57 protein-coding genes and 1 riboswitch (2 of these 58 running past the window's edge) are annotated in these 55,235 nt (G+C 64.6%); of the genes, 37 read left to right on the top strand and 20 right to left on the bottom strand.

Translation table 11 applies throughout. The features are described from left to right. Positions 1-162: the start of a 4-hydroxybenzoate octaprenyltransferase gene (gene ubiA, locus EN853_RS19975; RefSeq protein ID WP_127861098.1), read on the bottom strand. It extends 822 nt beyond the left edge of the window; the window shows 162 of its 984 coding nt (coding positions 1-162); its start codon is at positions 160-162; the stop codon falls past the left edge of the window. 51 nt (positions 163-213) lie between these two features. Beyond that, entirely contained in the window at positions 214-1,125 is a 912-nt protein-coding gene (locus EN853_RS19970; RefSeq protein WP_127861099.1) for a LysR family transcriptional regulator, read from the bottom strand. 91 nt (positions 1,126-1,216) lie between these two features. On the opposite strand from EN853_RS19970, the gene EN853_RS19965 reads away from it, so the two are divergent. Together EN853_RS19965 and purD are read left to right on the top strand one after the other, a co-directional pair. Further along, positions 1,217-2,011 (top strand): phytanoyl-CoA dioxygenase family protein, encoded by a 795-nt coding sequence (locus EN853_RS19965; RefSeq protein ID WP_127861100.1) that lies wholly within the window; start codon positions 1,217-1,219, stop codon positions 2,009-2,011. Between the two features lie 152 nt (positions 2,012-2,163). Beyond that, a complete protein-coding gene (purD, locus tag EN853_RS19960) occupies positions 2,164-3,444 on the top strand; it encodes a phosphoribosylamine--glycine ligase (RefSeq protein ID WP_127861101.1) in 1,281 nt (426 codons plus the stop codon). Positions 3,445-3,448: 4 nt separating this feature from the next. Here purD and EN853_RS19955 read toward each other — a convergent pair whose 3' ends face one another. The 6 genes from EN853_RS19955 to EN853_RS19930 form a co-directional block, all read right to left on the bottom strand. Next, positions 3,449-4,819 (bottom strand): alpha-glucosidase/alpha-galactosidase, encoded by a 1,371-nt coding sequence (locus tag EN853_RS19955; protein WP_127861102.1) that lies wholly within the window; start codon positions 4,817-4,819, stop codon positions 3,449-3,451. Positions 4,820-4,836: 17 nt separating this feature from the next. Continuing rightward, entirely contained in the window at positions 4,837-6,507 is a 1,671-nt protein-coding gene (locus tag EN853_RS19950; RefSeq protein WP_127861103.1) for an ABC transporter ATP-binding protein, read from the bottom strand. 9 nt (positions 6,508-6,516) lie between these two features. Next, entirely contained in the window at positions 6,517-7,653 is a 1,137-nt protein-coding gene (locus tag EN853_RS19945) for an ABC transporter permease (protein ID WP_127861104.1), read from the bottom strand. Further along, a complete protein-coding gene (locus EN853_RS19940) occupies positions 7,654-8,661 on the bottom strand; it encodes an ABC transporter permease (RefSeq protein WP_127861105.1) in 1,008 nt (335 codons plus the stop codon). Between the two features lie 112 nt (positions 8,662-8,773). Beyond that, the gene (locus EN853_RS19935; RefSeq protein WP_127861106.1) at positions 8,774-10,852 is read right to left on the bottom strand and encodes an ABC transporter substrate-binding protein; all 2,079 of its coding nucleotides are present in this window, start codon (positions 10,850-10,852) and stop codon (positions 8,774-8,776) included. Positions 10,853-10,952: 100 nt separating this feature from the next. Then, the gene (locus EN853_RS19930; RefSeq protein ID WP_127861107.1) at positions 10,953-12,419 is read right to left on the bottom strand and encodes an alpha-glucosidase/alpha-galactosidase; all 1,467 of its coding nucleotides are present in this window, start codon (positions 12,417-12,419) and stop codon (positions 10,953-10,955) included. Between the two features lie 247 nt (positions 12,420-12,666). On the opposite strand from EN853_RS19930, the gene EN853_RS19925 reads away from it, so the two are divergent. After that, positions 12,667-13,509 carry an AraC family transcriptional regulator gene (locus tag EN853_RS19925; RefSeq protein WP_127861205.1) on the top strand — a complete coding sequence of 281 codons (843 nt, stop codon included), beginning with the start codon at positions 12,667-12,669 and terminating at the stop codon, positions 13,507-13,509. 12 nt (positions 13,510-13,521) lie between these two features. Here the strand turns inward: EN853_RS19925 and EN853_RS19920 are convergent, their stop codons facing one another. Together EN853_RS19920 and EN853_RS19915 are read right to left on the bottom strand one after the other, a co-directional pair. Beyond that, positions 13,522-14,631 (bottom strand): glycoside hydrolase family 25 protein, encoded by a 1,110-nt coding sequence (locus EN853_RS19920; RefSeq protein WP_127861206.1) that lies wholly within the window; start codon positions 14,629-14,631, stop codon positions 13,522-13,524. A gap of 128 nt (positions 14,632-14,759) precedes the next feature. Further along, positions 14,760-14,996 (bottom strand): hypothetical protein, encoded by a 237-nt coding sequence (locus EN853_RS19915; RefSeq protein ID WP_127395167.1) that lies wholly within the window; start codon positions 14,994-14,996, stop codon positions 14,760-14,762. Positions 14,997-15,457: 461 nt separating this feature from the next. Between EN853_RS19915 and EN853_RS19910 the strand changes: the two genes are divergently transcribed. Beyond that, complete coding sequence (locus EN853_RS19910; protein ID WP_127861108.1) at positions 15,458-17,227, top strand: acyl-CoA dehydrogenase; 1,770 nt, start codon at positions 15,458-15,460, stop codon at positions 17,225-17,227. Positions 17,228-17,252: 25 nt separating this feature from the next. After that, positions 17,253-18,008: a crotonase/enoyl-CoA hydratase family protein gene (locus tag EN853_RS19905; RefSeq protein WP_127861109.1), complete on the top strand. Its 756-nt coding sequence runs from the start codon at positions 17,253-17,255 to the stop codon at positions 18,006-18,008. A gap of 5 nt (positions 18,009-18,013) precedes the next feature. Here EN853_RS19905 and EN853_RS19900 read toward each other — a convergent pair whose 3' ends face one another. Then, complete coding sequence (locus EN853_RS19900) at positions 18,014-18,646, bottom strand: LysE family translocator (protein ID WP_127861110.1); 633 nt, start codon at positions 18,644-18,646, stop codon at positions 18,014-18,016. A gap of 253 nt (positions 18,647-18,899) precedes the next feature. Here EN853_RS19900 and EN853_RS19895 point away from each other — a divergent pair, with 253 nt between their 5' ends. Genes EN853_RS19895 through EN853_RS19880 form a run of 4 tightly spaced genes read left to right on the top strand, consistent with a single transcriptional unit; the run spans position 18,900 to position 21,966 of the window. Continuing rightward, entirely contained in the window at positions 18,900-20,225 is a 1,326-nt protein-coding gene (locus EN853_RS19895; RefSeq protein ID WP_127861111.1) for a hypothetical protein, read from the top strand. Next, positions 20,218-20,811, top strand: a complete 594-nt coding sequence (locus tag EN853_RS19890) for a hypothetical protein (RefSeq protein ID WP_127861112.1) — start codon at positions 20,218-20,220, stop codon at positions 20,809-20,811. Before EN853_RS19895 ends, EN853_RS19890 begins: the two co-directional genes overlap by 8 nt. Beyond that, positions 20,808-21,386 carry a hypothetical protein gene (locus EN853_RS19885; protein ID WP_127861113.1) on the top strand — a complete coding sequence of 193 codons (579 nt, stop codon included), beginning with the start codon at positions 20,808-20,810 and terminating at the stop codon, positions 21,384-21,386. Before EN853_RS19890 ends, EN853_RS19885 begins: the two co-directional genes overlap by 4 nt. Before the next feature lie 10 nt (positions 21,387-21,396). Beyond that, positions 21,397-21,966 (top strand): hypothetical protein, encoded by a 570-nt coding sequence (locus tag EN853_RS19880; protein WP_127861114.1) that lies wholly within the window; start codon positions 21,397-21,399, stop codon positions 21,964-21,966. Between the two features lie 92 nt (positions 21,967-22,058). On the opposite strand, the gene pdxH is transcribed toward EN853_RS19880, so the two are convergent. Then, the gene (gene pdxH, locus EN853_RS19875) at positions 22,059-22,676 is read right to left on the bottom strand and encodes a pyridoxamine 5'-phosphate oxidase (RefSeq protein WP_127861115.1); all 618 of its coding nucleotides are present in this window, start codon (positions 22,674-22,676) and stop codon (positions 22,059-22,061) included. Between the two features lie 40 nt (positions 22,677-22,716). Here pdxH and EN853_RS19870 point away from each other — a divergent pair, with 40 nt between their 5' ends. The 4 genes from EN853_RS19870 (at position 22,717) to EN853_RS19855 (ending at position 25,795) form a co-directional block, all read left to right on the top strand. Further along, positions 22,717-23,181 carry an RT0821/Lpp0805 family surface protein gene (locus EN853_RS19870; protein WP_127861116.1) on the top strand — a complete coding sequence of 155 codons (465 nt, stop codon included), beginning with the start codon at positions 22,717-22,719 and terminating at the stop codon, positions 23,179-23,181. A gap of 118 nt (positions 23,182-23,299) precedes the next feature. After that, positions 23,300-24,229: a J domain-containing protein gene (locus EN853_RS19865; protein ID WP_127861117.1), complete on the top strand. Its 930-nt coding sequence runs from the start codon at positions 23,300-23,302 to the stop codon at positions 24,227-24,229. 105 nt (positions 24,230-24,334) lie between these two features. Continuing rightward, the gene (gene fabI, locus EN853_RS19860) at positions 24,335-25,153 is read left to right on the top strand and encodes an enoyl-ACP reductase FabI (RefSeq protein WP_127861118.1); all 819 of its coding nucleotides are present in this window, start codon (positions 24,335-24,337) and stop codon (positions 25,151-25,153) included. 54 nt (positions 25,154-25,207) lie between these two features. After that, on the top strand, positions 25,208-25,795 hold the full coding sequence (locus EN853_RS19855; protein WP_127861119.1) for a histidine phosphatase family protein: 588 nt from the start codon (positions 25,208-25,210) through the stop codon (positions 25,793-25,795). Positions 25,796-26,082: 287 nt separating this feature from the next. Here EN853_RS19855 and EN853_RS19850 read toward each other — a convergent pair whose 3' ends face one another. After that, a complete protein-coding gene (locus EN853_RS19850) occupies positions 26,083-26,343 on the bottom strand; it encodes a DUF1344 domain-containing protein (RefSeq protein ID WP_127861120.1) in 261 nt (86 codons plus the stop codon). 213 nt (positions 26,344-26,556) lie between these two features. On the opposite strand from EN853_RS19850, the gene aroC reads away from it, so the two are divergent. Further along, positions 26,557-27,672, top strand: coding sequence for a chorismate synthase (aroC, locus tag EN853_RS19845; protein WP_127861121.1), 1,116 nt, complete (start codon positions 26,557-26,559; stop codon positions 27,670-27,672). A gap of 85 nt (positions 27,673-27,757) precedes the next feature. Next, positions 27,758-28,858 (top strand): 3,4-dihydroxy-2-butanone-4-phosphate synthase, encoded by a 1,101-nt coding sequence (gene ribB / locus EN853_RS19840; protein WP_127861122.1) that lies wholly within the window; start codon positions 27,758-27,760, stop codon positions 28,856-28,858. 53 nt (positions 28,859-28,911) lie between these two features. On the opposite strand, the gene EN853_RS19835 is transcribed toward ribB, so the two are convergent. Beyond that, positions 28,912-30,132, bottom strand: a complete 1,221-nt coding sequence (locus tag EN853_RS19835; protein ID WP_127861123.1) for an MFS transporter — start codon at positions 30,130-30,132, stop codon at positions 28,912-28,914. A gap of 121 nt (positions 30,133-30,253) precedes the next feature. Between EN853_RS19835 and EN853_RS19830 the strand changes: the two genes are divergently transcribed. Then, positions 30,254-30,847, top strand: a complete 594-nt coding sequence (locus EN853_RS19830) for a TetR/AcrR family transcriptional regulator (protein WP_127861124.1) — start codon at positions 30,254-30,256, stop codon at positions 30,845-30,847. 128 nt (positions 30,848-30,975) lie between these two features. Next, on the top strand, positions 30,976-31,956 hold the full coding sequence (locus EN853_RS19825; protein ID WP_127861125.1) for a hypothetical protein: 981 nt from the start codon (positions 30,976-30,978) through the stop codon (positions 31,954-31,956). Positions 31,957-31,985: 29 nt separating this feature from the next. Here the strand turns inward: EN853_RS19825 and bluB are convergent, their stop codons facing one another. Then, on the bottom strand, positions 31,986-32,723 hold the full coding sequence (bluB, locus tag EN853_RS19820; protein WP_127861126.1) for a 5,6-dimethylbenzimidazole synthase: 738 nt from the start codon (positions 32,721-32,723) through the stop codon (positions 31,986-31,988). 41 nt (positions 32,724-32,764) lie between these two features. Continuing rightward, positions 32,765-32,944, bottom strand: a riboswitch (cobalamin riboswitch). A gap of 115 nt (positions 32,945-33,059) precedes the next feature. Here bluB and EN853_RS19815 point away from each other — a divergent pair. The 5 genes from EN853_RS19815 (at position 33,060) to dxs (ending at position 37,627) form a co-directional block, all read left to right on the top strand. Beyond that, entirely contained in the window at positions 33,060-33,986 is a 927-nt protein-coding gene (locus EN853_RS19815; protein WP_127861127.1) for a histone deacetylase family protein, read from the top strand. 3 nt (positions 33,987-33,989) lie between these two features. Continuing rightward, positions 33,990-34,241: an exodeoxyribonuclease VII small subunit gene (locus EN853_RS19810; RefSeq protein WP_127861128.1), complete on the top strand. Its 252-nt coding sequence runs from the start codon at positions 33,990-33,992 to the stop codon at positions 34,239-34,241. Between the two features lie 44 nt (positions 34,242-34,285). Further along, positions 34,286-34,552, top strand: coding sequence for a DUF2277 domain-containing protein (locus tag EN853_RS19805; protein ID WP_127861129.1), 267 nt, complete (start codon positions 34,286-34,288; stop codon positions 34,550-34,552). 9 nt (positions 34,553-34,561) lie between these two features. Continuing rightward, positions 34,562-35,482 carry a pirin family protein gene (locus tag EN853_RS19800; protein ID WP_127861130.1) on the top strand — a complete coding sequence of 307 codons (921 nt, stop codon included), beginning with the start codon at positions 34,562-34,564 and terminating at the stop codon, positions 35,480-35,482. A 231-nt stretch (positions 35,483-35,713) separates the two neighbouring features. Further along, positions 35,714-37,627: a 1-deoxy-D-xylulose-5-phosphate synthase gene (gene dxs / locus EN853_RS19795; RefSeq protein WP_127861131.1), complete on the top strand. Its 1,914-nt coding sequence runs from the start codon at positions 35,714-35,716 to the stop codon at positions 37,625-37,627. Positions 37,628-37,880: 253 nt separating this feature from the next. Here dxs and EN853_RS19790 read toward each other — a convergent pair whose 3' ends face one another. Beyond that, the gene (locus tag EN853_RS19790; RefSeq protein WP_127861132.1) at positions 37,881-38,282 is read right to left on the bottom strand and encodes a GFA family protein; all 402 of its coding nucleotides are present in this window, start codon (positions 38,280-38,282) and stop codon (positions 37,881-37,883) included. 115 nt (positions 38,283-38,397) lie between these two features. Here EN853_RS19790 and EN853_RS19785 point away from each other — a divergent pair, with 115 nt between their 5' ends. The 4 genes from EN853_RS19785 (at position 38,398) to EN853_RS35310 (ending at position 43,255) form a co-directional block, all read left to right on the top strand. After that, positions 38,398-39,168, top strand: a complete 771-nt coding sequence (locus EN853_RS19785) for a TlyA family RNA methyltransferase (RefSeq protein WP_127861133.1) — start codon at positions 38,398-38,400, stop codon at positions 39,166-39,168. After that, the gene (locus EN853_RS19780) at positions 39,165-40,406 is read left to right on the top strand and encodes a class I SAM-dependent RNA methyltransferase (RefSeq protein WP_127861134.1); all 1,242 of its coding nucleotides are present in this window, start codon (positions 39,165-39,167) and stop codon (positions 40,404-40,406) included. Before EN853_RS19785 ends, EN853_RS19780 begins: the two co-directional genes overlap by 4 nt. Before the next feature lie 162 nt (positions 40,407-40,568). Further along, positions 40,569-41,999 carry a caspase domain-containing protein gene (locus tag EN853_RS35315; RefSeq protein WP_348631592.1) on the top strand — a complete coding sequence of 477 codons (1,431 nt, stop codon included), beginning with the start codon at positions 40,569-40,571 and terminating at the stop codon, positions 41,997-41,999. Further along, positions 41,906-43,255: a hypothetical protein gene (locus tag EN853_RS35310; RefSeq protein ID WP_348631850.1), complete on the top strand. Its 1,350-nt coding sequence runs from the start codon at positions 41,906-41,908 to the stop codon at positions 43,253-43,255. Before EN853_RS35315 ends, EN853_RS35310 begins: the two co-directional genes overlap by 94 nt. 126 nt (positions 43,256-43,381) lie before the next feature. Here EN853_RS35310 and EN853_RS19770 read toward each other — a convergent pair whose 3' ends face one another. After that, positions 43,382-43,927 (bottom strand): transglutaminase-like cysteine peptidase, encoded by a 546-nt coding sequence (locus EN853_RS19770; protein WP_245517126.1) that lies wholly within the window; start codon positions 43,925-43,927, stop codon positions 43,382-43,384. Between the two features lie 19 nt (positions 43,928-43,946). Between EN853_RS19770 and EN853_RS34650 the strand changes: the two genes are divergently transcribed. Beyond that, the gene (locus EN853_RS34650; protein ID WP_245517125.1) at positions 43,947-44,138 is read left to right on the top strand and encodes a hypothetical protein; all 192 of its coding nucleotides are present in this window, start codon (positions 43,947-43,949) and stop codon (positions 44,136-44,138) included. Positions 44,139-44,200: 62 nt separating this feature from the next. Here EN853_RS34650 and tldD read toward each other — a convergent pair whose 3' ends face one another. From tldD to EN853_RS19755, 3 genes are all read right to left on the bottom strand, one after another. Beyond that, positions 44,201-45,613, bottom strand: coding sequence for a metalloprotease TldD (tldD, locus tag EN853_RS19765; RefSeq protein ID WP_127861135.1), 1,413 nt, complete (start codon positions 45,611-45,613; stop codon positions 44,201-44,203). A gap of 75 nt (positions 45,614-45,688) precedes the next feature. Next, positions 45,689-46,180, bottom strand: coding sequence for a GNAT family protein (locus EN853_RS19760; protein WP_127861136.1), 492 nt, complete (start codon positions 46,178-46,180; stop codon positions 45,689-45,691). Between the two features lie 10 nt (positions 46,181-46,190). Next, positions 46,191-46,733, bottom strand: a complete 543-nt coding sequence (locus EN853_RS19755) for an invasion associated locus B family protein (RefSeq protein ID WP_127861137.1) — start codon at positions 46,731-46,733, stop codon at positions 46,191-46,193. A gap of 328 nt (positions 46,734-47,061) precedes the next feature. Between EN853_RS19755 and coxB the strand changes: the two genes are divergently transcribed. From coxB to EN853_RS19705, 10 genes are all read left to right on the top strand, one after another. After that, positions 47,062-47,946 carry a cytochrome c oxidase subunit II gene (gene coxB / locus EN853_RS19750; RefSeq protein WP_127861138.1) on the top strand — a complete coding sequence of 295 codons (885 nt, stop codon included), beginning with the start codon at positions 47,062-47,064 and terminating at the stop codon, positions 47,944-47,946. Between the two features lie 38 nt (positions 47,947-47,984). After that, complete coding sequence (ctaD, locus tag EN853_RS19745) at positions 47,985-49,634, top strand: cytochrome c oxidase subunit I (protein WP_127861139.1); 1,650 nt, start codon at positions 47,985-47,987, stop codon at positions 49,632-49,634. A 74-nt stretch (positions 49,635-49,708) separates the two neighbouring features. Continuing rightward, on the top strand, positions 49,709-50,653 hold the full coding sequence (locus tag EN853_RS19740; protein WP_127861140.1) for a heme o synthase: 945 nt from the start codon (positions 49,709-49,711) through the stop codon (positions 50,651-50,653). Further along, complete coding sequence (locus EN853_RS19735) at positions 50,650-50,832, top strand: hypothetical protein (RefSeq protein WP_127861141.1); 183 nt, start codon at positions 50,650-50,652, stop codon at positions 50,830-50,832. Before EN853_RS19740 ends, EN853_RS19735 begins: the two co-directional genes overlap by 4 nt. Before the next feature lie 7 nt (positions 50,833-50,839). After that, the gene (locus tag EN853_RS19730) at positions 50,840-51,466 is read left to right on the top strand and encodes a cytochrome c oxidase assembly protein (protein WP_127861142.1); all 627 of its coding nucleotides are present in this window, start codon (positions 50,840-50,842) and stop codon (positions 51,464-51,466) included. 1 nt (position 51,467) lies between these two features. Beyond that, a complete protein-coding gene (locus tag EN853_RS19725; RefSeq protein ID WP_127861143.1) occupies positions 51,468-52,349 on the top strand; it encodes a cytochrome c oxidase subunit 3 in 882 nt (293 codons plus the stop codon). A gap of 83 nt (positions 52,350-52,432) precedes the next feature. Continuing rightward, a complete protein-coding gene (locus EN853_RS19720; RefSeq protein WP_127861144.1) occupies positions 52,433-52,819 on the top strand; it encodes a DUF983 domain-containing protein in 387 nt (128 codons plus the stop codon). Beyond that, positions 52,816-53,571, top strand: a complete 756-nt coding sequence (locus EN853_RS19715) for an SURF1 family protein (protein WP_167524529.1) — start codon at positions 52,816-52,818, stop codon at positions 53,569-53,571. The genes EN853_RS19720 and EN853_RS19715 overlap by 4 nt, the downstream gene beginning before the upstream one ends. 77 nt (positions 53,572-53,648) lie before the next feature. Beyond that, positions 53,649-54,653, top strand: coding sequence for a 4-hydroxy-3-methylbut-2-enyl diphosphate reductase (gene ispH / locus EN853_RS19710; protein WP_127861145.1), 1,005 nt, complete (start codon positions 53,649-53,651; stop codon positions 54,651-54,653). Between the two features lie 6 nt (positions 54,654-54,659). Beyond that, on the top strand, positions 54,660-55,235 hold the 5' portion of the coding sequence (locus EN853_RS19705) for a homoserine kinase (protein WP_127861146.1). 387 nt of this gene lie beyond the right edge of the window; the window shows 576 of its 963 coding nt (coding positions 1-576); it begins with the start codon at positions 54,660-54,662; its stop codon lies beyond the right edge, outside the window.

Genomic DNA, 55,235 nt, shown 5'->3' with positions numbered 1-55,235 from the left:
CCACCAGCAGGGCCAGAGCAGCAATTGCCAGCCGATCGGCCTGTCCCAGCGCGCAAGCTGCGCATAGGGCCACAGCCAGCGCGGCAGCACCCGGTAGACCCAATGGCCGCTCGGGGCATCGGCGACGCGGCCCTGGGTCGCTTTCGACTGGATGGTTTCCATTGTGCTGGAGTGGCAGCAGCGATGGGCGCCGTCAAGCGGCCGCGTTGTCGCTCAGCCGGTGAAAACATCGTGACCGGCGAACCACGCTTTCGCCGTCTCGATGAAGGCGAGCGCCGCCTTCGGCAGGCGCTGGCGCGTGTCGTGGGCCAGGATGATGCGCTGCATGGGAAGCGGGTCGGAAATCGGCTTGCAGACCAGCGGCAGGCCGTCATAGCTCCTGTCGCCATGCGGCCTGGTGTAGCTCACCGCCACGCCGAAGCCGTTGGCCACCATGCTGCGCTGCAGCTCGAACGAGCTTGTCGACGACTGGGCGACGGGCGACAGGCCGCGGCTTAAGAAAAGGTCCAGCATGTGCTGCCAGCTGTGCGGCTGCTCGGTGGTGATCAGCGGATGCGCGGCCAACTCCGCCAGGCTGACGGCACGCTTGTCGGCCAGCACATGGCCGGCCGGCAGCAGCGCGTGCGGCCGAAGCTCGTGCAGAAGCGCGCGCTTGAAATGCGCCGGCAGGCCGAGATCGTAGGTCAGGCCGAGGTCGATGGCGCTGTCGGCCAGGCGCCGCCCCAGCGTCTCGAAGGTTTCGTCGCGGATCACGACCGTGACTGCCGGGCAGCGTTCGGCGAAAGCGCGCATCAGCGCCGGCGCGAAATAGGGCGCCAGATCCTCGAAACAGCCGAGCGCCAGCTCGCCGCCGACATCGGCCTCGCGCGATGCGAGCGCGGCCAATTCGTCCGCCTCGGCCAGCACCTGCCTGGCCTTGGCGACAGCCTGGCGGCCAAAGGAGGTCAGCGTCACGCCGCTGCCGCGATGACGCACGAACAGTTTTTGGCCGAGCGCGTCCTCGACATTGTCGATCGCGACCGAAATCGAAGGCTGAGAAACATTGAGCGCCGCGGCCGCGGCGGTCACGCTGCCATAGCGGGCCACGGCGATGACGTAGCGCAATTGCACAAGCGTGGGTTTCATAGGTAAAAACTATAAGCAAGATGACAAGTTATTATTTTACGCGATGTAGCGCTCTTGCGATAGTCGGTTTGCCCGACGAAGGAGATTGCCCATGGCCACGGCAAAGATCGATGCCGCGACGATTGCCGACTACCAGCGCGACGGCGCGGTCTGCATCCGTGGCGCCTTCAAGGACTGGGTCGATGTCATTGCCGACGGCATCGAGCGCAACATTGAAAACCGCAGCGCTGCAGCGTCCGACATCGCCGGCGGCAAGGGCAGCTTCTTCGACGATTACTGCAACTGGGAGCGCATCCCGGAATTCGTCAGGATCGTGCGCGAATCGCCGGCGGCAGAGCTCGCCGCTTCGGTCATGCAGTCGCGCAGCGCGCAGTTCTTCCACGATCACGTCCTGGTCAAGGAGCCCGGCACGCAGAAGCCGACGCCCTGGCACCAGGACATTCCCTACTACTTCGTCGATGGCAGCCAGACGGTGAGCTTCTGGATCCCGATCGATCCGGTGAAGGAGGCGACGCTCAGGCTGATTGCCGGCTCGCACAAATGGGAAAAGATGGTCCTGCCGGTGCGCTGGCTGAACGACGCCAATTTCTATGCTGGCGAGGGCGACTACCTGCCGGTGCCCGATCCCGACAACGACCCGTCGATGAAGGTGCTCGAATGGGAGATGGAGCCGGGCGACGCCATCCTGTTCGATTTCCGCACCGCCCATGGCGCGCGCGGCAACATGACCTCGGCCCGGCGCAGGGCGCTGTCGCTGCGCTGGGTCGGCGACGATGCGCATTATGTCGAGCGACCGGGCCGAACCTCGCCGCCCTATCCGGGTCACGACATGAAGCCCGGCCAGAAATTGCGCGAGGATTGGTTCCCCATCATCTTCCAGAGCTGACTGGTCGGACCCCCGTCAGGCACGGGCCTGCTCATCACGTCTCGATGAGGGCCATGTTCCCGTGCGCAATTGCCGCCAAATTGCCGAGACGCCTTGACCCGTCGCCCGCGGACCAATAGCGGGTTCAGGGAGACGATCAGCAAGAGGTGGCCATGAACGTTCTTCTTCTCGGTTCGGGCGGCCGCGAACATGCGCTTGCCTGGAAGATCGCCGCCTCGCCGCTTTTGACCAGGCTCTATGCGTCGCCCGGCAATCCCGGCATCGGCAGCGTCGCCGAACTGGTCAAGCTGGACGTCGCCGACCATTCCGCCGTCGCCGCCTTCTGCCAGGAGAAGAAGATCGATCTCGTCGTGGTCGGGCCGGAAGGCCCGCTGGTCGCCGGCATTGCCGACGATCTGCGCGCCTGGGGCATCCGCGTTTTCGGTCCGTCCAAGGCGGCGGCGCGGCTCGAGGGCTCGAAAGGCTTCACCAAGGACCTCTGCGCGAAATTCAACATTCCGACGGCAGCTTATGGCCGCTTCGGCGATCTCGCCTCGGCGAAAGCCTATGTCGAGAAGACCGGCGCGCCGATCGTCATCAAGGCTGACGGGCTCGCCGCCGGCAAGGGCGTCACCATCGCGATGACGCTGGAGGAGGCGCGCTCCGCGCTCGAGGCCTGTTTCGATGGCGCGTTTGGCGCCGCCGGCGCCGAGGTGGTAGTCGAGGAGTATCTGACCGGCGAGGAGGCGAGCTTCTTTTGCCTGTGCGATGGCGCCACCGCGCTGCCCTTCGGCACAGCGCAGGACCACAAGCGCGTCGGCGACGGCGATACCGGCCCGAACACCGGCGGCATGGGCGCCTATTCGCCGGCGCCGGTGATGACGCCCGAGATGACCGAACGCACCATGCGCGAGATCGTCGAGCCGACCATGCGCGGCATGGCCAATCTCGGCGCGCCCTTCGCCGGCATCCTGTTCGCCGGGCTGATGATCACCGATCAGGGGCCGAAGCTGATCGAATACAACACCCGCTTCGGCGATCCGGAGTGCCAGGTGCTGATGATGCGGCTGAAGGACGATCTGCTGGTCCTGCTCAACGCCGCCGTCGATGGCCAGCTCGCGCATATGTCGGCGCGCTGGAGCGACGAGGCCGCGCTCACCGTGGTGATGGCGGCGAGGGGCTATCCCGGCACGCCGGAGAAGGGCTCGGTCATCCGCGGCCTCGACGAGGCAGCAGGCGAAGGCGTCGAGATCTTCCATGCCGGCACTGCCATCAACGGCGGCGCGCTGGTCGCCAATGGCGGCCGCGTGCTCAACGTCACAGCAACCGGCGCCACGGTCGCCAAGGCGCAGAAAAAGGCCTACTCGGCTATCGACCATATCGACTGGCCGCAGGGCTTCTTCCGCCACGACATCGGCTGGCGCGCCGTCGAGCGCGAGCAGGCCGGCGGCTGATCCTTCAGGCCGCCTGCGTCTTTCTGCGCGTGCGCGCCCAGGCCGGCAGCCAGTCGCCATGCGCGGCAAGCAGGTCGTCGACCAGCGACCAAATCTGATCCAGGTCGAGCTCGGCCGCCGTGTGCGGGTCCATCATCGCCGCATGGTAGATGTGCTCGCGGTTTTCGCTCATCAGCGCCCGCACCGTCAGTTCTTGCACGTTGATGTTGGTGCGGATCAGTGCCGTGACCTGCGGCGGCAGGTCGCCGATATAGGTCGGCTGGATGCCTGAGGCGTCGACCAGGCACGGCACTTCGGCCGCGCAGTCGAAGGGCAGCGAGGTGATGCAGCCATTGTTGCGGACATTGCCGTAGATCACCGACGGCTCGCCGGTCCACACCGAATTCATGATCGAGGAGGCGTATTCCTTCGACTGCTCGACCTCGATCCGGTCGGCCGAGCGATAGGCCTCCGCCTGGCCTTTCCAGCGCTCGATCTGCTCGATGCAGCGCTTCGGATATTCGTCGAGCGGGATGCCGTATTTCTCGATCAGGTCGGGGCGGCCGTCCTTGATGAAATAGGGCGTGTATTCGGCGAAATGCTCCGAGCTTTCGGTGACGAAGTAACCGAGCCGGGTCAGCATCTCGTAGCGCACCTTGTTCGGGCAGCGCGGGTTCCAGCCGGGTTTCGGCGCGCGCCCCTCGCGATAGGCGCGGATAAGATCGGGATAAAGATCGCGGTAGGAACCGTCCGGCTGGCGATGCTCGAACTTCAGATAGAAGGCCATGTGGTTGATGCCGGCCGAGCGATAGCGGATCTCCTCATAGGGAAGGTCGAGGTCGTGCGCCAGCTCCATGGCGGTGCCCTGCACCGAGTGGCAGAGCCCGACCTGCTTGATCTGAGGGTATTTTTCCGCGATCGCCCATGTGTTGATGGCCATCGGGTTCACATATTGCAGCATGATCGCCTCCGGGCAGACGGCGAGCATGTCCTCGCAGATTGTCCACAGATGCGGCACGGTCCTCAAGCCGCGCATGATGCCGCCGACGCCGACCGTGTCGGCGATCGTCTGGCGCAGGCCGTATTTCTTCGGCACCTCGAAGTCGGTGACGGTGCAGGGCTCGTAGCCGCCGATCTGGAAGGCGACGACGACGAAGTCGGCGCCGGTGAGCGCCTTGCGCTGGTCGGAATAGGTTTCGGCCTTCGCCTTGACGCCGAGCGTGGCGATCAGCTTGTTGACGACGACGGCGCTTTCTTCCAGCCGTTGCGGGTTGATGTCCATCAGCGCGATCGTCGCGCCCGACAGCGCCGGCCGCTGCAGCACGTCGCCGACGATGTTCTTCATGAACACCGTCGAGCCGGCGCCGATAAACGTGATCTTGGGATTTCTAGCCACTGTAAGCCTCCGGCACTCTAAGCCACGTCGAAGGCGGCCCTCACGAGCCGTTCGGTGTAGGCGGTCTTGGGATTGGAAAGCACTTCGTCGACGGGTCCCTGTTCGACGATCTTGCCGTCCTGCATGACGATGACGCGATGACACAGCGCCCGCACCACCTTGAGGTCGTGCGAGATGAAGAGGTAGCTCAGGCCGCGCTCGTCCTGCAGCTTGCGCAACAGGTCGATGATCTGCGCTTGCACCGAAAGGTCGAGTGCCGAAGTCGGCTCGTCGAGCAGGATGAATTCCGGTTCTAGCGCGATCGCCCGCGCGATCGCGATGCGCTGGCGCTGGCCGCCGGAGAATTCGTGCGGGAACCGCGACAGGATTTCGCCGGGCATGCCGGCGCTCACCAGCGCCTCGCGCACCCGATCGATGCGCTCGCGCCGCGTCGCGCCCAACCTGTTCACGGCCAGCCCTTCCTCGATGATCTGGCCGATCGTCATGCGCGGATTGAGCGAGGAGAACGGGTCCTGGAAGACGATCTGCATGCGCGAGCGCAGCGGCCGCATCTCGGCGCGCGACAGGCCCTGGATCGGCTGGCCGTCGAAGCGGATCGCGCCGCGCTTGGCGTCCAGCAGCCGAAGCAGGGCCTGGCCGAAGGTGGTCTTGCCGGAACCGGATTCGCCGACCAGCCCGAGCGTCTCGTGGCGGCAAAGCTTGAGATCGAGGTCGTCGACCGCGACCAGCTCGCGCCAGTCTGGCTTGAGGAAGCTGCCGTGGCGCAGCGTGAAGCAGACGCGCACGCCGTTCGCCTCGAGGATGGTGCCGCAGCCCTCGGGCAGCGGCTGCGGCCGCCCACGCGGCTCGGAGGCGAGCAGCCGCTTCGTGTAGGGATGCTGCGGGTCGGCGAAGAGCCGCTCGGTGACGTTGTGCTCGCGCATCTCGCCATGCTGCATGACATAGACATAGTCGGAGAACTTGCGCACCACGGTGAGGTCGTGGGTGATCAGGATCACCGCCATCCGCAATTCCTTCTGCAGGTTGCGGATCAGGTTCAGGATCTGTGCCTGCACCGTGACGTCGAGCGCCGTCGTCGGCTCGTCGGCGATCAGCACGTCGGGGTCGTTGGCCAGAGCCATCGCGATCATGACGCGCTGGCGCTGCCCGCCGGAGAGCTGATGCGGATATTGCTTGAGCCGTGCTTCCGGCTCGGGGATCTGCACATGCCGCAAAAGCTCGAGCGCCCGCGCCCAGGCCTCCTTTCGGCTCACCTTGCGGTGCACCCTGATCGCCTCGACGATCTGGCTGCCGACCGTGTAGATCGGGTTGAGCGAGCTCATCGGCTCCTGGAAGATCATCGAGATGCGGTTGCCGCGCAGCTTGCGCCGGGCGCGCTCGGAAAATTTCAGGATGTTCTGGCCGTGATAGTCGACGCTCGATTTCGGCGATACCGTCGCCCGCCGTGACAGCAGCCCCATGACGGTTCTCGCCGTCACCGATTTGCCGGAGCCGGATTCGCCGACGATCGCGATCGTCTCGCCGCGATAGAGCTGGAACGAGACGTCCCTGACCGCCTCGACGGTGCCGTGCTCGACCTTGAAGGCGACCTCGATGTTGCGGGCGTCGATGACGGGCTGGTCATGGCGGCCGTCATGGTCGTGCCTGACGGCCGGTGCGAAGGAGTCTGCGAGCGCGACGGTCGTCATCCAGTCACCTCAATAGGGATCGACGGCATCGCGCAGGCCGTCGCCCAGCGCGTTGAAGGCAAAGACGGCGATCAGTACGAAGCCGACCGGCGACAGGATCCAGGGATAGGTTCCGATGACCGAATAGGTCGCGGTGTCCTGCAGCATCAGGCCCCAGGAGATCAGCGGCGGCTTCACCGCGAAGCCGAGGAAGCCGAGGAAGGATTCAAGCAGCACCACTGTCGGGATCGCCAGCGTCACCGCGACGATCACGTGGCTCATCACATTGGGGAAGATGTGCTGCATGATGATGCGCCGGTCGGTGGCGCCGACCGCCATGGCGGCGCGCACATAATCGATCCGCGCCAGCGCCAGCGTCTTGCCGCGCACCTCGCGCGACATCTGCGCCCAGCCCAGCGCCGACATGACGATGATGACGAAGGCGAGGAAGACGTTGGTCGGCGCGGTGACCGGGATCAGCGTCGTCAGCGCGAGATAGAGCGGCAATTGAGGGAAGGCGAGCACCAGCTCGACGAAGCGCTGCATCCAGACGTCGAACCGGCCGCCGAAATAGCCCGAGACCATGCCGACGGTGGTGCCGATGACGGTGATGATGAAGACCACCGTCAGCGCGATCATCAGCGAGACGCGCGAGCCGTGGATGGCGCGCGACAGCACATCGCGGCCGAACTTGTCGGTGCCGAGGAAATGCACCGGTTCGCCGTCCATGGAGCCGAAGAAATGCCGGTCCGATGGAATCAGTCCGAGGAGCTTGTAAGGCGCGCCCTCGACGAAGAAGCCGAGCAGCCGCGGATGGTCGTAGTCCGGGCCGACGATCGGCTGGAAGGTGACCGGATCGAGGTCGGTCGACTCGGCCAACGCATAGATCCTGGGCCGCGCGACGAAATTGCCATCCTTGTCGTGGAAGCTTGGGACCTCCGGCGGCGCAAAGGCGATATCGGTCGCCTTCGGGTCCAGGGGCGCCAGGAATTCCGCAAAGAGCGCCATCACCAGCAAGAGCACAACCAGGCAAAGTCCCGCCATGCCGGTCCAGGAGCGCTTCAGCCGGCGCCAGACCAGCGCGACGTAGCTTTCATTGCCGTGCGCGGGCTGGTGCACTGCGCCTTCGGCCGGCGGTGGCGGGGGTGACGGATCGCGCGCCAACATCTAATGCTCCCCGAACTGGCGCACGCGCGGATCGAGCAGCGCGAGCAGCATGTCGGCGATGATGTTGCCGACGATCAGCGTTGCCGACAGCACCATCATGAAGGTCGCCGTCACATAGACGTCGCCCACCGCCATCGAGCCGACGATCGCCGGCCCGACGGTCGGCAGCGCGAAGATGATCGCCGTCTCGATCTCGCCTGTGAGCATGTAGGGCAGCACCACGCCCTGATACATGACCAGCGGATGCAGCGCGTTGGGCACCGCGTGGCGCATGACGACGGCGCCTCCGGTCAGGCCCTTGGCCTTCGCCGTCTCGACATATTGCGCGTTGAGCGTGTCGAGCAGATTGCCGCGCATGACGCGCATATTGTAGGCGAGGCCGCCGAAGGTCGCGATCGCCACCACCGGCCAGACATGCTTCACCAGGTCGACGAACTTCGCCCACGACCATGGCGCGCCGCCATATTGCGGCGAGAAGAACGAGCCGATCTCCGACACGTTGAACTGGAAGACCAGGAGATAGACGATGATCAGCGCCATCAGGAAGCGCGGCACCGTCATGCCGAGGAAGGAGATGGCTGAAAGCGTCGAGTCGATCCAGGAATATTGCCGGGTCGCCGCCCATATGCCGAAGCCGATGCCGAGCACCGAAGCGAGCAGGTGGCAGACCAGCGCAAGCAGCAGCGTGCGCGGCAGGCGTTCGCCGACCACATCGGCCACCGGCTTGTTGTAATAGAGGCTGTAGCCGAAATCGCCCCGGGTGAGGATGCCGCCGACCCAGTTGAGATACTGGATGGGCAATGGCTTATCGAGGCCATGTTCCTTCCGGTAGGCCTGCGCCTGCGCATCCGCCTCGGCGTAGGAAGCTCCGCCCTGGTTGATCAACTGCGAACGGATATAGTCGGCATAGTCGCCAGGCGGCGCCTGGATGATGGCGAAGGTGACGAGGCTCAAAATGGCAAGCACGGGAAGCGCCGACGCTATGCGCATGAGCAGGAATCGCAACATGGACGGTCTGCTTCCTTTGTCTGCCGGTCGCTCCCTCGGGTGCGTTCGGAAGTTTCGTTGGTCCGGCCGCGCCGCGGCGCGGCCGGACTTTCTTCGTCAGGGGAGGTAAACCTTACATCGGGCCCTTGTCTCCCGGTTTGCCGGGCAGCTCCTCGGGGTAGAGTTCGTACTTGGCCTGCTTGTCGGCCGGGACGAAGACGCGTTCGCGGACGATCGAATCCTCGGCCCAGTTGAACATGAAGATCGGCGTGCCCTGCGGTATGTTCGAGAAGCGCTTGTTGATGATCAGCGCGCCCGGATATTCCGTCAGCCCGACATTGTAGATGTTTTCCGTCGAGATCTTCTGGAATTTCCTCATCAGCCCCGCGCGCTGGTCGTTGTCCTGCGTCGTGACGAACTTGTTGACGATGTCGACGAGGTCCTTCTCGAACGGCAACAGATCGACTTCGCCGCTTTCCGGCGCGCGATGGTTCCAGCTGGTCTTCGGACCGACTGGAGCGAGTTGCTCCGTGTTCTGCACGACAGAAGTAAGCTCCTGGTCGTTGCGCCGGATCAGCCAGTCGAAACGGCCCGAATATTGGATCGCGTCGCGCTGCGTGCCGTTGACCCCGTTGAGCACGACCCTCAAGCCCAGCTTTTCCATCTGCGCCACGACGCCTTCGGCGAGGCTCTTGTCGGTGGTGTAGTCGTTGTTGACCAGCATCACGATCTCGACATTCTTGCCGCCGGCGGTGCCGGCCGGGAAGTTCACGAACCCGTCGCCGTCGGTATCCTTGAGGCCGGCCTTGGCGAGCTCGGCCTTGGCGCCTTTGAGATCGAACGGATAGTAGACCGTCGACTTGCGGTCATAGAAACTGGTGCCGGAGGAGAAGCCGCCGGGATAGATGGCGGTGAACGGCCCCTTGACTAGCGAATCGCCAAGCGCCTTGCGGTTGAGCGCCATGGTCACGGCCTTGCGGAAATCCTCGTTGCGGTTCAATTCACGGATCGCCTGACCGCGCTCGTCAGGGTTGCCCCAGCCATTGGCGGAAAAGTTGAAGCGCAGATTGTAGCCGATTAGGCGCGGACCGAAGGCAAGCCGCGCCGGCGCGTTCTTCTCGGCCGCGCGCTTCAGCGAAGCGACGAAGTTTTCCGGCTGCTCGAGATTGGAGAAGTCGCCCGAGCCCGCCACCGCCTGCACGTCGCGGTCGGCCCAGGTCGAGAGCTTGTACTGCAGCTCGTTGAGATAGGGCAGCTGGTTGCCCTTCTCGTCGACCTTCCAGTAATAGGGGTTGCGGCGCATGACGACGATGTCGTCCGGCCGGTATTCGACCGGCACCCAGGCGCCCATCACCGGAATGTTCATGTATTCCGGCGGGAAGGCGTTCTTGAACTGGTCGTAGGTGTTCTTCGAATATTTCGGATGCTGCGGCTTCAATATGTGCGCGGGGCCGGGGCAGAAGGTGCCGTAGGCCATCGCATAGAGATACTGTCGCGGGAAGGCCTCCTTGAAAGTCCATTCGACCGTGTAGTCGTCGACCTTCTTCAACGTCGTGCCGACGCCGAACGTTTCGGGTGTCGCGCCGTTCAGCGGCGATACATTGGGATCGACCACCTCGTCGTCCCAGTAGAACATGACATCGTCGGCATTGAAGGGGACGCCGTCCGACCATTTGGCGCCTTCGATCAGATGCATCGTCAGCTTGTGGCCGTCGCTCGACCAGTCCCAGCTTTTGGCGAGGTTCGGCAGCGGCTCGGTGTCCTTTGCATCGACCTGGAACAGCGGCGCGGTGCGTGTCAGGCATTCGGAAAGCGCGATGTCGATGCCGCCCCAGCCTTGCGTCTGGCCGGCGCCGTAGTTCCAGCCTTCCGGCCGGCCGCCGATGACGTGCCGCATCGTGTCGCCATAGACGCCGATGCCGTCCGTCATGTTCGCGGTCTTGAAGACCAGCGGCTCCTTCGGCAGCCTGTCCTTCACCGGCGGCAGCTTGCCGGCCTTGACGTATTTCTCCGTTACCCAGTCCGGCTCGTGATATTCGGGCAGCGCCTTGAACTCCAGGATGGAGTCGCGCGCAACAAGATGGATCTTGCCCTCGGCCGGAAACGTCGCCGGCTCGGGCGGGATCGTCGGTTCGGATGCGAAGGCGTGTGCCGGAATGGCAACGCTCATCGCCAGTCCGGCGGCAAAGCCAATTCTGCGTAAGGTCCTCATCGTCTCCTCCCAGTTGTTTGGACGCCTGCTGCTGCCCGCTTGTTCTTCCGGGCGGCTGATTTGGCGGACCTGCCTCCCGCATGTCCGCCGGGGCATGGTCTCAGCCGGCCTGCTTGAGCGCCGCCTTCTCGGCGCGCAATTCCTCGATCGAGCGCACGCTCCGGCGCGCCGCGCCGGCCCATTCACGGGTCTTGACCTTGGATTTCGAAAGCCGCTCTTTCGCCGCCGGCACGGCATGCGCGTATTGCGGCAGCCATTGAGCTTGGGCGACGACCATCTCGTCCACCATCTGCCAGACCTCCTCCGGCGTCGACACCGCGCCGACCAGCGGATCGTGCAGCACGGCTAGCTTCAAGAGGTCGATGTCGCCGGCGATCGCCGCATGCACCGACATGCGCTGCACGTTGATCGAGGACATGCAGGTGGCGGCGCAGGCCTCCGGCAGCGTGATGCCGGCCGCCATGTTGATGCCGAAACGGTCGACGAAGCCGGGCGATTCGATGATGGCGTCCTGCGGCAGGTTGGTGATCACGCCATTGTTCTTGACGTTGAAGTGGCCGCGATAGACGCGGTTCGTCTCCAGCGCTTCGAGGATGTGGCTGGCATGCTCGTTGGAGCGTGCGGCCGGATCGATCGGCTTCGACGCCGCTTCGAGGAACTGCGGATATTCCGTCTCGAACCAATTGCGGGTCTCGGTCGAGTAGCGGAGATAGCCGCCGGTCTCGCCATGGATCCAGTCGGACATGTCGATCCAGCGTGTGATCTCGTCGGGACGCTTGCGGTACCAGGGCAGATACTCCGACAGATGGCCATTGCTTTCGGTCGAATAGACGCCGAAGCGCTTCAGCACGTCGATGCGCAGCTTTTCCTGCTTCGAATAGACCGGATGCGCCTCGAAGGCGGCGACCAACTCGTCCTTGCCGATCCGGCGGCCGTTCAGCCTGAGCTCGATGAACCAGGTCTGGTGGTTGATGCCGGAACAGACGTAGTCGAGCTCCTTGGGCGACTTCGCGCCCAGCACTTCGGCGATCTGCCTGGCGCCGTGCTGCACGCCGTGGCAGAGGCCGACCGTGTCGACCTTGCCGTATTCGATCGCTGCCCAGGTGTTCATCGCCATCGGGTTGGCATAGTTGAGGAACTTTGCGCCGGTATCGGCGACCTCGCGTATGTCCTTGCAGAAATCGAGGATCACCGGGATGTTGCGCTGGCCGTAGAGGATGCCGCCGGCGCAGATCGTGTCGCCGACGCACTGGTCGATGCCATATTTCAGCGGGATGCGGATGTCGTCGGCATAGGCCTCCAGGCCGCCGACGCGCACGCAGCTGATGATGTAGCGTGCGCCCTCCAGCGCCTTGCGGCGTTCGGTCGTCGCTGTCACCTTCGTCGGCAAATTGTTGGCTTCCACGATCCTGTCGAGGATCGCCTTGATCATCCCGAGATTGTGCTCGCTGATGTCGGTCAGCGCGAACTCGATGTCCCGGAATTCGGGGACGCACAAAATATCGGTGAACAGCTTCTTGGTGAATCCGACGCTGCCGGCGCCGATAATAGCGATTTTGAAACTCATCGTCTTCACCTCGATCCAATCGAATGCTAGGCAAGGAGAAGCAAGGGGGGATATGGCCGCGCGCCACAGCGCGCATGCCATTCGAAGCCGGAAATCCGGCTTTTTCTCCTCCCGCCCGCTCCTCGACCGCGGGTCTTTCGCGTTCTTGAGGGCCCGATTATGCGCTTATTCGCGAGCGCGGCCAGAGAAGGATTATGCTTTCGAGGGTAATTTTGTGCTGCGAGACCTGATCGCCAACGGACAGTCGATGCGGACGATCTCGCTGCCGCGCGGCCGCCAGCGCCTGCATGCCATGCCGACCAGTACGGGCTATGAGTTGCGCGAGGACGAAACCTACGACTGGGACGGCCGGAAACGCGGCCAGACCCCGTTCACGGTTCTTCAGCATACGATCAGCGGCACCGGCCAGTTGCGTTACGAGAGCCGCAACTATCGTCTGCAGGCGAACGATACTCTGCTGGTGCTGGTGCCGCATAACCATCGCTACTGGTTGGCCAAGGGCGACCGCTGGGAATATTTCTGGATCTCGATGAACGGCGAGGAGGCGCTGCGCATCCACAAGTCGATCCTCAGCGTCTCGGGGCCTGTGTTCCGGCTGCAGCCGGCGACCGTCGACCATCTTGCCGATTGCAGCCTGCGCCTCATCAAGGGAGCGGGTTCGCCGGGCGCGGCCTCCGCGATCGCCTATGAGGCGGCGATGGCGCTCTATGACGATGTCTTCGGCTCGCATGCCTTTGCAGAAAAACAGAGCGCCATGCAGCCGGTCATCGACCACATCAACGCCAATCTCGACAAGCCGCTGCCGGTGGCGGAACTGGTCGGGATCAGCGGTCTCAGCCGCGCTCATTTCTCGCGCTGCTTCGCCGAGAGCGAAGGATTGCCGCCGGCTGAATTCGTGTTGCAGCAGCGGCTGCAGCGCGCGGCGAAATTGCTGACCAGAGCGGATTTCCTGCCGGTGAAGGAAGTCGCTGTGCTGTGTGGTTTTGAGGATGCGAACTACTTCTCCAAGGTGTTTCGCCGCTGTTACGGCATCAACCCGACGCAGTTTCGCACCACCGGCATGTATGCCAGCCTGGGTAATCATCGTTGACGCTACCGTTGGCTATTGTCGGCGGTGGTCGAGCGCCGTCGAAGCGGTGTTGACCGGGTCGGCCGCGGCGAGGGCGGCGTCGAGCTCTTCGGGCGTGCGCTGCTCTGCACGCTTCCAGGCGACATACTGGACAATGCCGAAGCTCGGGCGTTGCGGCACGGTCTTCACCACCGGCATGTGGAATCCGTCGCGGAATTTCTCCCAGCGCGCGCCAAGCACCGCTACCAGCTCCTCGATGGTCGGCGGCGTCGCGACATCGGCATAGGTGATGGTGACCTTGCCGGCGAGGCCTGCTGCGCGCGGGATCGGCACCGGGATGGAGGCGAGGTAATCCGCCGGCACGTCGATCAGCCCGCCGAAGGCCCATTGCTGGCGCAACTCATCGGCTTTCATCGGCGCGACGCTGACATCGATGTCGTTGGGCGTGCCCGGCACGCGATAGGGGCAGCTGAAGCGGCCGCAATTCGCCTTCGCGGAAAACTGCCAGAGCGCGTAACCCTGCCAGTTGCCCATCGGGAAATGCACGTCGATGTCCGGCTTGTAGCGCGCGTACCAGAGCGGCAGCCGCGACAAGAGCCGGTAGGTGTAGCGGTTGTCGGCGATGTACTGGGCGGTCTTGCCGTTCGAGTAGAGCACCGGGAAGCGGCCGAGGCGGCGGTGCACCTGGCGCACGAATTCTTCCGCGTCCTCGAGCGACATCCATTGCGTCGGATCGATGCCCTCGATGTCGAGGGCGATGAGATCGTCCGGCGCCGGCTCGGCGAAATCGACGAAATTGTTGGCCTGCTCGATCGGGTTGCCGGGGCGGGCAAGGTGATAGGCGCCCCACTTCAGGCCGAGCGCCTTGGCCACCACCTTGCGCGTCTGGAACAGCTCGCGCGTCACCGCATAGCGCTTCCACAGCGCCTTGCAGAGCTTGACGTCGGTTTCGCTGCCCAAGCAGAAATAGGGTGGCGGCAGCCCGTCGGAAGCCTTGTTGATGAAGCCGACGATGCGCTTGTCGGTGGCAAGCTCAGCCCAGTCGATGGAGTTGTATTCGTAGGCGTCGATCACCAGCGCGCGGTCGGCATTCTTCCACGGCTCGGAGAAATCCGAGGCCTTTGCCGCCGTGCCCAGCGCCATCGCAGCAGCGAGAAGCGCCAGGCGGCGAAGAGAGCGCGCCGGCTTTTTCAATCAGGGTTGTCCCCACTGACCAGGGGATGATCCTGAACCGCTATGGTTAAGGAAGTGCTTTCAAAGCCGTTTGGCGCTCAGCGCCGAAACAACGACTGGACCGCGAACGGATCGGGTGCCGGCTCCTGCGGCAGCGTGCCTTCGGCCGCGCGCTTCTTGTGATGCGTCAGCGAGCATTGCGGCGAGCACAATATGCCGCGATCCGACCAATAGGCCGGGCCGTTGTCGAGTTTGCCCTCGTGATACCAGAAGCCCGTCGCCCGATAGGGCAGGCCGCATTCGATGCAGCGATAGGCGTCAGGTCTGGCAAGCATGGGATGTTCCGATTCAATCTGGCCGATCAGTCGATGAAGATCATATCAGCAGGATGCAATTCCTTATCGTAGAAATTTTGAGGGCTGGGGCAGTGGCCTTGAGGGTATAGAGCAGCCTTGAAAATCGCCAAAGCCTTCGCGGTTTCGTCATCCTATGGCGGAGCAAGGAGCGAAGCGACGCGGCGCAGACCATAGGATCCTGCCGTTACATCCAGGCGTTTCCACGATCCAGAATTCTGCTCCGCCGTATTCTTCGCGCGAGGTCACGGCATAGTCCTAGGGTCTACCCGTCCGCTTCACTCCCGCTCGCCCGTGGATGACAAAGATCATGCAGCGAATGCAAAATCCGCGTGACAAAATTTGACGTTTACGTAAAAAGAAGGCGCGAGACCAACCCAAAGGCGGATGGTCTCGCTTCGGCCGCGCGACTACGGTGGCCGGAACGGAGGAGGAGCAGCAAAATGTACCGCGCACCGGTCGAGGACATCGCTTTCACGCTGAAGCACGTTGCCGGCCTGAAGCCGGCGCTGGATTCCGGCACCTTCGGCGATCTCGGCGAAGACCTGGTCGACGCGATACTTGCCGAGGCCGGCCGCTTTGCCAGCGAGGAGGTGGCGCCGCTCTATAAGATCGGCGACGAGCATGGCGCGGTCTTGAAGGACGCGGCCGTCACCATGCCGCCCGGCTGGAAGGAGCTTTACCGCCGCTGGATCGACGGCGGCTGGAACGCGCTGTCGGGACCGGAGGAGTTCGGCGGCCAGGGCCTGCCCACCATGCTTGCCGTCGCCGCGCTCGAAATGTGGAATTCCGCCGCCATGGCCTTCGGCATCGGCCCGACGCTGACCATGGGCGCGGTGGAAGCCCTCGACAAGCACGCCTCCGAGGCGCTGAAGGAAAAGTATCTGGTGAAGCTCGTCTCCGGCGACTGGATGGGCACGATGAACCTGACCGAGCCGCAGGCCGGCTCCGACCTCGCGGCCTTGCGCACCCGTGCCGAGCCTGCCGGCGACGGCACCTACCGCATCTTCGGCCAGAAGATTTTCATCACCTATGGCGAGCACGATTTCACCGACAACATCGTGCATCTGGTGCTGGCCAGGCTTCCCGACGCGCCGGCCGGCACGCGCGGCATCTCGCTGTTCCTGGTGCCGAAATTCCTGGTCAATGACGACGGCTCGCTCGGCGCCCGCAACGACGTCTTCTGTTCCGGCCTCGAGCACAAGCTCGGCATCCATGCCTCGCCGACCTGCACCATGATCTACGGCGACGGTTTTTCAGGCGAGACGCCCGGCGCCATCGGCTGGCTGATCGGCGAGGAGAACAAGGGGCTGGCCTGCATGTTCACCATGATGAACAACGCCCGCCTTGCCGTCGGCATGCAGGGCGTGGCGGTGGCCGAGACCGCGACGCAAAAGGCGATCGCCTATGCCAATGAGCGCCGCCAGGGCAAGGCCTCGGACTATGCCGGCTCCGGCATGGCGCCGATCGTCCATCACCCGGACGTGCAGCGCAATCTTCTCACCATGCGGGCGCTGACCCAGATCGCGCGCGCCATCAGCTATTCCTGCGCGCATGCCATCGACCGCGCCCGCGTCGCAAAGGGCGAGGCCGCCGCCACTTGGCGCGACCGTGCCAACTTGCTGACGCCCTTGGCAAAGGCCTTTTCGACCGACGTCGGCGTCGAAGTCGCCTCGCTGGGCGTCCAGGTGCATGGCGGCATGGGTTTCGTCGAGGAGACGGGTGCTGCAGCGCTTTATCGAGATGCTCGCATCGCGCCGATCTATGAAGGCACCAACGGCATCCAGGCGATCGACCTCGTCTCGCGCAAACTGCCGCTCGCCGGCGGCGAGCATGTGCATCGCTACATCGGCGAGCTGAAAGCGACGGCCGATGCGGTTCGCACTTCGAATATCGAGGGCTTCGGCCGCACCGCCGACAATCTCGACCGGGCGCTTGCCGATCTCGACGAGGCGACGCGCTTTTTGCAACAGCTCATGGCCGACGGCAAAGCCGACGCCGCCATGGCCGGCGCCACGCCCTATCTGCGCTTGATCTCGCTCGCCGCCGGCGGCGCCTATCTGGCGCAGGGCGGGCTCGTTGAGCGCAGCCGCATCGCGCTCTGCCGCTTCTTTGCCGAAAACCTGCTTGGCGAGACGCGCGCCTTGAAGGAGCGCGTCATCGACGGCGCCGAGAGCCTCGCCGCCGCCGGCAAGGCGCTGATATCCGCTTGACCCCTGATATTCGAAGGAACCGACCGTGACCGACCATGTCCTCATCGAGCGCCGGGGCGCCGTACAGATCATACGCATGAACCGGCCGGACAAGAAGAACGCGCTGACGCGCGCCATGTACGCGAAAATGTCGGCCGCTCTTATCGAGGGCGACGCCGATCCGGCGGTTCGCGTCCACGTCTTCCTCGGCGTGCCCGGCGCCTTTTCTTCCGGCAACGATCTTGCCGACTTCCTGGTCATCGCCACGGGCGGCGAGGGCGGCAACGAGGTCTGGGATTTCCTGATGGCGCTGGCCAAGACTGAAAAGCCGATGGTGTCGGGTGTCGACGGCATCGCGGTCGGCATCGGCACCACGCTCAACCTGCATTGCGACCTGACTTTCGCCACGCCGCGCACGCTCTTCCGCACCCCCTTCGTCGACCTCGGCCTCGTGCCGGAGGCCGGCTCGAGCCTGCTTGCGCCGCAGGTCCTCGGCCGGCAGGGCGCCTTTGCGCTACTGGGCCTCGGCGAAGGTTTCTCCGCCGAGCGCGCCAAGTCCGCCGGGCTGATTTATGAGGTGGTCGCGGGAGACGCGCTGGAAGGTGCGGTGCTCGCCGCTGCCGATGATATCGCCGCCAAGCCGCCGCAGGCGCTGAGGATCGCCCGCGACCTGATGCGCGGCCCGCGTGAAGATCTCATCGCTCGCATCAAGGTGGAAAGCGAGCATTTCCACGAGCGGCTGAAGTCCGACGAGGCGCGCGCCGCGCTCACCGCTTTCATGACGCGCAAGAAGGCGAGCTGACCGAGCTATCGCTGCTCGGCCGCGATGCGGATGCCAAGGCCGATCAGTAGCGTGCCGCTGACCGCTTCGACGATCCGGCGCACATTCGGCCGTCGCAGCCAGTCGCCGGCCTTGGCCACGACGGTCGCGTAGATGGTCAGCCATGTGAAGGTGATCAGCGCGAAGACGACGCCGAGCAGGAGCAGCGACAGAAAAGACGGTTGTCCGGCCGGCACGAATTGCGGCAGCAGGCTGGGGAAAAACACCGCTATCTTCGGATTGCCGAGATCGCTGATGAAGCCTTGCCGGAAAGCGGCGATCGGTGCCAGTCGTCTATGAGGCAGGGCCGGCGCCTGCACATGGTGGATGTGCACCGGCCGGATCGCCTCGCGCAGCGCCTGCATGCCGAGATAGATCAGATAGGCGGCGCCGGCATATTTGACGGCGAGGAAGAGCGGTTCGGACGCCGTCAAAAGCGCGACGAGGCCGATGCTCGTCGCCAGCGCCCAGATCGTCAAGCCGCAACCGACACCGAGCGCGGTCAGGATTCCCGCCGGGCGGCCGCCCAGCAAGGTGTTGCGGATGGTGATCGCGGTATCGGGCCCGGGCGTGACGATCACCACGAGCGCGACGCCGAGGAATGCCAGGAAGATTGCCATGCCGAACCCTCGCCAGGCTTGAGGTGCTTGCATCAATATGGCCGGAAATGGCTCCTGGCGTAAGGCGAACTGTCCGTCCAATTTCACCTAAAGGTTGGTGCAGGGGTATCAAAGCGATCCGGTCTGCACTATCTCTCGTCGACGCGTGCGGGGGGCTCGTGAAAGTGGAGAGGACATGAGCCGAGACGCCGCCATCGCTACGCGACCCGCCGGGGCATCGGAGGGCGTTCGCTGATCGACTGAATACCTCGACATGCTTGCCGACGCCGCAAAGCCACTGGCGCTGACCCTGAAACTCTGGTGGCGCTTCTGGCCGCAACTCATCGCCATGGTGCTTTTGGGCATCGTGTTCGGCGATCTGTTCATGCAGGTCGCCGCGCGAGCTGCCTTCCTCAACCACATGGCGGGCCTGGCCCTGCTGACGCTGGTTGCCTTGACCCAGCTCGTCGTCACCGTCGCCATGTTCCAGACCCTGCTGCCTGCCTTGCCGTCAGTGCGGGCCGCGCAGCAGGCGGCTCAAGGCGAAAGCGAAGCCGAGCCGGGTTCAGGCGGCGGGCGGCTGGCGCGCATGGTCACTGTCGCGCTGCTGCCCTTCTTCGCCTACTACGCCGCCTGGGGTTTTCTCGGCGACACGGTGCGGCAATATTCGCGCGTCACGCTCGACATGGCGCCCTTCGGCGAGGGCGCCGGCAATGTGCTCGACGTGCTGGATTCGCGCTGGCTGATCCTGTCTGTCGTCATCTCCTGGCTGATAAGGCGCTTTGCCACCACGATGCAGAAGCGCGGCGGCTCGCGCTCCTTCTGGCAGATCGTCGTGGTCATCTGCGAGACCAACTGGATATTCATCGGTCTCTACGTGATCTCGCGCTGGAAGGACGAGGCCGTCGCCTGGATCATGAGCCGCAGCATCTTTTCCATCCTGCAGGCCGCCGCCGAAGGGGTCGCCAATCCCATCGCCAGCGCCTTTGCCGATCCGATGGTTCCCGTCGAGGTCACCTCAATCGATACCACGACCAGGCTGGTCAACCTGTTCTTCTACATGCTGCTGCCGGTGATCTGGCTGGTCCTCGCCGCTCTCATCTACGGCTACGACGTGCGCGACGACAAGGAACTGATGCGTATGCACCGGCGGGTCGAACGTGTCGGCGAGCGCTATCGAGCCATTCCGAGATTCCTGCGCGACTTCGTCGAGCACTTCATCTCGGGCTACCGCTCGCGCTACTTGCCGATCGCCAATGGCGTGCGCATCACGTTGAGCTCGGGCTTGGTGCTCATCGTCACGCTGATCGTCGGCTATCGCCTGATCGACTGGCTGGCGGCCTGGGCGTGGCTCGGCATGACACGCCTCATCGGCCCGCATGGGCTCGATACTTGGCAGGTGCTTTCCCAAGGCGTCTCGCTGCTCTTTGGCAGCCCGTTCCAGGACTCCTCGACCGGCATTCTTGTCGAGCCGGTTCGGATCTGTTTCCTCGCCGCGATCCTCGAGACGGCCTTCGCGCTGCCGAAGCGCCGGACCTCTGAAGATGCCCGGCTGGCCGGCTCACCGGGCGGAGCGGAAGTGGTGCCCCAGAATGCTTGAGAATGCCGGTTCCCGCCTGAAAGCCTGGCTGGTGGCCGGCATTGGCACCGCGGCGGCGATTGCGGCCGCCGGCGTCATGGGCGCCTTCGGCGCAAGGCACGAGCCGATGCCAGTTCTGGCGCCGGCCAGCCGGATCGAAACGGGCCAATGGCTGCTGAGGCCGCTCAAGGCCTATTCCGCCGACGGCGAGAACCTCTACGGAGTACCGCTGAAGCCTGGTGCGAAAGCGCTCGTCGTCGAGCTCGAAATGACCAACCGCACGGCAAAATCGACAAAGGACTATTTCGATGTCCTGCAGGCGAACCAGGCGACGATCGATCCGGCGACGAAACCCTTCATCGCGCTGACGCGCGATTCCACGCTGTCGCCGGAACTGCACCCAGGCATGCCGGAGAAGATGGCCTACATCTGGCAGTTGCCTGACGGAGCGACCTTGCCCGCCAAGCTCGAGCTGACGGTCGTCCGCAAGACCTACAAGCAGCGCGACAATCTCTACGGCCTGCCCGGCTGGTTCAATCCGGCGCCGGTCGGCAGGCTGACTCTGCCCGTTGGCAGAGGGCCCGATACCGCGGATATCCAGCCATGATGCGCAAACTCGCCAACATTGTCCTGCTGCTCGCCGCGGTGTCGCTTTGCTATGGGCTGCAGGCGTCGAAGCCGCGTTATGGCGACCTCATCGGGCCGATTCCCGCCCGCGGCAATCTGGGCGACACCGTCGTCGGGCGCGGCTTCGAGGTCCGTGCCGAAACGGTGGAATTCGCCCGCAACCTGAAAGTCGACAGGTTCGGTGACAGCAAGGTTCTGACCACCGGCGGTATCTGGGCCGTTGTCACGGTGGAGTTTGCGGCGCGGGCGCAATCGACGACGGTGGCGGTCGCGTCCTGGCGGGGAAGGACCGGCCTCACCTATGACCAGACCGAGCGGCTGTCCTTCGCCGATGGCCTGCTTCCCGTGGCCGTCGACCCCGGCCTGCCGAAGAAGGCGAGGCTGATCTTCGAGTTGCGGGCCGACGAGGTCAGCGATGCCACCTTGCTGGTTTCGGAAAAGCTGATGTCCGCGCTCGACTCGCAAGCCGAAATATCGCTCGGGCCGGTCGCCATCGGACCCGACGGCTTGCCGCCCGGAACGGTCGACACGCTCGATATGACGCAGCCGATCTGAGGGGTATCGAATGACGGCGCAGCTTCTGGATGGCAATAGCGGCACGAGCGAGCGGAAATGGCGCCGCCGCAGCCTTTGGTCGCTGGTTCTGCTCGTCCCGCTGAGCCTTGCCGTTGAGGCCTATGACAGCGTCAAGGCGATGCTTGGCGACAACGACCTCTTCCCGCGCCGCGTTGCCTGGGGCCAAAGCGTCCGTTTCGGCGGCAGTGACTGGAAGCTGACGGATCTGCGCGGCGCCTTCGGCATGTCGAACCTGCCGCCGGATGCCGTGCCGGTGCTGGCCGACTTCTCGGTGAAGATTGGCGATCCCGATCTGCAGAACCGATGGCTCGGTTGCAAGGTGATGCTGATCGACAAGGACGGACGGCGCTGGTCGCCGACTTCCGTCGCGTCGCTGAACACCACGGACAACGTGCAGAGCTGCACGTCGGCGATCTTCTCCGGCGCCAAGAGCGGCGACGCAGTCAACCTGCGTGAGACGTTTCTGGTGCCGAAGGAGGCCACCAAATCAATACGCCCGGCCGTCGGCGTCGCCAGCGAACGGCCGCATTTCCTGCTGTTCCAGCTGGAAAAGGATTAGAGCAATTCGAGGAAAAGTGTGTGACGGTTTTCCGTCCGGAATTGCGTAAAGACAAATACTTAGAGGGGTTCGGCGATTATCGCTGAACCGCTCTAGGGGTACAGCCGCGTCTTGTCCCAGCCGCCTTTGACGTTGCGCGAAAAGACGACGCGGTCATGCAGCCGGAAGGGACGGTCGTGCCAGAACTCGATCGTCTGCGGCAGGATGCGGAAGCCGGACCAGTGCTTCGGCCGCGGAATCTCGCCGATCGCGTAGCGCGCCGTGTATTCGGCCACCGCCTTCTCCAGCGCGAAGCGGCTTTCGAGCGGCCGCGACTGTTTCGAGGCCCAGGCGCCGATGCGGCTGCCGCGCGGCCGCGTCGCGTAGTAGGCATCGGCCTCGGCGTCGCTGACGATCTCCACCGGCCCGCGCACGCGAACCTGGCGGCGCAGCGATTTCCAGTGGAAGCACATCGCTGCCTTCATGCTGCCAAGAATCTCGCGGCCCTTGGCGCTCTCGAAATTCGTGTAGAAGACAAACCCCTTTTCGTCGAATCCCTTGAGCAGCACCATCCGCACATCCGGCATGCCGTCGGCATCGACGGTTGCCAGCGCCACGCCGTTGGGGTCGTTGGGCTCGCTCTTGGTGGCGTCCTCCAGCCATGCGGCAAACAGCCTGAACGGCTCCGCTGCCTCGGTGAAGTCACTGCTTGTTAACTCGGTTTCGTTCATAGTTTTCCAAATTTTTAACACTGCGGGAGGAGTTCGCCGATTGTCGCGTATTGCGCAAGCTTTTGACAGCGGGCAACGGGGCGTTATCGCTTCGGCCAGCGCCAAGGCTGCGCTGCTGATATTGGCGCTCCCGCTTGCCGCCTGTGGCGCCGGCGGCTTCAGCCTCGATAAGGCGGAGGTCGACCGCTCGATCGTCACCTCCAGCATGCCTTCCTCGCCCGCCCAGCCGGCGGGCAGCGACACCGATTCGGACCAGACCACCATCGGCAACGCAGTCTCGTCCGCCGATATCCGGGAGCTCGGCGGCCAGCCCGTGCCATGGGCCAATGCCGGCACCGGCTCGCGCGGTGCGATCACCGAGCTGATGGAGCTCAAGGATGGCGGCCTCAACTGCCGCCGCTTCTCCGCCACGCGCGAGAGCTTCGACGGCGTCGCCTTGTACAAGGGCGAGCTTTGCATGGCTGGTGCGGGTGGCTGGCATATGCAAGAGTTCAAAGCGCTCTGATTAATTCGGGGCGCTCTGATTTTCGCTCGCCGATCCCTCTTGCGCCACTGGAATTTCTTCCTATCCGAGCGCATATAGGGGGCAACCGTGGACTCATCCTCTTTGTCAGGCAGGAATCATGCGCGACCCCTATGAGGTGCTGGGCGTTGCAAAGAACGCATCGGCCAAGGAAATAAAATCGGCGTACCGCAAGCTCGCCAAGCAGCATCATCCGGACCAGAATCCGAATGATCCGAAGGCGAAGGAGCGTTTCGCCGCCGCCAACCAGGCATACGAGATCGTCGGCGACGAGAAGTCGCGCGCCGCTTACGATCGCGGCGAGATCGACGCCGACGGCAAGCCGAGATTCCAGGGCTTCGAGGGCGCGGCCGGCGGTGGCGATCCGTTCGCCGGCTTCCGCCGCCAGCAGGGCCCCGGCGGCGCGCATTTCGAATTCCGCACCGGTCGCCCGGGCGGCGATCCGTTCGACGGCAACAGCGATATCTTCAGCCAGATCTTCGGCGATGCCTTCTCGGGCGCGCGCGGCGCGGGCCGTGGCGACCGCCGCCAGCCGGCCCAGGCGGCGGACCTCAACGTCACGCTCGACATCACCGTCGAAGAGGCAGCCACTGCCGAGAAGGTGACGGCGATGTTCCCCGATGGCCGCAAGATGGCGGTCAAGCTTCCGGCCTATGTCGAGGACGGCCAGACCATCCGCCTCAAGGGCCAGGGCGAGCAGGGACCGGGCCAGCCCGGCGACGCGCTGGTCAAGATCCACATCCGCCGCCATCCGCGCTATCGCATCGAGGGCCGCGACCTGCATGTCGACCTGCCCGTCGACCTGGCCGACGCGGTGCTGGGCGCCAAGGTGGCCGTCGAGACGCCGACCGGCAAGCTCGCGGTCAACGTTCCGGCATGGTCGAGCTCGGACAAGGTGCTGCGGCTGAAGGGCAGGGGCCTGCCGGAAAAAACCGGTGGCCACGGCGACCTCTACGCCCATGTGCGGCTGATGCTGCCGGAGGGCGGAGATGCCGATCTCGAAGCCCTGATGCGCAAGCGAAAAGGCTGATCGAGGCGATCTTCTCCTCGAGCCAGTCTGTTTTCGACGCTTGAAGGGGCTTTGTGCCTGTGCGATAGGGCTCCACAAGCTGACATTCTTGCGGAGAACGCGCACATGGCGGGTGGACAGGGCCTTATGGCCGGTAAGCGAGGCCTTATCCTCGGCGTCGCGAACAATCGGTCGATCGCTTTCGGCATCGCCAAGGCTTGCGTCGACCACGGCGCGGAAATCGCGCTGACCTATCAGGGCGAGGCGTTCAAGAAGCGCGTCGAGCCGCTGGCGGCTGAGCTCAACGCCCATGTCGCCGGCCATTGCGACGTCACCGATCCGGAAAGCCTCGACGCCGTCTTTGCCGACATCGCCAAGCACTGGGGCAAGCTGGATTTCCTCGTCCATGCCATCGCCTTCTCCGACAAGGACGAGCTCACCGGCCGTTATGTCGAGACGACGCGCGATAATTTCCTGCGCACCATGGACATCTCGGTGTTTTCCTTCACCACCATCGCCAAGCGCGCCGAGCCGCTGATGAGCGAGGGCGGCTCGCTGCTGACACTGACCTACTACGGCGCCGAGAAGGTGATGCCGCACTACAACGTCATGGGCGTGGCCAAGGCGGCGCTCGAAGCCAGCGTGCGCTATCTCGCCGTCGACCTCGGCGCCAAGAAGATCCGCGTCAACGCGATCTCGGCCGGCCCGATCAAGACGCTGGCCGCCTCCGGCATCGGCGACTTCCGCTACATCCTCAAGTGGAACGAGTACAACGCGCCGCTCAAGCAGACGGTGACGCAGGAGGAAGTCGGCGATTCCGGCGTCTACTTCCTGTCGGACCTGTCGCGCGGCGTCACCGGCGAGGTCCATCACGTCGATTCCGGCTACCACGTCGTCGGCATGAAGGCGGTCGACGCACCGGACATCTCGACCGTCAAGGAATAGCCCTCTCTCCGCCTACCTTCCATCCAGGCCCTGGCCCGACCTCCGGAAGACCTGATGTATCCGCTCGTCTACATCGCACGCCATGGCCAGACGCAGTGGAATACCGAGCGTCGGCTGCAGGGCCAGGCTGACACCGACATCAACGCGCTCGGCCGCGAGCAGGCGACCCGCAACGGCCATCGTCTGGCCGGCCTTGTCAAAAATCCCGCTTCGTTCGACTTTGTCGCCAGCCCGATGCGGCGCACCCGCGAGACGATGGAGCTGATGCGCGCGGCGATGGGGCTCGATCCGCTTGCCTATCGCACCGATCCGCGTCTGGTGGAGCTGAGTTTCGGCGACTGGCAGGGTTTCACCTTCGCCGAGCTCGAGGCCCAGCATCCGGGCTCGACCAAGGGCCGCCGCGCCACCAAATGGGACTTCCTGCCGCCCGGCGAGGGCGCGGAAAGCTATGAGATGCTGCTCGAGCGGCTGAAGCCGTGGCTCGACGCTCTCGACCGGCAGACGGTCTGCGTCACCCATGGCGGCGTCATGCGCTGCTTCTTCCGCGTCGTCGCCGGCCTGTCCAAGCAGGAAGCGGCCGGCCTCGAAATCCCGCAGGATCGCCTGCTTCGGCTGGAGGGCCGGAGCCTGGAGTGGCTGTAGCAGCCGCGCCTCAGCGTCGTCATCCTAGGGCGAAGCAGGAGCGAAGCTCCGTCGCGGAGACCCTAGGATCCATGCCATGACCTAGGCCGAATGGCAAAAGCGGTGCAGAACAGAGGTCGTTCGGCACCGCTGCAAAGCTCCGACGCAACGGCATGGATTCTAGGGTCTGCGCGCGTCGATCCACTCCTTGCTTCGCCCTAGAATGACGAAGCTTTCGGCGTCCCGGCCAACGCCTAAGGTGGTCCCTCTACCGGCGCACCGCGTTGGCCAAGACCTCGTGGCGCGGGTTAATTCTGGTCGCTGTCCGGCAGCTGCATATCGGTGACGACGTTCTCGCCATTGGTCACGTCAAAGGCGATGACGATGTCCATGCCGGGCTTCAGTGCATCGAGATCCGTCTCGGCGTTGAGCTTGTAGGCCTTTCCGTCGTCGAGCGTCAGCGTCAGCGTGTCCTTGTCGACCTTCTTGATCAGGCCTTCGGTCTGGCCGGCGAACGCGGCGGTGGAAATCATGAGCATGGCGCAAACAGCGCCAATCAGGGTACGCATCGTCGTCCTCTTTGGTCATTGCGCCGGCTGGTCAGCGGCGGGTCCTCAACGGCGGATGGGAAGAGAGCAGAAACCAAGCGAATGTGTCAAAACTAAAACAGCCAGATCACAGATTGATGCAGCCGATCACCGTTTGACCGCTGTGGAAAACGCCAATAGAAGGCACCCTTGAACCGGCGAACCGGCTCCGCCGCCGGGCAGGGCGTTTCTTCCATGTCTCACAACACCTTCGGCCATCTCTTCCGCGTCACCACCTGGGGTGAAAGCCATGGCGCCGCGCTCGGCTGCGTTGTCGACGGCTGCCCGCCCGGCATCCGCTTCAAGCGCGAGGATATCCAGGCCGAGCTCGACAGGCGCCGCCCCGGCCAGTCCCGTTTCGTCACCCAGCGCCGCGAGCCGGACGAGGTGAAGATCCTGTCCGGCTTCATCCTCGACGAGGACGGCGAGACGATGATCACCACCGGCACGCCCATCTCGATGCTGATCGAGAATGTCGACCAGCGCTCGAAGGATTATGGCGAGATCGCCCGCCAGTATCGGCCGGGCCATGCCGACTACACCTATGAGGTCAAATATGGCCTGCGCGACCATCGCGGCGGCGGCCGCTCCTCGGCGCGCGAGACGGCCGCGCGGGTGGCGGCCGGCGCGCTGGCGCGCAAGGTGGTGCCCGGCATGGTGGTGCGCGGCGCCCTGGTCTCGATGGGTGAAAAATCGATCGACCGCGCCAACTGGAATTGGAATTTCGTCGGTGATGCCGAAAATCCGTTCTTCACCCCCGATCCGGCCTCGGTCCCCGTCTTTGCCGCCTATCTCGACGGCATCCGCAAGGCCGGCTCCTCCGTCGGCGCGGTGATCGAGATCGTCGCCGAGGGCGTGCCGGCCGGCCTCGGCGCGCCGATCTATGCCAAGCTCGACCAGGACATCGCCTCCGGCCTGATGTCGATCAACGCCGTCAAGGGCGTCGAGATCGGCAACGGCTTCGAAGCCGCCCGCATCACCGGCGAGCAGAACGCCGACGAGATGCGCATCGGCAATGACGGCAAACCGGTGTTTTTGTCCAACAATGCCGGCGGTATCCTGGGCGGCATCTCGACCGGCCAGGCGATCATTGCCCGCTTCGCCGTCAAGCCGACCTCCTCGATCCTGACGCCGCGCAAGTCCATCGACAAGGACGGCAAGGACGTCGAGGTCATGACCAAGGGCCGCCATGACCCGTGCGTCGGCATTCGCGCCGTGCCGATCGGCGAGGCCATGGTTGCCTGCGCGATCGCGGATCATTATCTGCGGCATAGAGGACAGACAGGTAAGGGAGTAGGCAGTAGGGATTAGGCAGTAGGCAGCATGCCAGCCCGACACAGCCCTTTCCTTCCCTACTGCCTAATTCCTATTCCCTTGCGAGCGAAGCGAGCGATCCATGCCATACGACCAGAAAAAGATCGTCGAAGCGATCCGCGCTTTCGAGCGCGGCGAGATCGTCGTCGTCATGGACGATGACGGACGCGAGAACGAGGGCGACCTGATCGTCGCCGCCGTGCACTGCACGCCCGAAAAGATGGCCTTCATCGTCCGCAACACCTCCGGCATTGTCTGCACGCCGATGCCGCGCGAGGAGGCGAGGCGGCTGAACCTGGCGCCGATGGTGGCCGACAACGATTCCGCCCACACCACCGCCTTCACCGTCAGCGTCGACTTCAAGCACGGCACAACGACCGGCATTTCGGCCGACGACCGCACGCTCACCGTGCGCAACCTCGCCAACGGCAATGTCGGCGCCTCCGACTTCGTCCGTCCGGGCCATATCTTCCCGCTGATCGCACGCGAGGGCGGCGTCCTGATGCGCTCGGGCCACACGGAGGCAGCGGTCGACCTCTGCAAGCTCGCCGGCCTGCCGCCGGTCGGCGTCATCTCCGAGCTGGTCAATGACGACGGCACGGTCAAGCGCGGGCCCGAGGTTCAGGCCTTCGCCGAGCAGCACGGCCTGAAGCAGGTCTCGGTCGCCGATCTCATCGCCTACCGCCAGCGCAAGGAAACGCTGGTCGAGCGCGTCGCCTGCTCGGACATCGATACCCCCGGCGGCAAGGCGCAGGTCTTCACCTACACGCTGCCCTGGGATTCCATGCACCACGTCGCGATCGTCTTCGGCGACATCCGCGACGGCGAGGACGTGCCAGTGCGCCTGCATTCGGAGGATGTCGTTACCGACGTCTTCGGCACCAGCCACCGGCTGGAGCGCATCATGAAGGCGATGGGCGAGCGCAGGCGCGGCGTCATCGTCTATCTGCGCGAGGGCTCGGTCGGCGTCGCCCACCAGGAGCGCAAGCGGCCCGTGAGCGGTGAGCGCGAGGATCACGAGGAAGCCCGCCGGCGCGAGAGCGAGTGGCGCGAGATCGGCCTCGGCGCCCAGATCCTGAAGGATCTCGGCATCTCCTCGATCAACCTGATCGCCTCGCGCGAGCGCCACTATGTCGGCCTTGAAGGGTTCGGCATCCACATCGCCAAGACAGAGATTTTGTAGCTGGCTTCAGTTAATCTCCAGCGTGGAAACGATTGGCTGCATGCCTCTTCCCGTTACTCCGCCGGAACCACCGCTTCGCCCCCATCCACGTCGCAATCCTCTGTCGCCAGCCGGCATCGACCGGCTAGCACCGCAGCCAGCGCGACCGCGCCTGCGGCAACCGATACAAAGAACCCGTTCTGCGGTCCAAAAGTGTCGACCGTCCAGCCGGCGGCGAATGAGCCCAGTGCCATGCCGATGCCGATCCCGGTCGTCACCCAGGTGACGCCTTCGGTCAGCATTGCCGGCGGCACATGGCGTTCGATCAGGCCGAAGGCGGTGATGAAGGTCGGCGAGATCGCCACGCCGCTGACGAAGACGGCGAGCGCCAGCGTCGGCAGCGTATCGGCAAAGAGCAGCGGCAGCGTGGTCAGCGCAATCACTGCCACGGCTATCGCGAGTTGCCGCTGCAGCGGCGCCTTCAGATTGAGCGCGCCGACGATAATGCCGAGCACGAAGGATCCGAGCGCATAGACACCGATGACGAGGCTCGCCGCTTCAGGCTGGCCGAGCCCTTTGGTGATCGCAACCGTCGTGACTTCGGTGGTGGCGAAGGTCGCGCCGACGAAGATCAGGGCGAAGGTGATGATCTGCACCGGGCGCAGCCGGATCGCTGAACCGGCCGCGCCGTGTTCCGCCGGACGCACCGGCGGCTCAGTCGAGCGCTGCAGCAGGAACGCCGCCGAGCCGAAGGCGAGCAGCAATGTGCTCACCAGCATGCCCGCCTCCGGGAACAGCGCTGCGCTCAGGCCCACCGACAGCGAGGCGCCGGCGACATAGACCAGTTCGTCCGCCGCCGATTCGAAGGCGAAGGCGGTGTTGAGCTCGGGGCGATTGCGAAAGATCTCGGTCCAGCGCGCCCTGACCAGCGCCGGGATGCTGGGCATGGCGGCGGCAAGCAGCGCGGACAGGAACAAGGTCCATAACGGCCAGTGCTGGTTGGCCGCGGCGATGAGGGTCGCGAAGGAAAGCACCGACACGAGGGTTGTGGGCACGGCAACCCGGCTCTGGCCGAGCCGGTCCACCAGCCGCGAGACCTGCGGCGACAGGACGGCGTTGACCAGCGCGTAGGTGGCCGAGACGGCGCCGGCCAGCCAGTATTCGCCATGCGTCTGCGACAGCATCGCCACCATGCCGATCGGCGCCATGGCGATCGGCAGCCGAGCGACGAAGGCCGCCGCGGCAAAGCCTTTCGTGCCGGGAGCCCGAAAGATGTCCGAATAGGGGTTTCGCATGGTCCTGCTCCTCGACAAGGGAAGATGCCGCAATTACATACGCAGCGTATGAGTGTCAGATAGTTCATACGCCTCGTATGTCAATTGGCATACGAGGCGTATGTTAATAGGGCCAGAAGCCATGCACAGACCCCGCAAGGAGATGATCGCCGAGACGCGCGCCAAGCTGATCGCGGCGGCCCGCCATGCCTTCGGCACGATCGGCTATGCCGAGGCCTCGATGGACGATTTCACCGCCTCGGCCGGGCTGACGCGTGGCGCGCTCTACCATCACTTCGGCGACAAGAAGGGGCTGCTGCAGGCGGTGATCGCCGAGATCGACGGCGAGATGGCTGCCCGGGTGGACGAGGTGGCCTCGCGGGCGCCGACGCGCTGGCAGCACTTCGTCGATGAATGCACCACCTACATCGAGATGGCGCTGGAGCCGGAGATCCAGCGCATCATGTTCCGCGACGGCCCGGCGGTGCTCGGCGACCCGGCGCAATGGCAAAACGCCAACGCCTGCACGGCTTCGATGACCGATCACCTGACGGCGCTGCAGCGGGACGGCGTCGTCGTTCCCGATCTCGATCCTGAGACCGCCGCGCGGCTGATCAACGGCGCCAGCAGCCAGGCCGCGCAGCGCATCGCCAATTCCGAGGATCCCGAGGCGACGTCGAAGAAGGCGATAGCGGCGTTCAAGCAGCTCCTGGAAGGTCTACGCAAGCAATCCTGATCAGGCCGTCAGGCAGCATGTCCCCGAGTTTGTGCACCGGTTTTGCGGCGGGGCCGCCGCCCCGCGATTGACAATCGCCGGCACGAGCGCATCCTCTCCGGCCAACTCTGAGGCGGGAGAGTCGGGCCATGTGGGACTTCAGCATCGGCCGGTCGGTGTCCATCATGATGCGGACATGGCCGTTCATTGTCTTTCGCATGATCGTCTATTTCGGCATCACGGTCGCCTATATCGTGGCGACCGGCACCGGCGCGAGTGTCGGCTATGGCGTCGGCCACATTTCCACCGATCCCGATGGCCCGGCGTCTTTCGCGCTTTGGGGCGGTGTCGTCGGCTTCGGCGTCGTCTCGATCGCCGTCTACTGGATCCGTGAATACATCCTCTATGTGCTCAAGGCCGGCCACATCGCCGTCATGGTCCATCTGATCGACGGCCGCGACGTTCCCGACGGCCAGGGCCAGATCACCTATGCGCGCGAGGTGGTGACCAAGCGCTTCGCCGAGGCCAACATCCTTTTCGTCGTCGACCAGCTGGTGAAGGGCGCCATCCGCGCCATCACCGGTCTGATCGGTGGCATCGCGGCATTCCTGCCCATTCCGGGCCTGAGCGGTCTGGTGAGCTTCATCAATACCGTCATCCGACTGTCGCTGACTTATGTCGACGAGATCATCCTCGGCTACAACATCCGCATCAATTCCTCTTCGCCTTTCGAGACGGCGCGGCAAGGCGTCGTGCTCTACGCGCAGAACGGCAAGCACATGGTCAAGAATGCCGTCTGGCTGGCGGTGATCATGTGGGGCGTGTCCTTCGTTATCTTCCTGTTGATGCTGGCACCGGCCGGCGCGATCCTGTGGTTCATGCCGGGCCAGCTCGCGGGCTGGGCCTTCGTGCTGGCAATCGTCTTCGCCTGGGCCTTCAAGGCGGCCTTCATCGAGCCCTTCGCCATCGCTTCGCTGATGCAGGTCTATTTCGCCGCCATCGAGGGCCAGGCTCCCAATCCGGAATGGGACCGCCGCCTCGCCGAGGCCTCGTCCAAGTTCAGGGAGCTTCGCGACAAGGCGCTCGGCTCCTTCGGTGGCTCGCGCTGGGATTCGCCCCGGGCTGCGTGATCGCAGCCCCGACCGCGAAAGCCGCCCGATCAGGGCTTCGGCAGGTCAGCGCCACGAAGCCTCGCGATCGCCGATTTGAGCGGCGCTTCGCCGGCGCCGCAAAAGGTCTCGCTCATCACCAGGTCGGGCAGCGGCAGGCGCTTGCCCCAGCCATGCGCTTCGAGATCGGGCTTCGGCGCGAATTCCGAGACGCGGCCGACGCAGAGATAGGCGATCGGCGTGATATGCTCGGGGATCGACAAGAGCCGCTTCAGCGCCTCGGTCTCGATGATGCTCACCCAGCCGACCCCGACGCCTTCGGCGCGCGCCGCCAGCCAGAAATTCTGCACCGCGCAGACGGTGCTGTAGAGATCCATTTCCGGATTGTGCCAGCGCCCGAGCGGCGAGTTCTGCGAGCGTAGGCGGTCGCAGGTGATGCAAAGGTTGAGCGCGCTTTCGCAGATGCCTTCGAGCTTCAGCTTGCGGTAGAGCGCCTGCCGTTCCGCCTCGATCGCCGGCAGTTCCTGCTCGCGCGCGGCCAGGAACAGGTCGCGCACCTGCTTGCGTCGTTCGCCATCGCGGATGACGATGAAGTTCCACGGCTGCATGTAGCCGACCGACGGCGCGTGGTGTGCTGCCGTGAGCAGTCGCGCCAGAACGGAATCATCGAGATCGTCGGCAACGAAATGGCTGCGCACGTCGCGCCTGGTGAACATCGCCCGGTAGACGGCGTCGCGCGCCAATTGGTCAAAATCATCGCCGCCGGTGGCGGCCGCTCGTGCCTGCATCGCTTGTCCCCTTGCGACAGCAGTCCCCCGCCTGACCATGCGGACGACCATGTCTGCCAGGCCGGTCTTCTGGCTCGGGATCGTCCCGCGTCCGGCGCCTTCCCGTCCAGGACAGTGGCTTTGCCGGCGCGGTCCCCCTTACAGCGTTGGGCACGCCACGGAGTTCAACCGTGTTCCCGATTCTCCCGCGCGTTGCGGGCACCAGGCAGCGGCGCCACCTTACCGCGAAGCGAAGGCCGCGCCAATGCCACCAGCGACACGATAGGGCGCGATTTTCCCCAGCCATTCGGCGCTCAAACATGGTCATCCGGGTTACGGATGCCTAGATTAGGCGCCATGACCACCCGTCTCTACACCCATCCGGTATTTCTGGAACACCTCACGCCGCCCGGCCACCCCGAGCGTCCCGACCGCCTGCGCGCCATCGAGCGCGTGCTTGACGACGAGGCTTTCTCGGCTCTCGAACGCGTCAAGGCGCCGGCAGGCGACGAGGCGACCATCCTCTATGCCCATCCCGAGGATTTCGTCGCCCGTGTCCGTGCGGCTATCCCGGCGAGCGGTATCGTTTCCATCGACGCCGACACCAGCGCCAGCCCGAAGAGCTGGCGGGCCGCGGTGACAGCGATCGGCGCTGCCAATGCTGCGATTGACGACGTCTTCGAGGGCCGCGCCGCCAATGCCTTCGTCGCCGCCCGCCCGCCCGGCCATCACGCCGAAAAGACGACAGCGATGGGCTTTTGCCTGTTCAACACCGCGGCGATCGCCGCCCGCCATGCGCAGAAGAAACACCAGGCGGAGCGCGTCGCCATCGTCGACTGGGACGTTCACCACGGCAACGGCACGCAGGATATCTTCTGGGACGATCCGTCGGTCCTCTATTGCTCGACGCACCAGATGCCGCTTTATCCGGGCACCGGCGCGAAAAGCGAGACCGGCGCCGGCAACATCGTCAACGCGCCGCTTGCGCCCAGGACCGGCAGCGAGCTGTTCCGCGACGCGTTCCTGTCGCGCGTGCTGCCGTCGATCGACGCGTTCGCGCCGGACCTGATCATCATTTCCGCCGGCTTCGACGCGCACCATCGCGATCCGCTGGCCGAGATCAACCTGACCGAGGACGATTTCGACTGGGCGACCGGCCAATTGATGGAGCGTGCCGGGCGCCACAGCGGCAACCGGCTCGTCAGCCTGCTGGAGGGCGGCTACGATCTGCAGGGACTGGCATTTTCGGTCGCCGCCCATGTCGGGCGGCTGATGAAGGGATGAATGATGGCTGATGAAGCTAACCAAGACGTCAAGGCGATGAGCTTCGAACAGGCGCTCGACGCGCTGGAGAAGATCGTCGATGATCTGGAGCGCGGTGATGTCCCGCTCGACCAGTCGATCAGGATCTACGAGCGCGGCGAGGCGCTGAAAGCCCATTGCGACCGCCTGCTGAAGGCTGCCGAGGACAAGGTCGAGAAGATCAGGCTCTCGCGCGACGGCAAGCCGGCGGGCACGGAGCCGCTCGACGCCGAGTAGTTTGGAACGGGGGTGGGACAGACAAGCAGGTTAGGAGTTCAAGCATGTGCCGAAACATCAAGACCCTGTTCAATTTCGATCCGCCGGCGAGCAATGACGAGGTCCATGATGCGGCCCTGCAGTTCGTGCGCAAGCTGAGCGGCTCGACCAAACCGTCGAAGCGCAACGAGCACGCTTTCCACCATGCTGTCGAGGCGATTGCCGCCGCTGCGCGCGAGCTCATCGATTCGCTCGAAACCACGCAGCATCCACGCAATCGCGAGGAAGAGGCGGCCAGGGCGAAAGCCAGGTCCGCGCTTCGCTTCGCCTGAGGTCGTGACATGAGCTTCTTCCCGGGCAACGATCCTGAGGCCGGCGACGCGTTTGCCTGCGACCAGATCGAGTTGATGGTCATCCCCAACGCCAAGGACATCGGTGACTTCGAGGTCCGCCGCGCCTTGCCGACGGCAAAACGCCGGCTGGTCGGTCCGTTCATCTTCTTCGACCGCATGGGGCCGGCGATCCTGCGCGCCGGCCACGCGATCGACGTGCGCCCGCATCCGCATATCGGACTTTCCACCGTCACTTATCTGTTCGACGGCAAGATCCGGCATCGCGACTCGCTCGGCACCGAAATGGTCATCGCGCCAGGCGACGTGAACCTGATGACCGCCGGCCGCGGCATCGTCCATTCCGAGCGCACGCCCGAGGAATTGCGCGGCGCGCCGATGTCGGTCTCCGGCCTGCAGACCTGGCTGGCCTTGCCCGACGGCAAGGAAGAGGTCGCTCCGGTGTTCGCGAACACATCGGTGATCCGCCTGCCCGAGATCGACGCCGAAGGCGTCAGCGGCCGCGTCGTCATCGGCGAATTTTCCGGCCTGCGCTCGCCGGTCGCGACCGCCTCGGAGACGCTCTATGCCGATCTGCGGCTGGCGGCGGGCGCCAGCGTCAAGATCCCCGCCGATGCCGAGGAGCGCGCCATCTATACGCTGGAGGGCGAGGTTTCGATTGCCGGTGACCGCTTCCCGGCCGAGCGGCTGCTGGTGTTCAAGCCGGGCGAGGAGATCGTCGTTTCGTCGGAGCGTGGCGCGCATTTCATGCTCTTCGGCGGCGCGTCGCTGGGCTCCAAGCGTTACATCTGGTGGAATTTCGTCTCGTCCTCGAAGGAGCGCATCGAACAGGCCAAGGAAGAATGGAAGACAGGGCGCTTCGATATCGTTCCTGGCGATGAGGAAGAATTCATACCGCTGCCAGAAGGTTAGAGCAGGACGGACATCCTGCGCCGGCCGCGTCACTGACACGCATTTACATTCGCTCGCCGGCGGCATATTTCGCGCATGATCAAGGCGCATATTGGTGAAGGTCGAAGCAATTCCAGGAAAAGTGTGAACGGTTTTCCGTCCGGAATTGCAGGAAGACAAAGAGACAGGGCGGTCCGGTGAAACGGTTAACCGCTCTGAGGCAAGGTTGAGATTTAAGCAGGCCGCAACAGAGTGAACCCGAAGCCCGACACGCCGCTGCTCGACAAGGTCCGCATCCCCGCGGATCTGCGGGCGCTCGAGGAAAGCGAGCTGCCGCAGCTGGCAAGCGAGCTGCGCACCGAGCTGATCGATGCCGTGTCGCACACGGGCGGCCATCTTGGCGCCGGCCTTGGCGTCGTCGAGCTGACGGTGGCGCTGCACTATGTCTTCAACACACCGCAGGACCGGCTGATCTGGGACGTCGGCCACCAGGCCTATCCGCACAAGATCCTGACCGGCCGCCGTGACCGCATTCGTACGCTGCGCCAGGAAGGTGGCCTTTCCGGCTTTACGCGGCGAGCCGAGAGCGAATACGACCCCTTCGGCGCCGCGCACTCCTCGACCTCGATTTCCGCCGGCCTCGGCATGGCGATGGGCCGCGACCTTTCGGGCGGCCGCAACAATGTCATTGCCGTCATCGGCGACGGCGCCATGTCGGCCGGCATGGCCTATGAAGCGATGAACAATGCCGGCGCGCTCGATGCGCGCCTGATCGTCATCCTCAACGACAACGATATGTCGATCGCCCCGCCGACCGGCGCGATGAGCGCCTATCTGGCCAGGCTCGCCTCCGGCAAGGCCTATCTCGGCCTGCGCGATTTCGGCAAGAAGCTGTCGTCTTATCTCGGCAAGCGCGCCGACCGCGCCATCACGCGGGCGGTCGAGCATGCGCGCGGCTACGTCACCGGCGGCACGCTGTTCGAGGAGATGGGTTTCTACCACATCGGCCCGATCGACGGGCACAATCTGGAGCACCTGATCCCGGTGCTGAAGAACGTCCGCGACAATGCCGGCGGCCCGGTGCTGATCCATGTCGTGACCCAGAAGGGCAAGGGCTACGCGCCGGCGGAAGCCGCCGCCGACAAATATCACGGCGTCAACAAGTTCGACGTCATCACCGGCGCGCAGGCCAAGGCGCCAGCCAACGCGCCGAGCTACACCAAGGTCTTCGCCGAGAGCCTTATCCAGGAGGCCCGCGAGGACGACCGCATCGTGGCAATCACCGCCGCCATGCCGAGCGGCACCGGCCTCGACCTGTTCGGCGAGGTGTTCCCGACCAGGACCTTCGATGTAGGCATCGCCGAGCAGCATGCGGTGACCTTCGCCGCCGGCCTCGCCACCGAAGGCTACAAGCCCTTCGCCGCCATCTATTCGACCTTTCTGCAGCGCGCCTACGACCAGGTCGTGCATGACGTGGCGATCCAGAAGCTGCCGGTGCGCTTCCCGATCGATCGCGCCGGCTTCGTCGGCGCCGACGGCGCCACCCATTGTGGCGCCTTCGACACGACCTTCCTGGCCTCGTTGCCCGGCTTCGTCGTCATGGCCGCTGCCGACGAGGCGGAGCTTCGCCACATGGTGCGCACCGCCGCCGACTACGATGGCGGCCCGATCGCCTTCCGCTATCCGCGCGGCAACGGCGTCGGCGTCGACATGCCGGAGCGCGGCTCGGTGCTCGAGATCGGCAAGGGCCGCATCCTGAAGGAAGGCACCAAGGTCGCGCTTCTCTCCTTCGGCACGCGGCTGCAGGATTGCCTGCTGGCTGCCGAAGAGCTCGGCGCGGCGGGCCTCTCCACCACCGTTGCCGACGCCCGCTTCGCCAAGCCGCTGGACGAGGATCTGATCCGCCGCCTGGCGCGCTCGCATGAGGTCCTGGTGACCGTGGAAGAGGGCTCCGTCGGCGGCTTCGCCAGCCATGTGCTTCATTTCCTCGCCCATGAAGGTTTGCTGGAAAACGGCCTCAAGGTGCGCCCGCTGGTGTTGCCGGACGAGTTCACCGATCACGCCAAGCCCGAGAAGATGTATGCCGACGCCGGCCTCGACACGGCCGGCATCGTGCGCACCGTCTTCGCCGCCCTTGGCCATGGCGTTCAGGCGCAGCGCGCCTGAATCGAAACCTCAAGCTGCTGTATCGGTTTGCCGGGTTCCGGTTGTAAGTATTTGTTAACGCAGGCTCCCCAGCTCGTGGTGCTGCCCGAAGTCGCGCCGACCGCGCCCGTTCCGGTTGAGCCGCGCAAGCAAGCCTCCAACAGTGACCGCCTGAAGCCGGCCGTCGAGCGCCCGGTCTCGCGTACGGTCTTCTGATGCATGTCGCCCAAAAGTGCCTTGCGGTTTTGGGACAACGACATGCATCAAAGAAAAATCAGAACCAGAGATCGCGCACGCAGCGACCGTCGCGCGGCAGGTCGTCGAAGGTCTCGAGGCCGTCGAAATGGTCGATCGGCAGGTCGGCGACGGCTTCCGGCGGCGCCAGCCTGACATTGACGGCAATGCGGGTGCGGTCGCCGGCGCTCGAACGGAGGCCACGCCAGGCGAGCACGCAGGCACAGGTCGGACAGAACAGGATCTCGAACGCGGGCTCGGTCACTTCGGCGCGCGTGTAGGAATTTATCGGTCCCGCGACGCGGATGCGCTCGTCGACGTAATCGTAGGCCCAGAGGGTGCCGTAGCGGCGGCAAAGCGTGCAGTTGCAGGCCGTGATCGGCCCCGGATCGCCTTCCAGTGTCCAGTGGGCGGCGCCGCAATGGCAGGTTCCCTTCAGCATTGCCTCCTCTTCAGGTTGAGTGCGCGGACTTTCGTGACCTGTATTCCGCCGTGCCGCAAGCCATATTCAACACGCTGCCATTGCCTTCGCGGCCGGCTTTCGCCAATGAAGGCCGATGAACTCTCCGTTGCCAGCCAGCACACGCCAGCGGCTCGACGAATTGCTCGTCGAGCGCTGCCTGTTCGCCAGCCGTTCGCGCGCCCGCGACGCGATCGAGCGCGGCACGGTCACAGTTGACGGTGTTGTTGCCCGCAAGCCTGGTCAGTCCGTCGCGGCGGACTGCCTTGTCGCCATCGACGATCCGGCGCAGGCCTACGTCTCGCGCGCGGCGCTCAAGCTGATTGCCGGCCTCGACCATTTCGGCCTCGATCCTAAGGGCAGCGAAGCGCTCGACATCGGCGCCTCGACCGGCGGCTTCACCCAGGTGCTGCTCGAGCGCGGCGCGGCGCACGTCACCGCGATCGATGTCGGCCATGGCCAGATCCATCCCGACATGGGCGGCGATCCGCGCGTGACGGTCGTCGAGGGGCTCAACGCCCGCGACCTGACTGTCGCCGATCTCGGCGGCCGTATCCCGGATTTCATCGTATGCGACGTCAGCTTCATCTCGCTGAAGCTGGCACTGCCGCCAGCGCTTGCATTGGCGCGGGAGGGCGCCAGGGCGCTGCTCCTCGTCAAGCCGCAATTCGAGGCGGGGCGCGAGGCGATCGGCAAGGGCGGACTGCTCAGGGATCCGGCCGATGCCGAGCGCATCGCCGGCCTGCTCAGGGACTGGCTTCGCGGTATTCCCGGCTGGCGGGTGCTGGGGCTGCGTCCCTCGCCGATTGAGGGCGGCGACGGCAACCGCGAATTCCTGCTCGCTGCGATCAAGGATGGCGGGAAATGAGCGCGCGCTTCACCATCGGCAGGCTTGGCGCGCAGGGCGACGGAATCGCCGCTGCCGAGGGCGGCGAGGTCTTCATCCCGTTCACGCTGCCCGGCGAGACCGTCACCGCCGCACGCCAGAAGGATCGCGCCACGCTGATGTCGGTGCTGGAGGCGTCCCCGCTCAGGATCGATGCGGCTTGCCGCCATTTCACCGAATGCGGCGGCTGCGCGCTGCAGCATTTCGAGGCCGAGGCTTACCGGCAATGGAAGCGTGAAAAGGTCGTGCACGCGTTGAAGGCCAAAGGCATCGCTTGCGAGGTCGCCGATCTGGTGCCATGCGCGCCGCACACGCGCCGCCGTGTCGTTTTCAGCGCCAGGCGCACCGAGGCCGGCATGCTGCTCGGCTTCATGCGCGCGCTTTCTTCCGAGATCATCCCGATCGAGGAATGCCCGATCTCGCTGTGGGTGATCGTTGCCGCGCTTGATCGTTTGCGGAGGCTGGCCGATCTGGTTTGCGCCGCGCCGAAGGCCTTCCACATGACGGTCACAGTCACGGCATCCGGCCTCGATATCGCGGTGCAGGATTCCGGCAAGCTCGGCGAGAACCAGCGCCGCATCGCCTCCAATTTCGTCATGGCCGAGGGGTTGGCCAGGCTTTCCGTCGACGGCGAGGTCATCGTCGAGCCGAAGAAGCCGGTGGTGCAGTTCGGGTCGGTGGCCGTCGCGGTGCCGCCTGGCGCCTTCCTGCAGGCGACGGAGGCCGCCGAGCAGGCTATGGCCAGTCTCGTCGGCCAGCATCTATCGCGCGCGAAAAAGGTCGCCGACCTTTTCGCCGGCTGCGGCAGCTTCGCGCTCAGGCTCGCGGCGAAGTCGGAAGTCCATGCCGTCGAAGGTGACGCGCCGGCTCTTGCCGCGCTCGACCACGCCTTCCGTTTTGCCAGCGGATTGAAACGGGTGACTAGCGAGCGCCGCGACCTCTTCCGCCGACCGTTGACCTTCAAGGAATTGAACGGCTTCGACGGCCTGGTCTTCGATCCGCCGCGCGCCGGCGCCGAGGATCAGTCGAAGCAGATCGCCCGCTCCGAAGTCCCGCTGGTCGCGGCCGTGTCCTGCAATCCGGTGACGCTGGCGCGGGACCTGCGCATCCTCCTCGACGGCGGCTATACGTTGAAGAGCGTGACGCCGATCGACCAGTTCCTGTGGTCGCCGCATGTCGAGGCCGTCGCGCTGCTGGAGAAGCCGAGACGGCGCCGGTAGTCCACAACCGGCGGTTCGCAAGAAATTTTGTGAAGTCTCTGTTCTTTCGACGAAATTGCGCCCTAAAGCCGCCTTTTTGCAGGGTCTTAATTTCGAGCTGTAGGGAAACATTCCTGCCTCTCCGGCGTTAGTGTCTGAGCGGACAGCGGATGGCGGATTGCAATGCGCACGCTTCACAAATACCTCGGCCTCATCCTCGTTCTCATCGTGTTCGCCATCGCGTCCGCGACAAGCGCGCTTGCGCAGGAGCAAAAACGCCTAGCCTTTGTCATCGGCAATGGCGCCTATCAGTTCGGTGAACTCGCGACGGCCGCCAATGATGCGGGCCTGATCGGACAGACGTTGCAGGCGGCCGGTTTCGATGTGGTCGGCGCGCGCGATGTCGATCAGGAATCGCTGCGCGGCGCCTATCGCGATTTCCTCGCCAAGGTTTCGGAAGCCGGTCCCGATGCGGTCGTTTTCGTCTACCTAGCCGGCCATGGCGTGCAGTTCGAAGGTGAGAACTATTTCCTGCCGGTCGACGCCCGGATTGTGAATCCGACTGATGTGCCGATCCAGGCCGTGCGCATCTCCGATCTCACCAGGCCGCTCGTCGCCATGCCGACGAAGGTCAACATCGTCGTGCTCGACGCGGCGCGCCCGAACGCTTTCCCACAATCGAACCAGCCGCTGGCCGGCGGCCTCGCCTTGGTCGATCCCGACCCGAACATGCTGATTGCCTTCAATGCCGCTCCCGGAACTGTCGCGTTCGAAGGCAAGGGCCCTTACGGCGCCTATGCCCAGGCGCTTGCCGAGATGATGCGTGAGGGCGGCCTGCCGCTCGAAGACGTATTCGACCGTACGCGCCTGCGCGTCAACGAAGTGACGCAAGGCGCCGAATTGCCGTGGGACGCCTCGAGGATCACCGCGCCGTTCGTTTTCTTCGACCGCGCGCCGGATGCGCCCGCGCCCAAGGTTTCCGAAGCCGAATCCCAGGCCAACCGGACAAGGGAGATTCGCGATTTCGATGCCCACGACGCCTATGAAGCGGCCCTCGATCGCGACACGATGCGCGGCTACCAGGACTTCCTCATCGCCTATCCGCACGATCCGATGGCCAAGCGGGTGCGCGCCATCATCGCGGCGCGGCGCGAGGCGATCACCTGGCGCCAGACCTGGATGCGGGACACGCCGGAAGCCTACTGGTCCTACTTGGACCGCTATCCGCACGGACCGCATGCCTGGGACGCGCGCCGCCGGCTAAGGCATTTCGACGCCGAGCTGGAGCCGCCACCGAGCTTCGCCGTGATTATCTATGACGTGCCGCCGCCGCCGGAGGAGGAGATCATCTATGTCGATCGCCCGGTGCTCTATTTCGACGATTTCGATTTCGAACCGCCGCCGCCGGTCACGATCATCTTCCTGCCACCGCCGCCGCCGGATTTCATCGTGCTGCCGCCACCGCGGCCGCCGGTCGATGTCTTTGTTCTGCCGGTGCCGGTCTTCGTGCCCGTGCCCGTATGGGTCAGGCACCGCCGCATGACATCGTGCCGCCGCCGGACAACATCATCTTCAACAACATCCACAACGCGACGGTCATCAACAACACGGTGATCAACAACGAGACCGTCAATCAGGCCGGACAGCCAAGCGGCAATGCCGAGGGTGGCCTCACCACTCGCCAGAAAATGACCGGAGCTGCCGTCGGCACCGGCGCTGCGCTGGCTGCAAGGGTCGCGCTGCCGCCGGTGCTGAGGAAGAGGGCGGCCACGTCCGGTCGCGCCCAGTACAATCAGGAGCAGAGCGGCTTGCCGGTGAAGCCCGGCCAGCGCGCTATCCAGGGCCAGCAGCCTGGTGTCGCGAACCCGCAGTCGGAGGTCCCCTCCACAACCCGCAGGCTCTCAACCGAACACGCCTTGCCGGGAGCCGGTGGCAAAGCGCTGCCGCTCGTCAACGGCAAACCGGTGCTCGGCGGCCGGAATTTGCCAGGCAACAAGTCGAGGAAGCAGTTCGGCAGGCAAGGCATTGTGGGCGGCAACCAGGAGGCGACGGGAAATGCCGGCGCCGCCGCGACCGGAGAGCAGGGCACCGGTCAGCAGAAGGGCAAGAAATTGCGCAAGCTGCCTACCGTAAACGGCATGCCGGCCGACAATGGCCAGGGCGCCCAGCAGAGATTCGGGAAGAACAATCCGAACGTGCCGTCCGGCAAACCCAAGAAGCTGACGCGCAGGGATTTGTCCGCCGGCCAGGCAATTGTCGAACCGGGCGATCAGGGCTCGGCCAACCGCGACAACAAGAGCAGGAAATTCCGCAAGCTGCCGACCGTCAACGGTGAGCCGGCCGACAACCGGCCGAGCGTGCAGAAACGGCTAAGGAGGAACAATCCGGACGTGTTCTCCGACCAGACTCAGGGCCCGGCCAGCGGGAATGACCGCGGCAGGAAGTTCCGCAGGCTGCCGACCGTCAACGGTGAGCCGGCCGACAACGGGCCGAGCATGCAGAAGCGGCTCAGAAGGAACAATCCGAGCGTGTTCTCGGACGAGAATCAGGGTTCGGTCGGCGGGAACGACAGGAGCAGGAAGTTCCGCAGGCTGCAGAACGAAGAAGGTTCCGCCGGTCCGGAAGTCAACGTGCAGCGCAACTTCAAGGTCAACAGGCCGAACGAGAATGCGCAGCGCCAGTTCAGGCAGGAAAGGCCTAACGAGCAGGTGCTGCGGCCGCAAAGATCGGAGCCGAAGCCGGAATTCCGCGCGCAGCCGAGACCGCAGATGCAGGAACGCCGTCTCCCGCAGCAGCAGCCGCCGCCGCAACAGCAATTCAAGAAGAAACCGTCTTGCGGACAGCAGGGCGAACCGGCCTGCCAGCAATAGGCTGTCGCGGAGGGGAGCAGTCCCAGGAAAAGTGTGGAACGGGTTTCCATCCGGAACTGTGCGATAACAGCCCTCAAGGGCGCACAGTTCGGTAGGCCGCTCGGTCTATGAGCCCGGCGACACTCGTCAGGTCTTGGGCGTGCCGCCTCGCTGGTTGATCGACACCCAGATGTTCGGGTTCTGCTGCGACTGGCGTTTTAGGAAATAATAGCCGGTCGCGTTCCAGGGCCGGACTTCGTCGACCAGATTGTCGAGGACGAGATCGCCCTTGTCGGTCTTCACCGTCAGGATGGTGTGGCCTTCATTGTTGAGGTCGCGCACCACTGTCATCAGCAGCGCCTGCCTGGGAAATCCCGCTTCCATGAGAAGCTTGCGCTTGTAGAGCGCGTAGATCTTGCAGTCGCCCTTGCCGTCCACCGGATAGTCCCAGTGGTCCATCATCGTGCCCCAGTGATCGTAGTTGCTGACGGGCTTGATGGCGCGGTTCGCCTTCTGGTTTATCCGCTTGAGGGTGCGCATGTTCTGCTGGGTCAGCTTGACGCTCGCGGCCTGCAGGGCAGGCACTTTGCACTCTTTTGGCCGGCGGTGGCAGAAATCGAGCCAGCCATAAGGGACGCTGGTGCGTCCTCCGACCGCGGCGGAGCGGAGGTCGACTGCGACTGGCTGCGCCATGGTCGGACTGGATGGCCGCTTGAACAATGTCGACTGCGCCGCCGCCGTGCCGACAGAGAGCGACGTGGCGCCGATCAATGACAAAAGGAGGAGGGAAGAGGTCAGGACGCCAGGGGAATGCACCACTGCTAACACCACCGCAACGAGAAGACTGGTGCAAGCTAATGCGGAAACGGCGGCCGGCGCAATTGAACAATTAATAATCTGCTAACACGATCGTGTTTGCGTCCGGAAGGATCGCTACGCTTCTTGCATACCTCGCCGTGCTGGGCTTCAAACCCTGGTGCCGCCCACCGTCATCTGGTTCATCCTCAGATGCGGCTGGCCGACGCCGACTGGCACGCCCTGTCCGGCCTTGCCGCACATGCCGATGCCTTTGTCGAGCTTCATGTCGTTGCCGACCATGGTGACGCGATGCATGGCGTCGGGCCCGTTGCCGATCAGCATCGCGCCCTTGATCGGCTGCGTTACCTTGCCGTTTTCGATCATGTAGGCCTCGGTGCAGCCGAACACGAACTTGCCTGAGGTGATATCGACCTGGCCGCCGCCGAAGGAGACGGCATAGATGCCGTTTTTGACCGAGGCGATGATCTCCTCCGGGTTCATGTCGCCCGAGGTCATGTAGGTGTTGGTCATGCGCGGCATCGGCTGATGCGCGTAGCCCTCGCGCCGACCGTTGCCGGTCGCCTTCATGCCCATCAGCCGAGCGTTCTGGCGGTCCTGCATGTAGCCGACCAGTTTGCCGTCCTCGATCAGCACGTTGCGGGCCGAGGGCGTGCCTTCGTCGTCGACGGTGAGCGAGCCGCGCCGCTCGGCGATCGTGCCGTCATCGACCACGGTGACGCCCTTTGCCGCGACCTGCTGACCCATCAGGCCGGCGAAGGCCGACGTCTTCTTGCGGTTGAAATCGCCCTCCAGCCCGTGGCCGACCGCCTCGTGCAGCATCACGCCCGGCCAGCCGCTGGAAAGCACGATGTCGAATGTGCCGGCCGGCGCCGGAATGGCCTCGAGATTGACCAGCGCCTGCCTGAGCGCTTCGCTCGCTGCATGTTTCCAGCTTTCCTCGGTCAGGAATTCGCCAAAGCTCTTGCGGCCGCCCATGCCATAGGAGCCACTTTCCTGCCGGTCGCCATCGCCGACCACCACTGAGACGTTGATCCTGACGAGCGGGCGGATGTCGCGCACCACCTGGCCGTCGCCGCGCACGATCTCGACATGCTGCCAGGACGCCGCGAGCGAGGCCGTCACCTGGCGCACGCGCGGATCGGCGGCCCGCAGCCAGCCGTCGATCTCCTGCAGCAGCTTGGCCTTGGCCTCGAAGCTGGGCGAGGGGATCGGGTTCTCGTCGCCGTAGAGGTGGCGATTGGTGCGGGCGGGCGCCGCGGCCAGCGTTCCCGAATAGCCGCCCTTGACCGCCGAGACGGCGTCGGCCGCGCGCAGCAGCGAGGCCTCGGAAAGATCGCTGGAATGCGCATAGCCGCTCGCCTCGCCGGCGACGGCGCGCAGGCCGAAACCCTGGTCGGTGTTGAAATTGGCCGTCTTCAGCCGTCCGTTGTCGAACATCAGCGCCTCGCTCTCGCTGTATTCGAGGAACAGCTCGCCATCGTCGGCGCCCTTGATGGTGTCGGCGACGATCTCTTTGACGCGGTCGTCGGAAATGTCGAATTGGCCGATCAGGCTGTTCATGCGCGTGCCTTTCAGTAAGCGGTTCCACGGGGATGTAGGCGTCGCGGCGCCGTTCGGCAATCTTCGAAGCAGATGCTAAGTCAGCCGTCGCGCCATCACGACTTCGTCTATCTCCCGGCCCTCATGAAGGAGACCACCGGGTATGCAGCCGATTTGGTGGAAACCCTCGCGCAGATAGAACCGCATGGCCGCCGGATTTTCAGCACTTACAGCCAGTTCGACCTGCCTTATACCCAAGGCGCGAGCGTGATCGAGCAGTAGATTGAGCATCGCGACTGCATGCCCACCGCCACGCTCCGAGCCACGCAAATAGACCATGACGATGGTAGCGCGATGCGCCATCTTGCTGGCCTGTTGCCGCATCAGGCCCATCAGGCCGACAGGCTCCTGGCCCTGAAAGCTGACGACGACTGGATTGTTGGCCAGGCGCCGCCGCCATTCCTCGTCTGGCAGACTTTCCCAATCCGCTGCGCTGCTGGCGAAGGCTTCGGGAGCTGCACGCAAGGCCTCCAGGCGAATTCGCTTCAAGATCTCGACGTCGTCCGGATCCAGCAATTTCAAGGCCAAACGGGCAGTCTCAAGGCAGGGCGGCGAAGCCTTCGGCGAATCCCTTGAGATCGACGGGAATGCCGATACCTTCTTCCGGCGTCTGGAAGACGATGAAGGTGGCCGAGGTGCCGCTCTTCAGCGTGTCGAGCAGCGGCTTCTCGAGGATCACTTCCGCATAGCAGCCGTCCTGGAAGCAGCGCACGAAATAGGCGCGGCCGATGTCCTTGCCGTCGACGTTGAGGCCAAGCCCGTTGGGTAGCAGCACACCGAGCGGCGCTAGCACCCGCAGGATCTCGGCCTTGTTGTCGGCGGTGCGCAGCACCACGACGGAAAGCCCCATTTCCGGACGGTCCTCGGCGACGACGTTCTGCATCATCACGCATTGCTCGGAGGTCGCGCCGACCGGCGTGTCGCAGATGATCGACCACGCCCCATGCGTCGACTTGACCGTGCCGCTGGGTGGCGCGGCGGTCTGCGGCGGCGCGGCGCTCGCCGCGCCGGTCAGGCTGGCGCCAAGCAAGGCGGCAAGGAAGACAACCTTCGCCAGGGGTCTCGAAAGCCAGGAAGTCATGACGGCTCCATTGCGAATCACGGCACTTTAAGCTGCGCCAAGGCCAAGTAAAGGACGAGACCGTTGCCGACCCGCCCCGATACCGGCAATTACGCGCTTTTCCAGAGCAAATTCGCCCGAATTGCGACCGTCCGGCGTGTGGCGCGGCGAAGGCCGAGGATGGCCTTCGGGCTGCGCGCAAAAATGCCGCACGGTTTCCTCCGCTCCTTCCTTGCAGAGGGAAATAGAGTATGGTTTGAACCACCTTAGGGACAGACCGGGATTCCCAATCCCGGCGTCGTTCGTTATTGGTGCGATCCGATCGCAGGAAGTGGGAGACGAGAGGGCGATGAGAAAATTCCTGGCAAGCGCCAAATTGCTGGCAGGTGCTGCACTTGCTGGCGCGCTCCTCGCCGGCACCTCCGCCTATGCGGATCAGCCGCGGCCATGGGAGACCAGCTTCCAGGCGCCTGCGACCGACATGATGCGGCAGATCGAATGGTTCGGGAACTATACCTTCGCCTTCATCGTGGTGATCACCCTTCTGGTGCTGGTCCTGCTGGCTTATTGCATCCTGCGGTTCCGCGCGAGCGCCAATCCGGTGCCTTCAAGGACCAGCCATAACACGCTGATCGAGGTGATCTGGACGGTCGGCCCGGTCGTGGTGCTGCTGCTCATCGCCATTCCGTCCTTCCAGCTGCTCACCGCGCAGTACACGCCGCCGGAAGAGGCCAAGCTCACCGTCAAGGCGACCGGCAACCAGTGGAACTGGGACTACGAATACCAGGTCGACAAGAGCTTCTCCTTCAACTCGGCGATCCTCCAGGATGGCGACCGCGCCAAGGCCGGCAAGGAAGACCGCAGCCTCTATCCGCGCCTGCTTGCCGTCGACAACGAACTGGTGGTGCCGGTTAATACCATGACCCGCGTGTTGATCACCGCCACCGACGTCATCCACTCCTTCGCCGTGCCGTCCTTCGGCATCAAGATGGACGCCGTGCCCGGCCGCACCAACGAGACCTGGTTCAAGGCGGACAAGGAAGGCCTTTATTACGGCCAGTGCTCGCAGCTCTGCGGCAAGGACCACGCCTTCATGCCGATCGCGGTCCGCGTCGTTTCCGACGCGCAGTTCAAGACCTGGCTGGAGGCGGCCAAGACCGACGTGCCTGCCGCCAACAAGGCGCTGATGGCCGAGATCGATGGTACCAACAAGGTAGCGGCCGCTGGCAACTGATGCCGCGGGTTAGCAAGAATTAGGGAACGGAGCGGAATATGGCAGAGGCTGCAGCTCACGAGCACCACGACCACAGGCCGCATGGCTGGGTCCGTTGGGTGTATTCGACCAACCACAAGGACATCGGCACGCTCTACCTGATCTTCGCGATCATCGCTGGCATTATCGGCGGCGCGCTTTCGGTCGCCATCCGCATGGAGCTGCAGGAGCCGGGCATCCAGATCTTCAGTGGCCTGGCGCAGATGGTCTACGGCATGCAGGGTGACGCTGCTATCGACGGCGGCAAGAGCATGTACAATGCCTTCGGCGCCGCGCACGGCCTGATCATGATCTTCTTCATGGTGATGCCGGCCCTGATCGGCGGCTTCGCCAACTGGATGGTGCCGATCATGATCGGCGCGCCGGACATGGCCTTCCCGCGCATGAACAACATCTCCTTCTGGCTGCTGCCGCCGGCCTTCCTGCTGCTGCTCGGCTCGATGTTCGTGCCGAGCGCGCCTGGCGCCTTCGGCGTCGGCGGCGGCTGGACGATCTATCCGCCGCTCTCGACCTCCGGCCAGCCTGGCCCCGCAATGGACTTGGCGATCCTATCGATCCACATCGCCGGCGCCTCGTCGATCCTCGGCGCGATCAACTTCATCACCACCATCTTCAACATGCGCGCGCCCGGCATGACGATGCACAAGATGCCGCTGTTTGCCTGGGCGGTGCTGATCACGGCCTTCCTGCTGCTCCTGTCGCTGCCGGTTCTGGCGGGTGGCATCACCATGCTGCTCACGGACCGCAACTTCGGCACCTCCTTCTTCGTGCCGGACAATGGCGGTGACCCGCTGCTCTTCCAGCATCTGTTCTGGTTCTTCGGTCATCCCGAGGTGTACATCCTGATCCTGCCGGGCTTCGGCATCATCAGCCACATCGTCTCGACCTTCTCGAAGAAGCCCGTCTTCGGCTATCTCGGCATGGCCTACGCCATGGTCGCGATCGGCGCCGTCGGCTTCATCGTCTGGGCGCACCATATGTACACGACCGGCCTGTCGCTCGACACGCAGCGCTATTTCGTGTTCGCCACCATGGTCATCGCGGTGCCGACCGGCGTGAAGATCTTCTCCTGGATCGCCACCATGTGGGGCGGCTCGATCTCCTTCAAGCCGCCGATGCTGTGGGCGCTGGGCTTCATCTTCCTGTTCACGATCGGTGGCGTCACGGGCGTCCAGCTGGCCAATGCCGGCCTCGACCGCTCGCTGCACGACACTTATTTCGTGATCGCCCACTTCCACTACGTGCTGTCGCTGGGCGCAGTCTTCGCCATCTTCGCCGGCTGGTACTACTGGTTCCCGAAGATGACCGGCTACATGTACTCGCCGGTGATCGCCAACACCCACTTCTGGGTCACCTTCGTCGGCGTCAACCTGATCTTCTTCCCGCAGCACTTCCTCGGCCTCGCCGGCATGCCGCGCCGCACCGTCGACTATCCGGATGCGTTCGCCGGCTGGAACATGATCTCGTCCTACGGCTCCTACATCGCAGCCGTCGGTGTTGCGATCTTCCTCTACGGCGTGTTCGAAGCCTTCCAGAAGAAGCGCGTCGCGGGCGCCAATCCGTGGGGCGAGGGTGCCACCACGCTCGAATGGCAGCTGCCGTCGCCGCCGCCGTTCCACCAGTGGGAACAGCTGCCGAAGATCAAGTAAGGCGGCTGCCCGAAATACGAGACCGCCGGCGAACCGGCGGTCTTGGCCAACGGAATGATGGACTTTAAGTACGCATGGCCCTTGCCAACCACAAATTGATGGAGGAAGCGGGCTTTCGCATGTCGGAAGCAACCGCGGGCGATTTCTTCGCCCTCCTGAAGCCGCGCGTCATGTCGCTGGTCGTCTTCACGGCCTTTGTCGGCATGGTCGCGGCGCCCGTCGCCATCAATCCGCTGCTGGCGGTGATCGCCATCCTGGCAATCGCCATCGGCGCCGGCGCCTCGGGCGCGCTCAACATGTGGTACGACGCCGACATCGACGCGGTGATGACCAGGACCGCCGGACGTCCGGTGCCGGCCGGCCGCGTCACGCCCGGCGAGGCGCTGAGCTTCGGCCTGGTGCTCTCGGTGCTGTCGGTGATGACGCTGGGCGTGCTGGTCAACTGGCTGTCGGCGGCGCTTCTTGCCTTCACCATCTTCTTCTATGCCGTCGTCTACACGATGTGGCTGAAGCGCTGGACGCCGCAGAACATCGTCATCGGCGGCGCCGCCGGCGCCATCCCGCCGGTGATCGGCTGGGCGGCCGTGACCGGATCGGTCAGCCTCGAAAGCCTGATCCTCTTCCTCATCATCTTCCTGTGGACGCCACCGCATTTCTGGGCCCTGGCGCTGTTCAAGTCCGATGACTACGCCCGCGCCGGCATCCCGATGATGCCGAACGTCGCCGGCCATGCCTCGACCCGACGCCAGATCCTTGCCTATGCGTTGATCCTGGCGCCGGTCGGCGTGCTGCCTTGGGGCCTCGGCTACACCACCGCTGCCTATGGCGTGGTCTCGGCCATGCTGGGCCTGGGCTTCGTCTGGTATGCCTGGAAGGTGCTCGGCATGGCCGACGACGATCGCGCGATGAAGCCGGCCAAGGCGCTGTTCGGCTATTCGCTCCTCTACCTCTTCGCAATCTTCGCCGCCTATCTCGTCGATAGCGTGGTCGCACGCGCGCTCATGACGGGGGGAGCATGATCGTGGCCGACAAGAACCTCGAACTTGTGACCTTGACCGAGCGCCAGCAGAAGGCGCGGCGCAACCGCTCCGTCGCTATCGGCGTGGCGCTGGCCGCGCTCGTCATCATCTTCTACGTCGCGACCATCGTGAAGTTCGGCCACAATGCTTCTGGCCTCACGCCTACGAACTTGATGTGAGACGGCGATGAGCGGCGAGACCACACCCATCAGGAAGAACGGCAACCGCGCCATCGTGGCGGTCTGCCTGGCCTTCTTCACCGGCATGGTCGGCATGGCCTACGCGGCGGTGCCGCTTTACAAGATGTTCTGCCAGGCCACCGGCTATGGTGGCACGACGCAGCGTGCCGAGAAGCAATATGCCGGCCGCGTGCTCGACCGTGACATCACCATCCGCTTCGACGCCAACACCAACGGCATTCCGTGGCAGTTCGAGCCCGTCGCCCGCTCCGTGACGATCAAGGTCGGCGAGACCACGCAGGCGCATTACAGCGCCACCAACAAGTTCGATCGCCCCATCACCGGCCGCGCTTCCTTCAACGTGCAGCCGGAAATGGCAGGCGCCTATTTCAACAAGGTGGAGTGCTTCTGCTTCACCGACACGACGCTGAAGCCCGGCGAGACGCTGGACATGCCGGTCGTGTTCTACGTCGATCCAGACATCGTCAATGTACCGGAACTGAAGGACTTGAAGACCATCACCCTGTCCTACACCATGTTCCCGGTCGAAAAGAAACAGCCGGTCGCCTCGTCCGCGCCGGTCGCTGGCAGCAGCAACAAAGTTCCAGATTCCGAAGCAAGCCTCGGGGGTTGATATGGCAGACGCGCACGCAAAACCGAACCACGACTACCATCTCGTCAATCCCAGCCCCTGGCCTTTCCTGGGCTCGATCGGCGCGCTGGTCACGGCCATCGGCGGCGTGTGCCTGATGCAGTATCTGAAGGCCGGCAACTTCCCGGTCTTCGGCCACAACATTGCCAATCCGTGGCTGTTCTTCATCGGCCTGATCATCGTGCTTTACACGATGTTCGCCTGGTGGTCGGACACCATCAAGGAAGCGCATGAGGGCCACCACACGCGCGTCGTGTCGCTGCATCTGCGCTACGGCATGATCATGTTCATCGCCTCCGAGGTGATGTTCTTCGTCGCCTGGTTCTGGGCCTTCTTCGACGCCAGCCTGTTCCCCGGCGAGGCGGCGCAATATGCCCGCACCACCTTCACCGGCGGTGTCTGGCCGCCGAAGGGCCTGGAGGTCCTCGACCCCTTCCACCTGCCGCTTTACAACACCATCATCCTGCTCACCTCGGGCACGACGGTGACCTGGGCGCACCACGCGCTGCTGCACGGCGACCGCAAGGGCCTGATCAACGGCCTGGCGCTGACCGTCGGCCTCGGCATGCTGTTCACCATGGTGCAGGCCTACGAGTACATGCACGCTCCGTTCGCCTTCAAGGATTCGATCTACGGCGCCACCTTCTTCATGGCGACCGGCTTCCATGGCTTCCACGTCATCATCGGCACCATCTTCCTGCTCGTCTGCCTGGTGCGCGCGATGCGCGGCGACTTCACCCCGAAGCAGCATTTCGGCTTCGAGGCGGCCGCCTGGTACTGGCACTTCGTCGACGTGGTCTGGCTGTTCCTGTTCAGCTGCATCTATGTCTGGGCCTCGAATGGGGCGTTGATCGAAGCCCATTGAACCGACGGTTTTCGGAATCCCAAAGGCGGCTGCGGCGACGTGGCCGCCTTATCTTTTTCAGCGAAAGGGCCTAGGGTGCGGATATGAGCGAAGACAAGGCGATCTGGCCTCCCATCGACCCGGTTTCGGCCGGCCTGCATGGCCGCTGCCCGCGCTGCGGCGAGGGCAAGCTGTTCTCCGGCTTCCTCACCGTCGGCAAGCGGTGCCACAGTTGCGGCCTCGACTATTCTTTTGCTGACGCCGGCGACGGCCCGGCCGTCTTCGTCATCCTGATCATCGGCTTCATCGTCGTCGGCCTGGCGCTGTGGATGGAAGTGACGCTGAGCCCGCCGCTCTGGCTGCATTTTATCTTGTGGATACCGCTGGCGCTGGTGCTGAGCCTGACGGCGTTGCGCCTGATCAAGGGCGTGCTGATCACCCTGCAATACTCGAAGAAGGCCGCGGAAGGCAGGCTGGACAGCAGCCAATGAGCGATGCGATCGGTTCGATTGCCGGCCCTTCGCGGCCGCGCTCGGCGTTGCTGCTTGGTCTCGGCCTCGTCCTGTTCGCCATTCTCCTCGGTCTCGGCACTTGGCAGGTGCAGCGCCTGCACTGGAAGGAAGGCCTGCTCGAGACCATCGACCGGCGCACCCATGCGGCGGCGCTGCCTTTGGCCGACGTCGAGAAAGAGTTCGCCGCCTCTCACGATGTCGACTACACGCCGGTGACGGTGACCGGCACTTTCCTGCACCAGGGCGAGCGGCATTTCTTTTCCACTTGGGAAGGTGACACCGGCTTCAATGTCTACACGCCCCTGCAGCTCGACGACGGCCGCTTCGTGCTCGTGAATCGCGGCTTCGTTCCCTACGACCTGAAGGACCCGGCCAAGCGCCGGCAGGGCGAGGTCGGCGGCAAGGTGACGGTGACCGGGCTTGCACGCAATCCGCTGCCTGGGAAGCCCTCGATGATGCTGCCCGACAACGATGTCGCCAAGAACATCTTCTACTGGAAGGACCGCGACGTCATGGCCTCGAGCGCGGGCCTGCCCGCCGGCGCCGTGCTGGCGCCGTTCTTCATCGATGCCGACAAGACGCCGAATCCCGGCGGCCTGCCGGTCGGCGGCGTCACCATCATCGATCTGCCGAACAACCACCTGCAATATGCCGTCACCTGGTATGGCCTGGCGGCCGCCCTTGCCGCCGTGCTGATCCTCAGGCTCCGCCGCCCGGCGAAAGAAGGGTGAGCGCCGCCGCTCTTGACAGGGCAGGGCTGCACGCCTCATTTCGCCTCCAGCTTTCCGACTGAAACCGGCCCGCTTCGATGATTGAGAAAAAGCCACCGCTGACGATCAGGCTCTGCCAGCCGCGCGGCTTCTGCGCCGGCGTCGACCGCGCCATCCAGATCGTCGTGTTGGCGCTGAAGAAATACGGCGCGCCGGTCTATGTCCGCCATGAGATCGTGCACAACCGCTATGTCGTCGAGGGGCTGCAGAGCCTGGGCGCGGTGTTCATCGAGGAACTGTCCGAGATCCCGCCCGAGCATCGTCAGTCGCCGGTCGTCTTTTCCGCCCATGGCGTGCCGAAATCGGTGCCGGCCGATGCCGAGGCACGAAACCTGTTCTATCTCGACGCCACCTGTCCGCTGGTGTCGAAGGTGCACAAGCAGGCGATGCGCCACCAGCGGCTTGGCCGCCATGTGCTCCTGATCGGCCATGCCGGCCACCCGGAAGTGATCGGCACGATGGGCCAGTTGCCGGAGGGCGCGGTGACCCTGATCGAGACCGAGGCGGACGCAGCCACCTTCGTGCCGGCGGACCCTGCCGCGCTCGGCTTCGTCACCCAGACGACGCTGTCGGTCGAGGACACCGCCGGCATCATCCGGGCGCTGCGGGAGCGCTTCCCGGAGCTTCACGCGGCGGCTGCCGAATCGATCTGCTACGCCACCACCAACCGCCAGGAGGCGGTGAAGGAAACGGCCGCCGGCGCCGATCTCTTCCTCGTCGTCGGCGCGCCGAACTCGTCCAACTCGCGGCGCCTTGTCGAAGTGGCGGAGCGAGCCGGTGCCGCGATGTCGCTTCTCGTGCAGCGGGCTTCCGAAATTCCGTGGCATGAGATCGGCGAGATTTCGACGCTCGGCCTGTCGGCCGGCGCCTCGGCGCCCGAAATCATCGTCGATGAGATCATCGACGCGTTCCGGCAGCGCTTCGACGTCACCATCGACCTGGCTATCACGGCCACCGAAACGGAGGATTTTCCGGTGATGCGGGTGTTGCGCGATGTCGAACTGACGGCGGCCGACATGGCCTTCGTCAACGGAGCCGCGTGAACCCAAATGGCCGTCTACACCGACGTCAACGAAAACGAGCTCAGCGCGTTCCTGAAAGCCTACCCGGTGGGCGAGCTCCTGTCCTACAAGGGCATCGCCGAGGGCACCGAGAACTCGAATTTTCTCGTCCACGCGTCCACCGGCTCTTACATCCTGACGCTCTACGAGAAGCGCGTCGACAAGGCCGACCTGCCCTTTTTCCTCGGCCTGATGGGCCATCTGGCGCGAAAGGGCATTTCCTGCCCGCTTCCGGTCACCGCGCATGACGGCACCGTCATCGGCACGCTCGCCGGCCGGCCGGCCGTCATCATCACCTTCCTCGAGGGCCTGTCGCTCAGACGGCCGACGGCGGCCCATTGCGGCGAGGTCGGCAAGGCGCTGGCCGCGCTCCATCTCGCCGGCCGGGATTTTCCGATGCATCGGCCGAACGCGCTTGCCATCGACGGCTGGCGCAAGCTCTGGGCCGCGTCACGCGAGCGCGCCGACGAGGTCGAGCCAGGGCTGGCGGCAGAGGTCGACGCCGACTTCGCGGATTTCGAACGCAACTGGCCGGCCGACCTGCCGCGAGGCATCATCCATGCC

Source organism: Mesorhizobium sp. M1C.F.Ca.ET.210.01.1.1 (genome assembly GCF_004791585.1).
Lineage (GTDB): Bacteria > Pseudomonadota > Alphaproteobacteria > Rhizobiales > Rhizobiaceae > Mesorhizobium.
The sequence above is the reverse complement of the archived record's forward strand: the minus strand, read 5'-3'. Positions and strand labels throughout refer to the sequence as shown.

What these genes read in the sequence shown, in the direction of transcription:
- EN853_RS19970 (WP_127861099.1), bottom strand. Translation starts at nt 1,125, where the DNA reads ATGAAACCCACGCTTGTGCAATTGCGCTACGTCATCGCCGTGGCCCGC.
- EN853_RS19965 (WP_127861100.1), top strand. Translation starts at nt 1,217, where the DNA reads ATGGCCACGGCAAAGATCGATGCCGCGACGATTGCCGACTACCAGCGC.
- purD (WP_127861101.1), top strand. Translation starts at nt 2,164, where the DNA reads ATGAACGTTCTTCTTCTCGGTTCGGGCGGCCGCGAACATGCGCTTGCC.
- EN853_RS19950 (WP_127861103.1), bottom strand. Translation starts at nt 6,507, where the DNA reads ATGACGACCGTCGCGCTCGCAGACTCCTTCGCACCGGCCGTCAGGCAC.
- EN853_RS19945 (WP_127861104.1), bottom strand. Translation starts at nt 7,653, where the DNA reads ATGTTGGCGCGCGATCCGTCACCCCCGCCACCGCCGGCCGAAGGCGCA.
- EN853_RS19940 (WP_127861105.1), bottom strand. Translation starts at nt 8,661, where the DNA reads ATGTTGCGATTCCTGCTCATGCGCATAGCGTCGGCGCTTCCCGTGCTT.
- EN853_RS19935 (WP_127861106.1), bottom strand. Translation starts at nt 10,852, where the DNA reads ATGAGGACCTTACGCAGAATTGGCTTTGCCGCCGGACTGGCGATGAGC.
- EN853_RS19930 (WP_127861107.1), bottom strand. Translation starts at nt 12,419, where the DNA reads ATGAGTTTCAAAATCGCTATTATCGGCGCCGGCAGCGTCGGATTCACC.
- EN853_RS19925 (WP_127861205.1), top strand. Translation starts at nt 12,667, where the DNA reads ATGCGGACGATCTCGCTGCCGCGCGGCCGCCAGCGCCTGCATGCCATG.
- EN853_RS19920 (WP_127861206.1), bottom strand. Translation starts at nt 14,631, where the DNA reads ATGGCGCTGGGCACGGCGGCAAAGGCCTCGGATTTCTCCGAGCCGTGG.
- EN853_RS19915 (WP_127395167.1), bottom strand. Translation starts at nt 14,996, where the DNA reads ATGCTTGCCAGACCTGACGCCTATCGCTGCATCGAATGCGGCCTGCCC.
- EN853_RS19910 (WP_127861108.1), top strand. Translation starts at nt 15,458, where the DNA reads ATGTACCGCGCACCGGTCGAGGACATCGCTTTCACGCTGAAGCACGTT.
- EN853_RS19900 (WP_127861110.1), bottom strand. Translation starts at nt 18,646, where the DNA reads ATGGCAATCTTCCTGGCATTCCTCGGCGTCGCGCTCGTGGTGATCGTC.
- EN853_RS19895 (WP_127861111.1), top strand. Translation starts at nt 18,900, where the DNA reads ATGCTTGCCGACGCCGCAAAGCCACTGGCGCTGACCCTGAAACTCTGG.
- EN853_RS19890 (WP_127861112.1), top strand. Translation starts at nt 20,218, where the DNA reads ATGCTTGAGAATGCCGGTTCCCGCCTGAAAGCCTGGCTGGTGGCCGGC.
- EN853_RS19885 (WP_127861113.1), top strand. Translation starts at nt 20,808, where the DNA reads ATGATGCGCAAACTCGCCAACATTGTCCTGCTGCTCGCCGCGGTGTCG.
- EN853_RS19880 (WP_127861114.1), top strand. Translation starts at nt 21,397, where the DNA reads ATGACGGCGCAGCTTCTGGATGGCAATAGCGGCACGAGCGAGCGGAAA.
- pdxH (WP_127861115.1), bottom strand. Translation starts at nt 22,676, where the DNA reads ATGAACGAAACCGAGTTAACAAGCAGTGACTTCACCGAGGCAGCGGAG.
- EN853_RS19865 (WP_127861117.1), top strand. Translation starts at nt 23,300, where the DNA reads ATGCGCGACCCCTATGAGGTGCTGGGCGTTGCAAAGAACGCATCGGCC.
- fabI (WP_127861118.1), top strand. Translation starts at nt 24,335, where the DNA reads ATGGCGGGTGGACAGGGCCTTATGGCCGGTAAGCGAGGCCTTATCCTC.
- EN853_RS19855 (WP_127861119.1), top strand. Translation starts at nt 25,208, where the DNA reads ATGTATCCGCTCGTCTACATCGCACGCCATGGCCAGACGCAGTGGAAT.
- EN853_RS19850 (WP_127861120.1), bottom strand. Translation starts at nt 26,343, where the DNA reads ATGCGTACCCTGATTGGCGCTGTTTGCGCCATGCTCATGATTTCCACC.
- aroC (WP_127861121.1), top strand. Translation starts at nt 26,557, where the DNA reads ATGTCTCACAACACCTTCGGCCATCTCTTCCGCGTCACCACCTGGGGT.
- ribB (WP_127861122.1), top strand. Translation starts at nt 27,758, where the DNA reads ATGCCATACGACCAGAAAAAGATCGTCGAAGCGATCCGCGCTTTCGAG.
- EN853_RS19835 (WP_127861123.1), bottom strand. Translation starts at nt 30,132, where the DNA reads ATGCGAAACCCCTATTCGGACATCTTTCGGGCTCCCGGCACGAAAGGC.
- EN853_RS19830 (WP_127861124.1), top strand. Translation starts at nt 30,254, where the DNA reads ATGCACAGACCCCGCAAGGAGATGATCGCCGAGACGCGCGCCAAGCTG.
- EN853_RS19825 (WP_127861125.1), top strand. Translation starts at nt 30,976, where the DNA reads ATGTGGGACTTCAGCATCGGCCGGTCGGTGTCCATCATGATGCGGACA.
- bluB (WP_127861126.1), bottom strand. Translation starts at nt 32,723, where the DNA reads ATGCAGGCACGAGCGGCCGCCACCGGCGGCGATGATTTTGACCAATTG.
- EN853_RS19815 (WP_127861127.1), top strand. Translation starts at nt 33,060, where the DNA reads ATGACCACCCGTCTCTACACCCATCCGGTATTTCTGGAACACCTCACG.
- EN853_RS19810 (WP_127861128.1), top strand. Translation starts at nt 33,990, where the DNA reads ATGGCTGATGAAGCTAACCAAGACGTCAAGGCGATGAGCTTCGAACAG.
- EN853_RS19805 (WP_127861129.1), top strand. Translation starts at nt 34,286, where the DNA reads ATGTGCCGAAACATCAAGACCCTGTTCAATTTCGATCCGCCGGCGAGC.
- EN853_RS19800 (WP_127861130.1), top strand. Translation starts at nt 34,562, where the DNA reads ATGAGCTTCTTCCCGGGCAACGATCCTGAGGCCGGCGACGCGTTTGCC.
- EN853_RS19790 (WP_127861132.1), bottom strand. Translation starts at nt 38,282, where the DNA reads ATGCTGAAGGGAACCTGCCATTGCGGCGCCGCCCACTGGACACTGGAA.
- EN853_RS19785 (WP_127861133.1), top strand. Translation starts at nt 38,398, where the DNA reads ATGAACTCTCCGTTGCCAGCCAGCACACGCCAGCGGCTCGACGAATTG.
- EN853_RS19780 (WP_127861134.1), top strand. Translation starts at nt 39,165, where the DNA reads ATGAGCGCGCGCTTCACCATCGGCAGGCTTGGCGCGCAGGGCGACGGA.
- EN853_RS35315 (WP_348631592.1), top strand. Translation starts at nt 40,569, where the DNA reads ATGCGCACGCTTCACAAATACCTCGGCCTCATCCTCGTTCTCATCGTG.
- EN853_RS35310 (WP_348631850.1), top strand. Translation starts at nt 41,906, where the DNA reads ATGGGTCAGGCACCGCCGCATGACATCGTGCCGCCGCCGGACAACATC.
- EN853_RS19770 (WP_245517126.1), bottom strand. Translation starts at nt 43,927, where the DNA reads ATGGCGCAGCCAGTCGCAGTCGACCTCCGCTCCGCCGCGGTCGGAGGA.
- tldD (WP_127861135.1), bottom strand. Translation starts at nt 45,613, where the DNA reads ATGAACAGCCTGATCGGCCAATTCGACATTTCCGACGACCGCGTCAAA.
- EN853_RS19755 (WP_127861137.1), bottom strand. Translation starts at nt 46,733, where the DNA reads ATGACTTCCTGGCTTTCGAGACCCCTGGCGAAGGTTGTCTTCCTTGCC.
- coxB (WP_127861138.1), top strand. Translation starts at nt 47,062, where the DNA reads ATGAGAAAATTCCTGGCAAGCGCCAAATTGCTGGCAGGTGCTGCACTT.
- ctaD (WP_127861139.1), top strand. Translation starts at nt 47,985, where the DNA reads ATGGCAGAGGCTGCAGCTCACGAGCACCACGACCACAGGCCGCATGGC.
- EN853_RS19740 (WP_127861140.1), top strand. Translation starts at nt 49,709, where the DNA reads ATGGCCCTTGCCAACCACAAATTGATGGAGGAAGCGGGCTTTCGCATG.
- EN853_RS19735 (WP_127861141.1), top strand. Translation starts at nt 50,650, where the DNA reads ATGATCGTGGCCGACAAGAACCTCGAACTTGTGACCTTGACCGAGCGC.
- EN853_RS19730 (WP_127861142.1), top strand. Translation starts at nt 50,840, where the DNA reads ATGAGCGGCGAGACCACACCCATCAGGAAGAACGGCAACCGCGCCATC.
- EN853_RS19725 (WP_127861143.1), top strand. Translation starts at nt 51,468, where the DNA reads ATGGCAGACGCGCACGCAAAACCGAACCACGACTACCATCTCGTCAAT.
- EN853_RS19720 (WP_127861144.1), top strand. Translation starts at nt 52,433, where the DNA reads ATGAGCGAAGACAAGGCGATCTGGCCTCCCATCGACCCGGTTTCGGCC.
- EN853_RS19715 (WP_167524529.1), top strand. Translation starts at nt 52,816, where the DNA reads ATGAGCGATGCGATCGGTTCGATTGCCGGCCCTTCGCGGCCGCGCTCG.
- ispH (WP_127861145.1), top strand. Translation starts at nt 53,649, where the DNA reads ATGATTGAGAAAAAGCCACCGCTGACGATCAGGCTCTGCCAGCCGCGC.